Origin of the sequence: Streptomyces sp. YIM 130001 (genome assembly GCF_003574445.1) — a bacterium.
Taxonomy (GTDB): Bacteria; Actinomycetota; Actinomycetes; order Streptomycetales; family Streptomycetaceae; genus Streptomyces.
The window spans coordinates 171,781-229,451 of the sequence record NZ_KZ984561.1 but is presented as its reverse complement, the minus strand read 5'-3'; the positions used below and the strand labels follow the sequence as shown (position 1 = coordinate 229,451).

The window sequence follows — 57,671 nt, the reverse complement described above, 5'->3', positions numbered from 1 at the left end:
GCGTCGGTCTCACCGCAGGTCCGCCCGCGACGGCGGCCCATCCCCGAAACCTTGGCTGGAACGGGGGAGGTGAAGCAGCGGCGCACGTCGAGATCTGTCTGGTCGGCGCGGGACCGCGAGGGCTGTCGGTCCTCGAACGGCTCTGCGCGCGGGAGAACAAGTCGCCCAGCTGGGACCGGATCACCGTGCACGTGGTGGACCCGGACCCGCCGGGAGCCGGCCGGGTCTGGCGCCCCGCGCAGTCCCGGCATCTACTCATGAACACCGTGGCCTCGCAGGTCACGGTCTACACCGATGCGAGTGTGCGGATCGACGGTCCGCTCGACGAGGGCCCGAGCCTGTACGAATGGGCCAGGTCCCTGGTGTCGGGCACGCTCGGCTCCGTACCCGACGGCGGGTACGGCGAGGAAGTCCTCGCCGACGCACGCCGGCTGGGCCCGGACACGTATCCCACGCGCGCCCTGTACGGCAGTTACCTCAACTGGGCCTTCGACCAGGTCGTGGAGGGGGCCGCGGTGCACGTGACCGTGCGCACCCACCCGCACCGCGCCGTGGCGCTCGAGGACGAGAAGGACACCGGGCGCGAGGGCGCCCAGACGGTCGTCCTCGACGACGGCACCCGGCTCACCGGCCTGTCCGCCGTGGTCCTCGCGCAGGGACATGTGCCCGCCCGGCCCACTGCGGCCGAGGAGACGATGGCCCAGTTCGCCGTACGCCACCAACTGACCTATCTGGCACCATCCAACCCGGCCGACGTCGACCTGACCGGTGTGGCACCGGGCGAACACGTCCTGCTGCGCGGGCTCGGACTCAACTTCTTCGACTATCTCGCCCTGTTCACCCACGGGCGCGGAGGTGTCTTCACCCGCAGCGGCGGCCGCGTCGTCTACCGGCCGTCGGGCCGCGAACCGCGCCTGTACGCCGGATCGCGCCGCGGTGTGCCCTATCAGGCACGCGGTGAGAACGAGAAGGGCGCCCACGGACGCTACTTCCCCCGCCTGCTCACCGCCGGCTACATCGCGAGCCTGCGGGCCCGCTCGACGGACCGCGGCGCCATCGACTTCGCCGAGGACCTGTGGCCGCTGATATCCAAGGAGGTCCGCAGCGTCTACTACGCGGGAGTGCTCACCCAGCGCGGCGCGCACACCGACCGGGTCGAGGAGTTCGTCGAGAGCTTCCTGGACGCCGAACCGGACGCGGAGGAGGAGGCACTGCTCGACGCCGAGGGCTTCGCCGCCGCGGAGCGGTGGGACTGGGAGCGGGTGGCGCGGCCCTTCGGCCACCTCTCCTTCCGCGACCGGTCCGACTTCCGCGCCTGGCTGCGAGCCTATCTGGACGACGACGTCCGGCTGGCCCGGCAGGGCAACGTCACCGGCCCGCTCAAGGCGGCGCTCGACCTCCTGCGCGACCTGCGCAACGAGCTGCGGCTCGCCATCGACCACGCCGGACTGACCGCGGCCTCCCACCGCCGTGACCTCGACGGCTGGTACACCCCTCTGAACGCCTTCCTGTCCATCGGCCCGCCCGTCTCGCGCATCGAGGAGATGACCGCGCTGATCGACGCCGGCATCCTCGAAGTCACCGGGCCCGGCCTGCAAGTGGATGCCGTCGAGGACGATCCGCTGGGCGCGTGCTTCGTCGGCACCTCGAGCGAGCTGCTGGACGTCCGCGTACGGGCCACGGTGCTCATCGAGGCGCGGCTGCCCGACATCGACCTGCGGCGCACCGGGGATCCGCTGATGCAGCACCTGTTGCGCACCGGCCAGTGCACCACGCACCGTGTGCCGGGCGTCGACCCGAGCGGATCCGACGACTACGAGACGGGTGGACTGGCCGTGTCCGAGCGGCCCTACCACCTGCTCGACGCGACGGATGCGCCCCACCCGCGGCGTTTCGCCTACGGGGTGCCCACCGAGTCCGTGCACTGGGTCACCGCGGCGGGGATCCGGCCCGGCGTCGGCTCGGTCACCCTCGAGGATTCCGACGCGATCGCCGCCGCGCTGCTCGCCCTCCCCGAACTCCCTTGGCACAGAAGCGAGTTCGTCGAACCAGCAGGTGAGCTTGCAGGCGCGGACCGGGCGTCGGCGCCGAGTGCGAAGGCGGGCGTATGAGTGCCGTGCACGATGCTCCGGCGACGCGGGCGGCCGCATGCCATCTGGACGAGGGGCTGCTGTCGCCGGTGCGCGCCGGCACCCCCGTTGAAGCAGCCGTGAGCGACCGGGCCTGGCTCCAGGCGATGCTCGACGCCGAAGCCGGCCTCGCCCGTGCCCAGGCCCGGTACGGCACCGTGCCGGCGCACGCCGCCGAGACCATCACGGCGGCCGCCCGCGCCGACCTGTTGGACGTGCGAGAACTGGCCCTGGCCGCCCGCGAGACCGCGAATCCCGTGGTCTGTCTGGTCAAGGCGCTGACGGCCGTGGTCGCCGAGCGTTCGCCGGAGGCGGCGGAGTACGTGCACCGCGGCTCCACCAGCCAGGACGTCTTCGACACCGGCGCCATGCTGGTGGCGGCCCGCGCACTGCGGTTGATCACCGCTGATCTGCGCACGGCGGCGGACGCCCTGGCCGGCCTCGCGGCCGCCCACCGGGAAACCGTCATGGCCGGACGCACCCTGGCGCTGCACGCCGTGCCGACCACCTTCGGGCTGAAAGCGGCGGGCTGGCACCGGCTCGTCGTGGACGCACTCGAGCGCCTCGACCGTGTGCTCGACGCAGGACTCCCGGCGTCCCTCGGCGGGGCGGCCGGCACCCTGGCCGGCTATCTGCAGTACGCGGGCGACGGCGGCGATCCCGCCGTCGTACTGGACCGTCTCGGCGACGCCTACGCCGCCGAGACGGGACTGACCGCCCCCGTGCTGCCCTGGCACGCCCTGCGCACCCCGATCGCCGACCTGGGGTCGGCGCTCGCCCACGCGGCCGGAGCCCTCGGCAAGATCGCCGTCGACGTGCTGGTGCTCAGCCGCACCGAGATCGGCGAAGTGTCCGAACCGGCAGGGGGGTTGGGGCGCGGCACCTCGTCCGCCATGCCGCACAAGCGCAACCCGGTCCTGGCGACGCTGATCCGGTCCGCCTCGCTGCAGGTGCCGGCCCTGACGACGGTCCTGCTGCAGAGTCTTCCGACCGAGGACGAGCGGTCCGCCGGCGTCTGGCACGCGGAGTGGCAGCCACTGCGGGAGTGCCTCCGCCTGACCGGCGGCGCCGCGCACACCGCGGTCGAACTGGTGCAGGGGCTGACCGTCCACACCGAGCGCATGTGGGCCAACCTGTCCGCCACCGGCGGGCAGTTGGTCTCCGAACGCGTCTGCGCGGTACTGGCGCCGCGGCTGGGCAAGGCCCGGGCCAGGGAACTGCTCACCGAGGCTTCCCACCTGGCGACCGCGGCCGGCAGGCCACTGGGCGACGTACTGGCCGAAGTGCCGGAAATCAAGGGGCTGTTGGACGTGGACGAGGTGAACGCCCTGCTCGACCCGGCCGGTTACACCGGGGCCGCCGGTGCGCTGGTGGACCGCGCGCTGCGACCGCCGGCCCAGGGGGCAGGGGACAGCTCGAGTCCCGTACGACCGGGCGCCGTTGACACCTGACCTCGGCACGCCCGCCCGCTCTGCCATCGTGCTCGCCACCCGCGAGCGCCGTGACGCGTTCGCAGACCCGCGACCGCCCGGAGGCGCGCTCAGCCCGCGAACACCCTGACGCGGGCTGAGCGCGCGCCCTTTTCCACGCGTCGGCTCTCATGTGCCGGCTCTCATGTGCCGGTTCTCGTGCATCGGTTCTCATGTGCGGCTCTCGCGTACCGGGTCCCACGTACTCGTCCCACGTGTCCGTCGCCCGTGTGAGCCGTGGCAGCCCGCCCGGGAGCCCGCCGCTCGAGCCCCCCTCGCGACCCGCTGGAGACCTGCTCCAGTGCGCCCTCTTGACAGCCCTCGAGTCTGCCGGGGCGGCCCATGATGCAAACACCAACGACAGGGAGGGGGCTGCCGAGTTGAGTACGCACCTGAATCCCGAAGGTACGAGTGGCGGCCACGGCCATGCCGTGGTCATCGGCTCCAGTCTCGCGGGTCTCACCGCGGCGCGTGCCCTCACCGTCCTCATGGACCGGGTGACTGTCATCGAACGCGACTGGGTGCCGCGCGGCCCCGGCCGTCGCCGCGGCGTCGCCCAGGCCCGCCATCCCCACGCCCTCATGCCCGAGGTCCACCGAGGCCTGGAGCGGCTCTTCCCCGGCATCGTCCGTGATCTGACCCGAGCCGGCGCGGAGCACATACCCATGTCCGACGGCCTGCTGCTGCTCGGCCCGGGAGGGTGGCTGCCCCGCACCACGTCGGACGCCACGATGGTGAGCGCGAGCCGGGACCTGGTCGACTCCGTCATCCGCGACCGCGTACGCGGGGACCCGAAGGTGACGTTTCTCCAGCAGCACGAGGCCGTCGGACTCCGGCCCGGCCGCCAGGACACCGTCACCGGCGTCCTGGTGCGCGCCCGGGACCGCAAGAAGGACGGCGGATGGTCCGAACCCCGCCTGCTCACCGCCGACTTCGTCATCGACGCCACCGGTAGCACCTCACGCGCCCCGCAGTGGCTTGCGGACATGGGCTACCCGGCCCCGGAAGAGACGGCCGGCGAAGCCAGGACCTCCTACGCCACGGCCATGTTCGCCCCACCCGTCGGCCATGTCGCCGACTGGAAGGGCCTGCTGCTCATGGCTGCGCCCGGAGAGCCGCACCAAGGGATGCTCCACACCATCGAGGGCGGCCGTTGGTCGGTCTCGCTCGCTCTCGGCGACGGAGCGGCGCCGCCCGCCGACCTGAACGAGTTCATCGGGGCCGCCGGCGCCTTGCGCCATCCGCTGTTGCGCGAGGTGCTGGAGTCCGCCACACCGCTCGGCCCCGTCTACGGCGAAGCCGCCCTCGGCACCCGCTGGCGGCACTACGAGAAGCTGCGCCGCTGGCCCGACCAGTTCCTCGTCGTCGGGGACGCCCTCGCCGCAGTCGATCCGGCCCACGGGCAGGGCATGGCGATCGCCGTGGAATGCGCCCTGACGCTTCAGCACATGCTGGCGAGCCACGGCACGGCCGTCGGCATCACCTACCGGCTGCGCCGCGCCCTCGCACACGCCCTGGCCCCCGCCTGGCGCCTGAGCACCCGCCGCCTCGGCACGGAGCGCGGCGCGGACGCCGACCTCGCCGCGCGGCTCGGCCAGAAGTACACGGCCCTGCAGTGCGCGGCGGCACCCACCGACCCACGAGCCGCGGCGCGGCTCCTCGCGATGGTGCAGACGGGCGTCTTCCCGGGGGCCGCCAGCTGGCCCCTGCTGCTCGGCGCCGCCGTGCGCGGCGCCGCGGCGCCGGTGCAGGACCCCGCGTCGCAGTATCCGCCGAGCAGGACGCACGGGGCGGGTGCCCGCCGGCGACGCCCGCGCACCCCGGCCACGTATCAGATCGGGGTCGCGGCCGGCTCGCGCCTGTCGCAGTCCAGAGGCACCTCGGCGAACTGGCCGTCCGCCCTGCCCACCGGCGACGGAAGAGGAAGGTGACGTAGTCATCGCTACGCCCTCTGCCACACGTGACACAGGACGACCCGAGGCCGAACGCTACGCACGATGCTGCCCGCGGGGGCATCAACCAGGCCGTGACGATTCAGAGTTGAGGTGGCGTCAGATGTGCCCAGAAGGTCCTCGCGCGGACCTGCCGGCCCTCGCGGATGCCGTGCGTCCCGTCCGTACACCGCAACACTCGAGAAACGCTCGAGAAACGCTCGGACCTGGGCAGATGTCTCACTCGAGCGTGGTTGTAACCCCTAGATCAAACTCGCTACCGTTCCCAACGCCCATGGGTACAGGCCGACTTGCGCCGCAGCAGGCCGAATCCGCTCCCGCCGGTTCACGACCGGGAGCGGGGCTGCCCATCACAGCCGAGCGGCGAGGGGAGGACGCGGGAGCATGAGCACGACCGACACGGCACCCGAGAGCACGCGCACGCCGGCCGGGAAGGGTGAACGCCTGGCGGACTGGGGGGACTCACGCCTGGGGCTCTACAACTTCAAGTTCCTGATCCGGAAGGTCTTTCCCGACCACTGGTCGTTCATGTTCGGCGAGGTGGCGCTCTACAGCTTCATCCTGCTGCTCCTGACCGGCGTCTACCTCACGTTCTTCTTCGACCCGAGCATGGCGGAGACCGTCTACCACGGCCCGCACGCCCCGTTGCAGGGCCAGACCATGTCGCAGGCCTACGCCTCCACCCTCGAGATCAGCTTCGAGGTGCGCGGCGGGCTGCTCATCCGGCAGCTGCACCACTGGTCGGCGCTGCTCATGATCGGTGCGCTCTGCCTGCACCTGTTGCGGCACTTCCTGACCGGATCGTTCCGCCGGCCCCGCGAGGCCAACTGGCTGATCGGCTTCATCCTCCTGGTCCTGGTGACCCTGGAAGGATTCTTCGGCTACTCGCTGCCCGACGACCTGCTCTCCGGAACCGGCCTGCGCATCGCCGAGGGCATCACCCTGGCCATTCCGCTGGTCGGCACGTACGCGCAGATGTTCTTCTTCGGCGGCGAGTTCCCCGGCACCGACGTCATCCCACGGCTCTACAGCTTCCACATCCTGCTGCTGCCCGGCCTGATCGTCGCGCTGCTCACCGTCCACCTGATCCTGGTCTTCTACCACAAGCACACGCAGTTCAGGGGCCCCGGCCGTACCGAGAAGAACGTCGTCGGCCAGCCGCTGATGCCGCACTACACGGCCAAGGCCGGCGGGTTCTTCTTCCTGGTGACCGGTGTCATCGCGATCCTCGCGGCCGTCGCCCAGATCAACGCGGTGTGGGTGTACGGCCCCTACCGCCCCGATCAGATCTCCCAGGGATCCCAGCCCGACTGGTACATGGGCTTCCTCGAGGGGGCTCTGCGCGCCTTCCCCTCCTGGCAGTTCACGATCCCAGGCGGCTACACGATCAACATGGGTGTTCTGGTACCCGGGGTGATCCTGCCGACGGTGATGATGATCGTGATCGCCGGCTGGCCCTTCCTCGAGGCCTGGGTCACCGGGGACAAGCGCGAACACCACCTCCTGGACCGGCCGCGCGACCATCCCACACGGACCGCCTTCGGCATCTCCTTCGTGTCCCTGTACCTCGTGCTGTTCTTCGGTGGTGCGAACGACGTCCTGGCCGAACGGTTCCATCTGTCGATGAACGCGATCACGTGGTGCGTACGGATCGGGGTGTTCCTCGTCCCGGCGCTCACCTACGTCATCACCCGCAGACTCTGTCTGGCGATGCAATTGCGCGACCGCGACAAGCTCCTGCACGGCCGGGAGACCGGAAAGATCAAGCGGTTGCCGCACGGCGAGTTCGTCGAGGGGCACGAGCGCCTGACACGGAGCCAGGAGTTCACCCTGTTGGACCGGCATGCCTACAAGCCGCTGCCGGCCCCCGAGACGGAGGACGAGAGCGGCATCCCCAATCCGCGTAACCGCAGCGAACGCATCCGCTACCGGCTCAGCCGCTGGCTGTACGGCAACCAGGTCGCCAAGCCGACCCGGGCGCAGATGCGCGAGGCGATCGAGCACTTCGACCACGCGGAGCACCCCCCGGCAGTGAACGGCCATGGTCCGGCTGAAGGCGAGGAGCCGGACACCTTGGTCAAACACGACCAGCAGGTGCGCTGACCCCGGTCGAAGCGGGCCAGGTCGGTGTGCGGCGACGCGGGTGTGCAGGGGACGTCCCACCCGCGTCGCCGCATTGTCGAAGGAGTTGAGCAACGACGATTTCCCGCGGTGCGTCTGCCGCGGGCCGCGGCACTGAGGCGGGCTCTGAGGGCCCGTCCTGCCCGGCGTGCGTCCGGCCGACACGCCTCAGCGACGACGGAGGTCCCCGATGCGCCGCACACCCAGAGGCCGGGACGGCCCCCCGGCCGAATCCATCACCGGCGCCCGCACGAGCCTGACGCAGGATGTGCGGGCCCGTCAGCGCCGCTACATCGTGGCCATGCTCATCCGCAGCGTCTGCGTCGTGGTCATGGCCCTCACCTGGGACCGTTGGCCGGTCCTCGCCGTCGCCGCACTCGTCGGCGCCGTCGCCATCCCGTACATAGCCGTCGTGGTCGCGCAGGCCGGATGGCGTCAAGGCCGTGGAGCCCGCCCGGAACTCGCCGCGGCCGCTCCGGCCCCCGCCACTCCCGTCGTCCTCGAACCGACGTTGATCCTGCCACCTGAACCTGAACCTGAACCTGAACCTGAGCGCTCCGCGGCCGGTTGAGGGTGGAGCCCTCCGCGCCGTCAGCTTCGTGTGGCTCGCCCTGACGCGCACTCACCCACCGCCCGGGCCCTCACACAGCGTCCACCCACTCACCCGTCGTCCGTGCGGGCCGTCCCCGCGTGAACTGCAGGCGCGGGCAGCGGCGCGCAGCGACCCTCGCAAGGTCGTACCGCATCGCGCAGCGTCGGGTCGTACCGAACCGCGCAGGCCCGAGGAACGGACGACCGCCACCCACGGGGCGTCCCGCAGTCGTCCGATGCCGCGGCAACCGTTCAGGAATCCGCGGACAAGCGGATGTCCCGGTCCCTGCGAGGCGACCGGGACGACAGCGGACGAACGGCGCCGATCAGTCGTCCGTCCCGGTCCCGGTCTCCGTCGCAGTCGCCTCGTCGCCGCGCCAGGGTCGGCACACGAGTACGAAGGACGCGGCCGCCGTCACCGCACTGGTCAGCTGGACGATGGCCATCGGGACGGCCGAGTCGGCGACGACGCCGACGAGGGACGAGGCGATGGCACCCATGATGAAGCAGGAGGTGCCCACGAGCGCGGCGGCCGAGCCGGCCGCGTGCGGCGTGCGCATCAGGGCCAGGGCGTTGGTGTTCGGCAGGATCAGCCCGAGCGAGGAGATCATGACGAACAGGCCGATCGCGAGCGGCAGCGTCCCCATGCGGCCGAGGACCCCGGTCGTCACGAGCAGCAGGTAGCCGGCGCCGGCCAGCAGGATGGCCAGGCCCCAGCCGAGCGCCTTGTCCAGCTTCACGCGGCCGACCAGGAGCCTGCCGTTGATCTGTCCGACGGCCATCAGACCCAGTGAGTTGAGGCCGAAGAGCAGCGAGAACGTCTGCGGCGAGGCGCCGTAGACCTCCTGGATGACGAACGGCGAGGCGGCGATGTACGAGAACAGCGCACCGTAGGCGAAGCCGTTGGTGAGCATGTAGCCGGTGAAGACACGGTCGGCGAACAGGCCGCGCATGACCCACAGCGCCGAGCGCACGCCCCCGCTCTGCCGCTTCTCCGGCGGCAGGGACTCGGGCAGGCGTCGCCAGACCAGCAGGGTGAGGGCGATGCCGACCACGGTGAGCACCACGAAGATGCCGCGCCAGTCGGTGACATGCAGGACCTGCGCGCCGATGACCGGGGCGATGATCGGGGCGAGGCTGGAGATGAGCAGCAGAGTGGAGAAGAAGCGGGCCATCGCGAGACCGTCGTAGAGGTCGCGCACCATGGCGCGGGCGATGACGATGCCCGCCGCCCCGGCGAGTCCCTGGACGAGCCGGAACCCGATCAGGAGCTCCGCGCTGGGTGCACACGCACAGATGGCCGCGGCGAGGACGTAGGTGACCAGGCCGGTCAGCAGCGGACGCCGACGCCCCCACTTGTCGCTCATCGGGCCGACCACGACCTGGCCGACGGCCATGCCGACGAGGCAGGCGGTCAGGGTGAGTTGGACCGTGGCCGAGTCGGACCCGAGGGTGTGTGCCACCTCGGGGAGCGCTGGAAGGTACATGTCCATCGACAACGGCGGTACCGCGGCCAGGGCTCCGAGCAGGAAGGTGACGAGGAGACTCGTGCGACGCCGGGCGGCCGCGGTGCCGGTGCCCGGTGGCGCTGTCGCGGATTGCGTCTTACGCGGCGCCGGCACGCCCTCGACGGTGGCATTCTCGGCGTGCTGAGACATGAGCCCTCCGCGTCCAGTTTCGATACGTGTCCGCCGCCGATGCTGACAGCTGTGTCCTACAGAACGGGCAGGGAATCGGTGGCGTGTACAAGCGATGAGCGGTGCCCCCGCCCCGACCTGCTGAAGAGTGTCCGAGGGTCGGCCCTTGGGTGATGTGCGGATAGAGGGAAGCTCAAGTTCCGCCGGGCGCACGGTATTGGTTCCGCTCAAGTGATCCAGGTCACAATTTGCTTCCCTTGGCGTGGAACTCTCGACCGTGTCACTATTCCGGCACGCCTCTCCTGCCCGAAAACATCTCGGGCCGCGATTCGAGCGCGAGATCCACCACCGGGCGGCAGCGACGAAGCCGCCGGTCCGGAAATCCTCTTCACGCCCATTCCGCACACCTGAGCGGGCCGGGAACACCATCGGTGTTCCCGGTCCGCTCAGCTGTTGCGGGACGCCCGCGCGGGCTTCAGGCCACCGGCCGCACGCCGTCCTGAACTCCCTCGCGCTCAGCGGGCCGTGGAGACCCCCGACAGGCCATGTCGACACGGTCCCGGCTACGGATCCGGTGCCGTACCTCACCCAGGTCGGACGCGACCTGGCGCGACCCGAGACGCCGCCGGTGCCGGACCGGCACGCGCAGACCCGACACGTCCTCAAGGCAGACTCTCGAGAAAGCAGGCCAGATATGCCCAGGCTGTGCAAGCCCGCCGTGCTGGCGCCGGACAACATCATCACGCTGGACGAGACGCTGGCGTTCGCCGAGCAGGCTCATGCCGGAAAACCCCAACTCCCGCTCGCCCTACGCCTCATCCGCAACACCGGTGTGCAGAAGCGGCACATCGTCCAGCCCATCGAGAAGACACTCGGCCACCCCGGGCTGACCGAACGCAACCGCATCTACGAGGTCGAGTCCAAGCGCTGGACGCCGCCGGTCATCGAGGAGGCGTTGCGTAACGCAGACGTGGCGGCCACGGACGTCGACGCGATCATCTACGTATCGTGCACCGGCTTCCTGATGCCGTCGCTGACCGCCTGGCTGATCAACAAGATGGGATTCCGGTCGGACACCCGCCAGATACCCATCGCCCAGCTGGGATGCGCCGCGGGCGGCGCCGCGGTCAATCGGGCCCACGACTTCTGCGCGGCCCACCCCGGCAGCAACGTCCTCATCGTCTCGTGCGAGCTGTGCTCGCTGTGCTACCAGCCCGACGCGGACGACATCGGATCGCTGCTGTCCGACGGACTGTTCGGCGACGCGGTCGCTGCCGCCGTCGTGCGCGGCGACGGAGGCGTCGGTATCGAGCTGGAGCGCAACGCCTCCTACCTCATCCCGAACACCGAGGACTGGATCTCCTACGCGGTCAGGGACACCGGATTCCACTTCCAGCTGGACCGCCGCGTGCCGGGCACCATGGAGCCACTGGCCCCCGTACTGCGGGAGTTCGCCAAGGACCACAGCTGGGACGCCGGCAACCTCGACTTCTACATCGTGCACGCGGGCGGACCGCGCATTCTCGACGACCTCGCCAAGTTCCTCGAGGTCGACCGCAAGGTCTTCCGGCACAGCTGGTCGACCCTGACCGAGTACGGGAACATCGCCAGCGCCGTCGTCTTCGACGCCGCCCGCCGCCTGTTCGAGGAAGACGCCCCAAGCCCCGACGCCAAGGGCCTCATCGCGGGCTTCGGCCCCGGCATCACCGCCGAGATGGCCCTGGGCACCTGGAGTGTCGACGCGCCGGACGAGCTCGACTGAGCACCGTGCCGCCGCCACCCATGGACGACAGGCCGAACAGACGAAGGAATGGAACCGTATGACTGGCCTCATTCTCCCCCCGGGGCAGGGGCGCAAGCTGATCACGAAGGCCCAGGAGGTGACCTTCAAGGCCACCGAGGCGGACGGCTCCTCCGTCTCGATCTTCGAGGTGGTCGTACCGCCGGGCTTCGACGTCGGTGCCCATGTACACGGGGACGCACAGGAGTTCTTCTACGTCCTCGACGGCGAGTTGGAGCTGCTGGCTTTCGAGCCGACGCAGCGCACGAAGGAGAACTGGCACGAGTGGGAGTCCCCCACCGGGGACAAGATGGTCCGCGCGACCGCGGGCGCCAGCATGTTCGTGCCGCCGAAGACCCCGCACGCGTTCCGCAACGCGTCGAAGCACCCGGCCCGCATGCTCTTCCAGTGCCTCCCCTCGCCCGTGCACGAGCTCTACTTCGAGGAGATCGCCAAGCTCTGGTCCTCCGGCGACGGCATCGACCCCGACGCCATCGACGAGATGCGGCAGCGCTACGACGTCGGCCAGATCACGCCGTTGCGCTACGACCCGCCCGCCGTCTCCGTACCCCAGCAGGCCACCGCGCGCGGAGTGTGACGAACATGAGCAAGGTAGACAGGATCCCGCTGGTGCACGCCAGCCTCGGAGAAAAGGAACTCGCCGCCGTCGCCGAAGTGTTCGCCTCCGGATGGCCCGCCGGCCAAGGGCCGCAGGGCAAGGCCCTGGAGACCCTCCTGAGGGAGCGCTACGGCGCGGGCGACGCCGTCGCACTGAGCAACTGCGGCGCGGCCCTGCACGTGGCGATGATCGCCTTCGGCGTCAAACCGGGTGACGAGGTGATCGTCGCCGACTACACCTTCCCCGCACCGGCTCACGCGGTGCGCTACGTGGGCGCGACCCCGGTGTTCGCGGACGTCCGCGCCGACACCGCGACCGTGGACCCGCAGGCGGTCGCCGACCTGGTGGGCCCGAAAACCGTCGGCATCATCGCCGTCGACACCGTCGGAATGCCCGCCGACTACACCGAACTGCAGGCGATAGCCGACCGGCACGGGCTGTTCCTGGTGGAGGACGCCGCCTGTGCGGTGGGCGCCACCTACCAGGGGCGCGAGGCGGGTTCGCTGGCCGAGGTGGCCTGCCTGTCCTTCCACGGCCGCAAGGGCGCGACCAGTGGAGAGGGCGGCGCGCTCATCGCGGCCGATCCCGCGATCGGCGCGCACGCACGCCGGCTCGCGTCCTTCGGTATCGGCAGCATCTACGACCAGGGGCAGGTCATCGGGCTGCCCGTGCCGCAGTTCACCGAGATCGGCTACAACTTCAAACTGTCCGACATCGCCTCCGCGATCCTCCAGGTGCAGATCGGCCGGATCGGGGAGCTGCTGGAGAGGCGCAACCGCGTCGCGAACGCCTACGCCGAACTGTTCGCCGACGAGGAACTGCTGACCGTGCCGCACGTGCCCGACGACCGCACGCACGCCTGGCAGTCCTACATCGTGACCCTGGACCCGCGCGTCGACCGGGCGGCCGTCGCCACCGACCTGCGGGAGCAGGGCATCGGCTGCCTGCACGGCACCTGGGCGAGTCACGTCCAGCCCGCGTTCGAGTCCCGGCAGGTGTGTCCGGTCTCCGCCGACCTGTTCCGGCGCAATCTCGGCATCCCCATGCACGCCGAGTTGACCGAGAGCCAGGTCGAGGAGGTCGTCCAGGCCGTACGCAAGTCCGTGCACAACCACGTGGCGCCCGGGGCGCGCGCAGCCTGAGCGACACGGCCCGGCGTGGCCGGCGCGCGGCGGGTCCCGGGTCGTCGGGCGAAGCGACCTGGACCCGCCGCGTCCCGTGTGGGCTCAAGGGCGAGCCGTACGCCCCCGTCCTCGGACGGGGGCCCGGGAGCGCGCGCACCTGCACGACACCCGCATCGCACCCACCGGCCGCGGCCCGGTCCCCGGCCGGCGCAGCGTCCGGCCGTAACGACGACACCGGCCTGCCGCGCAGCGAAGCCCGCATCGTGCCGCGACCGGCCGCCCTGTGCCAGAAGGAGAAGTGCCCATGAAGGGCTCCACAGCCTACCGATCGATACAAAAGCGCGGTCTGCACATCGGTCTCCTGCCGGAGATGGCGGCAGCCGTGAACCCGTCGACGCCGATCACCCTCGACCACGATCTCGGCGTCCTGCCCGAGGTGGGACGGCACCTGACGGTGTCGCAGTACGCGGGCCACGTCGACGACCTCGCGGCCCGCCTGTGGGCGGCCGGCGTCCGTCCCGACGAACATGTCGTCATCTACAAGACGGCCAACGCCGACCACTGGATGCTGGCCGCCGCGGTCTCCCGGATCGGCGGCGTGGTCGTGAACCTGTCCCCGGCCCTCGACGCGGAGACCGTGCGCGTCCTGCTGCAACGGGTGGACCAGCCCACGCTGCTCACCGACGGGGCCAAACTGGACGTACTGGCCGCGGTGCCGCTCGCCGACCTGACCCGCCGGGTGCTCAGCGCGTCCGGTGAGCGGCCCGGGGCCGTCGCCCTCGCCGATCTCGCCGGCTCCCCGCGCGTCAGGCCCGTGGTCCGGCCGATCGACGAAGCGGCGGTGATCACCCATACCTCCGGAACCACCGGCATCCCCAAGCTTGTGGTCCACACTCCCCGTACGCAGGGCATCCGGCTGCTGCCGCAGTGGCGCCTGCTCTCCTTGATGCGCAAGAAGGAGACCGTCGCCATCCACGTGCCGTTCGTGCACTCGCGGATGGTCGCGGCCATGTCCCTCGCGCTGCTGAAGGAGTACCCGGTCCTGCTCATGCGCGAGGCGGACCCCGCCGTCGTGGCCGAGCAACTCATCACACACCGCCCGGCGTTCATCGAGGCGCTGCCCAACTCCCTGATGGAGTGGGAGGGTCTGGCCGACGACCCGCGCGCGCCGTTCGGCTCCGTGAAGGTGTTCAGCAGCACCTTCGACGCGATCCACCCGGGCACCATGAGCAAGCTGCTCAAGGCCTCCGGCCGGCGCGGCGCCCTCTTCTTCCAGATCTACGGGCAGAGCGAGGTGGGACCGGCCGTCGGACGCGCCTACTTCCGCCACTCCGCCCACAAGGCCAACGGCCGCTGCGTGGGCTGGGCGATGCCCAAGGGAGCCGCCAAGGTCCGCGTCGTCAGCCGCAACGGCGAGACCCCGTCCGAGGCGAACCCCGGCTACATCGAGGTGGCCTGGGACGGTCTGGCCAAGAGCTACTTCGCCGAGCAGGACCGGTACGACGCCAACCGCCAGGGCGACTGGTGGCACACCGGCGACGTCGGCTACCGCACCAAGTTCGGCTGTCTGCACATGCTCGACCGCGAGATCGACATGATCGACGGGGTGCGCAGCTCGCTGGAGATCGAGGACGTGATGCTGGGCAAACTCGACGAGCTCAGCGAGCTGGTCGTGGTGCAGGGCCCCAACTCCGAGCCCGTACCGGTGATCTGCACGGTCGACGACCGGCCGTTGGATCGCGAACGGTGGCGTGCGGCTGCCGCCGGCTTCCCGCAGCTCGCCGACCCGGTGCAGTTCCCACAGGCCGAACTGCCGCGCACCGCGACGCTCAAGGTGCAGCGGGTGGCACTCGCCCAGCGCCTGGAGAAGCAGCTGCAGGCCTGACCCGACACGGGCCGGCGCCAAAAACGGCGCCGGCCCTCAAAGACCGGCGGGGCCGGCTCCCGGACGCACCGGCCTCGCCCTTGTCCGCGGGGAGCAGCGTCCTTCCCCCCTTCGCTGCTCCCCGCCCCCATGCCCGGGCCAGAACGCCGGCCACCGCCCGAAGGACCTTCGCCCAAGGAGCTATGCAGTGCTCACCCATGTGACCTCCAGGCACCGCACCGACCAGGATCCGGCTGCTGACGCGCTGCGTCGCACCGACGACCTGATGCAACGGGTGGAGCAGCGGCTGAGCTCCTTCCTCGCCGAGCAGCGCGCGGACGCCGACGGCATCGACCCCCGGGCGACCGACGCTCTGGACGCCCTGGCCTCCCTCGTCATGTCCGGCGGCAAACGCGTCAGGCCGGCGTTCTGCCTCACCGGCTGGCTCGCCGCCGGCGGTGACCCCGAGGGCCTCGGCATCGTCGAAGCGGCGAGCGGACTCGAGATGATGCACGTCTCCGCCCTCATCCACGACGACGTCCTCGACGACTCCGGCCAGCGGCGCGGCAAGCCGACCGTGCACACCGTCTTCGCCGGCCGGCACGCCGAGCGCGATTGGCAGGGCGAAGCGCGCCGCTTCGGCGAGGGCGTGGCCATTCTGGTGGGCGACCTCGCTCTGGTGTACGCGGACGACCTCGTCTCCCTCGGGCCGGCCGCCGCCCGCAAGGAGTGGCAGAAACTCCGCTCCGAAGTGATCATCGGCCAGTACCTGGACGTGGCGGCGGCCGCCGAGTTCTCGGTCGATCCCCGCCTCTCCCGGCTCATCGCGGTGATCAAGTCCGGCCGCTACACCATCCACCGGCCGCTGGTCATGGGAGCCATGGGCGCCGGACGGGCCGACCTGGCGCCCGCGTTCGCCGAGTACGGGGAGGCCGTGGGGGAGGCGTTCCAGCTGCGCGACGACCTGCTGGACGTGTTCGGCGACTCCGCCCGGACCGGCAAGCCCACCGGCCTGGACTTCACCCAGCACAAGATGACGCTGCTGCTCGGCTGGGCGATGCAGCGCGACGAGCGCATCCGCAGCCTCATCACGGAACCGGGCCACACCCCCGACGAGGTGCGCCGCCGACTCCTCGACACCGGTGTGCAGGAGAACGTCGAGAGGTACATCGCCAGTCTCGTCGAGCGTGGCTGCGACGCTCTCGATGACGCCCCCATGGACCCGGTGTGGCGCGACGTGCTGCGTGACATGGCCGTACGCGCCGCGTTCCGCGACAGCTGACCCGCGACGCACGGCATGCCACCCGACGAGGCGCTTGGAGGAGCAATGTCCAGAACCCGACTGACAGAGCTGTACGCAGGGGTCAAGGACTCGGCAGCCATCCTCGGCGTGCCCGTGTCGCAAAGCCGGGTGCTGCCCGTGCTCGGCGCCTACGAGGACGCCCTGGACGACGCACTGGTCGCCTTCCGGGTCGCGACGAACAAGCGGCACGAGGGCGAGTTCGACTGCCGGTTCACCGTGCCGCGCACCATCGACCCCTATGCCCGTGCCCGTACGACCGGACTGTACGTCGAGAGCGGGCACCCCGCGGAGCGTGTGCTGGCGGACGTGGAAGCCGTCTGCCCGGTGGACAGCTACGGGGTCGACTTCGGCGTCGTCGGCGGCTTCCGCAAGATCTGGGCCTACTTCCCGGGTGACGCGTACCAGAAGCTGTCCGCGCTGTGTGATCTGCCGTCCATGCCGGTGAGCTTGACGGAGAACTTCGACTTCTTCGCCGAGCGGGGCCTCGACGACAAGGTCGACCTGATCGCCGTCGACTACCGCAGCCGCACGGTCAACCTGTACTTCGCCGACTTCCCCGCCGAACTGCGCCGGCCGGACGCCGTCCGCGAGGTGCACCGCGCCGTAGGCCTGCCGGAACCGAGCGAGCAGATGACGCGCTTTTGCGCCAACTCCTTCGGTTTCTATGCCACGTTGAGCTGGGACTCGCCGAAGGTCGAACGCATCTCCTTCAGCGTGAAGACTCACGACCCGCTGGCACTGCCCGGCCGGCTCGGTCCGAAGATCGAGATGTTCGCCCGCAGCGTGCGCTACGGCCTCGGCGATCCCAAGATGGTCTACGCGGCCATGACCGCCTCGGGCGAGGAGTACTACAAGCTCCAGACGTACTTCCGGTTCGAGTCGCGCAGCCGGCTCGACCTGATGCCGTCCGCCGACGCCGTGACCCCCGCGATCTGACGGCGGGATTCCCATGGAAACGACAGTCACCCCGACGGCACCCGTCTTCGACTTCGACCGTATCGAGGACCACTTCACCGGCCGGCCCACCAGCCCCGTCGTCGTCGACGGCACCCCGGCCGTCTTCGTCAACGACCCCGCACTCGTACGGCAGATACTCGTAGGCGCGCACAAGGACTTCGGCAAGGGCGAGCTCTTCCAGAAGGCCCGGAACCTCAGCAGGGCCGGACTGCTCACCGACGACGAGGCCGCGCACCGGCACTACCGCCGACTGGCCCACCCGCTGCTCAGCAACGCGGCGGCCACGGAGCACGCCGCCACCATGCGCCGGACCGTCCGGCAGACGATCGGGACGTGGCGTTCCGGACAGGCCGTGGACGTCCAGGCGCAGATGTGCACGATCTCCAGCACGATCGCGATCAGGACCCTGCTCGGCACCCTGCCGGAAGCACGCACCCGCCGACTCGCCGCTCAACTCGCCGTCCTGTCCTGGGAGATGATGAAGAAGCCGCTGTACGGCACGGCGGCCGCCCTCGCGAACCACCGGGGTGCATCCAGCACCCTGGTCCACGCCCGAAAGGAGTTCCGCCGCCTGATCGCGGCCTGTGTCGCGGACCGGGAGCCCTGCCCCCGCGCGACCCGCGGCTATCTGGCGCAGCTCCTCGACGACGACGACGGCGCCCGGCGCGGTCCGGCCCTGACCGAGGAGCAGATCTGCGACGAGGCGGTCATGATGCTGACCGCCGCCACGGTGACGACGGCGTCGGTGCTGTCCTGGGCCTTCCACCTGGTCTCCACCCACCCGCATGCCGAACGGCAGCTGCTCAAGGACGCCGCGGGCAGCGGCTGCCCCGTCACCGACCGGCGCCGCACCGGCGGTTCGCCCGACTACACCCTGCGCTTCCTGATGGAGGTCCTGCGTCTGTATCCGCCGGTGTGGATCACCTGCCGCCGCACCCTGCGGGAGGTGGCACTGGGCGACGAACTGCTTCCGCCCGGCACCCAGGTGCTGTTCAGCTCGTACCTGCTGCACCGCGATCCGGCGCACCATCGTGACCCGGACTGCTTCGACCCCGACCGCTGGCTCACCCACCGGCCCAGCGCGGACGATGCCTCGTACATTCCGTTCGGCATCGGCGCCAAGGGCTGTGTCGGCGAGGCCTTCGCCTGGCAGGAACTCGTCGTCATCCTCGGTGAGGTGCTCCGGGAATGGTCCCTGGACGTCAGTCCCGGAACCCGGGTCCGTCCGGCCGCGGACACCACCTTGCACCCCCACCGGCTCGTCATGATTCCGCGGGCCCGCCGACGCCCTGACTCGCGCTGCGCCTGAACCCTGCTGCCGCCTTTCTCGAGCCTCGCTGCGCGGGCGGTCGCAGGGCAGGGGCAGGTGCCCGGAATGTGCATGGAGAGGGAGCCCGCCACCATCCGGTGAACGACAGGCGAGTGTGAGAACACCCTGCTCAGTGGGGTGTTGATGGTCAGGCGAGCGTGGGGCACAAGCCCCGGGGACCGTGATTGACAGCCCGACGCGGCCTTCCTAGCGTGCGGAATCCGGTCCCGCTGTCCGCCGTCCGAGTGGCCGGAGTCCTCGGACGGTCCACGGGCCGGGAAGTCTTTGCCGAACGGTTTCCCAAGCCGCCGCGCCGGCGTCGTCCACGCCAGGCACGCAGGCTCCGACAGGACATGCAGTCCTGCCGCTCGCTGCCCGCCTGTCAGATCTCCGGCTGCGGCACCGGCCACTTGATCGCGATCAGGAGTGCTTGTGATGGAGCACGTAGTGCAGTACGCCGTCGGCACGATCCGCGAACGGTACTGGGAGCCGTTGAGCCTCGACGATCTGGCCCGCGGCGCGATGGTGAGCAAGTTCCACTTCCTGCGCGTGTTCACCCGCGTCACCGGCGTCACCCCAGGCCGCTTCCTGACCGCCGTGCGGCTCCAGGAGGCCAAGCGCCTGCTGCTGAGCACCTCGGTGACCGTCGCCGACGTCTCGGCCCAGGTCGGCTACAGCAGCACCGGCAGCTTCACCCGCCGCTTCACCGCGTCAGTGGGCATCTCACCCACCCAGTACCGCCGGCTGTCCCTCGACCCCGCGATACAGACCCCCGATCTCACCGGCGCCGAGGACGAGCCGGCACCCGGGCAGCCGGCTGCGCCGCGGCCCACGGGCTCGCTGCGGGGGACACTGCGAGCCCCCGCGAGCGACCTGTCATCGGTCTTCGTCGGCGCATACGACGGCGCCATCCTGGAGGGCTCACCGGTGCGCTGGAGCAACGTGCGAGCATCGGGCCGCTTCACTCTCGCCGATGTGCCCACCGGCACTTGGTACATCCACGCGGTGGCCCACAGCGCCCGGCCCGCCCGCGCGGTCGGCCCGGACCCCGACGCGCTGGCGGCCACCGTGGGCCCGGTGGAGGTGTCGGGCGGGGCCGGATCGCTCGTCGACATGACGCTCGCGCCGCTCGACTGGAGCCGTCCCCCGATCCTCTCGGCAGCCATGGACATCGACCAGCTGCTGCCCGCGGCGGCCTGAACGACCGTGTATCCGCGGGCCGTTGCCGCCCCGCACACCTGACAGCTTGCGCCTCAGGGCGACCGCACGGGCCCCACCCGGGCCGCATCCGAGATCACGTCATCGAAGGAGATCACCGTGGCCAATCTGCTGCTGCTTCCCGACGGCATGCGCCGCTACTCCCAGTCGCACAGCCTGACGCTCGAGCAGGGCTACTCCGATATGGCGGACAAGCTCGTCGAGTTCTCCGGATGGGCCCGGGAGGAGGGGTTCACCAAGCTCTACGTGGCGACCAACTCCGCCCAGAACTACGACCGGCCGGAGGCCGCGGTCGTCACCTTCCTCGAGGCCTTCAACGACGTCGCACGCCGGGTCCACGGCAACCTCAACTTCGAGTTCTCCGGGGCGCTCGACCTGGTGCCCGAGCGCTACCTCAAGGAACTGGAGGAGCTGCGGGACACCTCGGACAAGAACGCGCCCTACACCCTCCACTTCATTCTCGGCATGTCTCTCACCCGCGAGCTCCTGACCATCTTCAACAAGCTCAACGGCAAGGTGCCGGCCCTCACCGAGGAGCTGCTCGCCGAGCACGCCTACATCCCGGAGCCGGTCGACTACGTCATGCGTCCGGGCGGGCACACGCGCCTGTCGAACTTCTACCCGTTGATGTCGCCGTTCGCCGAACTGCACTTCAGCGAGGTCCTCTTCCCCGACATGCAACGGTCCGACTTCGAGGAGGCACTCGCCGACCTGCGCAAGCGGGACCGCCGTTACGGGGTCTACCCGGTCTGAGCCGTCGCCGCTCTCGCGGCCTGAAGTGCCCGCGTCGGGCCACCGAACTCCTGGTGGCCCGACGCGGGCACTTCGTGTTCCCCGTACCGAACGGCCCGAACAGGCCCGAGTCGAGCGGGCCGGCCTGCTCGGCCGCCTCCGCCGTCCCCCGCCCCACCGGTTTCCGGAGACGCATCCATGACCACGGAACAGACCACCTCACTCCTCGTCGGCCTCAGTGCGATCGTCGTCCTGGCCCGCCTCCTGGGCCTGTTGGCCCGCCGGCTCGGACAGCCCGCGGTGATCGGTGAAGTCCTCGCCGGTATCGCCCTCGGCCCCACCCTGTTCAACGGCGCCTTCTCCGACGCCCTCTTTCCCGGCGACATTCAGCCGCTGCTGAGCGCCCTGGCCGCCGTAGGCATCACCGTCTTCATGTTCATCGTCGGCCTGGAGTGGGACGCCACGATGATCCGCGGCAGCGGAAGCCTCGCCGCCACCGTGTCGTTGAGCTCCATCCTGCTGCCCTTCGGCCTCGGTCTCGTCCTGGCGCTCTATCTCATGGACGACTACGGGACCGAGAACCGGACCAGCTTCATGCTCTTCATGGGCATCGCCATGTCGATCACGGCCTTCCCGGTCCTGGCCCGCATCCTCACCGACCGGAAGATGTCCCGCACCCCGCTCGGTGTCGTCGCCCTGGCCTGCGCCTCGATCGACGACGTCCTCGCTTGGTCTCTGCTCGCCGCCGTGGTGGCCTTCAGCGGATCGGCAGGGCCCGACCAGTGGCGAATCCTGCTCGCCGTCCCGTACCTGATCGGGATGCTCTTCGTCCTGCGTCCGCTGCTGCGCCGCTACGCCGCCCGCCGGCCGAACCTGCGCCTCACCACGACCAACCTCGGCGCCATCCTGGCCGGCCTGCTGCTCTCCGCCGCCGTCACCGAGTGGGTGGGACTGCACTACATCTTCGGCGCCTTCCTGTTCGGCGTCATCCTCCCGCGCACCGGCGCGGAGCAGCTGCGCAGCGACGTCGAGGAGCGCCTCGGCCAGATGACCGGCACACTCCTGCTGCCGGTGTTCTTCCTGGTGGCCGGGCTCAAGGTCGACCTGTCCGGGCTCGACATGAGCGGTCTCGGAGCCCTCGGCCTGATCCTGCTCGTCGCGGTCGGCGGGAAGTTCATCGGCGCCTTCGTCGGAGCCCGCCTGAACCGGATGCCGTTGCGGCAGTCCGCCGCGCTCGCCACTCTCATGAACACCCGCGGCCTGACCGAACTCATCGTCTTGAACGTCGGCCTGCAACTGGGCTTCCTGCAACAGGATCTCTACTCGCTCATGGTCGTCATGGCGGTGGTCACCACCGCGCTGGCCGGGCCGCTGCTGAGCTGGATTCTCGGCCGGCCGGGCGATCAGGACCGGCCCGAGCCGGACGCGCTGACGTCACCGGCACCCGGCCTCGAGAAGACGACCGTCTGACCGTCACCACCAGCGAACGACGTCAACTCCCGGGAGGGAACATGTCCACAGGCCCCGCGAGCGAACAACTGTGCGCGGCCATCGAGGAGTCCGCCGGCCTGGTGGATGCCCCCTTCGACCGCGAACGCACCCTGGCGGTCCTGACCGCGTTCGAGGACGGCCTCACATCGGGGCCGATCATTCTCAGTACCCAGGTCGGCGGTGGGCCGGGCGGGGAACTGGAGTACACCGTGCAGGTCACCCCGGGCGTCGACGATCCGTACGCGCTCGCGGTCGAGCACGGGTTCGCCGCCGACACCGACCATCCCGTCGGTCGGCTGTACGGCGACATCCGCGAGCACATCGATGTCGGGGAGTCGTTCATCGACTGCGGTGTGGCCGGCGGGTTCAAGAAGCTCTACGCCCAGTTCATGAACGACCCGCAGAGCGTGGACCGGCTCGCCGGCATCCCGTCGGTCCCCGACGCCGTCGCCGCCAACGCCGGCTTCTTCGCCCGCTACGGCCTCACCGACGTCGTGCTGATGGGAGTCGACCTGCGCCGCAGGACGATGAACCTGTACTTCCAGCTGCCGCCGTCGATCGCCGGGGACGTGGACGCGGACGACGTCAGGTCCATGCTCAGCGAGGTCGGGGTGGAGTATCCGGACGAGCAGATGGTGCAGTACGCCACGAAGTCCTACCGGATCTACACCACGCTCAGCTGGGACTCCTCGGACATCCGGCGCATCTCCTTCGCCCCCCGGCCGAGCCGTGACCTGGACCCGAACCGGCTCCCGGCCGAACTGCCTTCGGGCGTCGAGAAGTTCATGACCGCGGCCCCGTACACCTACGACGGCCCCCGGGTGAACGCCTCGGCCGTCAAGTGGACAGAGGACGGAGACGAGTTCGTAGACGTCGCTTCCTACCATCAGGCCATGGAAGCGCAGTTGAGGATCTTCTCCTGACGGAGCGGTCACTGGAGCTGCGCTCCAGATACGCCCGAACCCCACTCGGGAGCACGGGACGTACCGTGCCCGCGCCCCTAGGGTGAGTGTGCAGGTGCTCGTGCCCGCCCACCAGCATGTTTCCCCTGCGATGCCCGCACGGTGGGCGGGCACGTGCGCCCGCACCCAAGACGCCGCATCCCGAACCGGCCCTGCCCCGGCCGGGCACCGGGGCACGGCGCCGCTCACATCGGACCCGACAGCAGCACGGCACGGCCGGGGCAGGGCCGGCGTATACCGCGAAGCCGCAACACCCCACCACATGCTCGTCGCCGATCCCGCGGTGGTGGGCAGAGTGAAGGAGCTTGCGTGACCCGGATCGAGGAGTTCGAGGAGTCGAAGCCCCTGCTGTACGAGCTCGCCCACCGCATCCTGGGCAGCGCGAGCGGGGCCGAGCAAGCCGTACGCGACACCTGGCTGCGCTATCGGACCGTGTCCGCGGAGCCGGTGTCCGGCAGTGCGTTCCTGCCCGCCGCGGTCACACAGATCGCCAAGGAGCAGCTGCGCACGGCGCGTACGGACAGCGGAGCGGGCATCGGCCCGTGGCTCGCCGAGCCGCTCCTCGACCTGCGCGACGAGAGCCCCGACCGGGCTCCGGACCTGGAGGAGTCGCTGTCCACGGCATCCCTGCTGATGCTGGAGCGGCTGTCCCCGCTGGAGCGGGCCGTCCTCGTCCTGCGGGACCTCTTCGGCTGCGACTGGCCGGCCGTGGCGGCGGCGGTGGGCTGTTCAGAGTCCGCGTGCCGGCAGCTCGTCGGCGCAGTGGAGTCCCGCGGCGGTGCGGGGCCGGGGCCCGGCCGGCCGCGACGGACAGCGGGCGCCGACCAGGTGGACCGCCTGCTGGCCGTGATCGTGCCGGCGCTGGCCCGCATAGGGATCACCTTCGCACCGCGGGACGTGGACCGTGGGCCGGGCGCCGTCTTCCGCGACCGCGACGGACGGGTCCTGGGCGCCGCGGCGTTCGACATCGTCGACGGCCGCGTCCAGACGCTCAGATGGGTCGACCACCCCGAGACGGTGGACGGGGGCCCCGTGCCCGCGGCGCGCTGACCGGTGGCCCTACGGGTTCCGGCCGCCCCGCGCCGCAGCCCAGGCCCCACCTCACGGCCTCCGGTGTCCGGCCGCATCCGCCCCGCCGGTCCGGCACACAGCGGGGAAGACTCCCCACCCCCATACGAAAGCGACAGGATGACGATCACTCCCCCCACGGGTGATTCCACCGTGCGCAACCGCCTGACCACGGGAGGCTCCCGCTCACAGCCGCCCGCCAGGACCAGCGGACCCGAGCGCCACCGCGTGCCGGACGAGGAACGCCGTCGCGTGCGTGTGGAGGCCGAGAACGCGGTCCTTCGCCGTGCGGTGCGTCAGCTCGCGGCACAACACCGCGATATGGAGCGGCAGTTGGGCCGGGTCTGCAGCGACCTCGGAGCCGCCGCCGCGCGCGTGTCGGCGTTCGAGACCCAGGCGCGGGAATCCGTGCGCGTGGCGAAGGAAGCGGCGGAGAACGCCGAAGTGGAACGCTTCCGCGCCGAGTGGCGGGCAGCCGACGCCGAACGAGCCCGCGACGAGGCGGCCGAGGCCGGCGCCGCACAGGAGAGACGCCGCATCGCACGCGACCTCCACGACTCGCTCACCCACCAGCTCGCCGTGATCACCGTGCAGGCCGATGCCGCCGTGCAGATCGCGCGACGTCACGACGCCCCCGTGCCGGAACACCTGCCGGCCATCCGCACGGCCGGCCGGGACGCGGCCCGCGAACTGCGCGCCACCCTCTCGGAGCTGCGCGGCCGCGATGACACCCCCTGCCAAGGCGTCGAGCAACTCCCGGAGTTGCTCGCCCGGGTCCGTGCCACCGGGCTCGACGCGACCCTGACGGTCGACGGCGCGCCCCGCGTACTGTCCCGCGCGGTGGGCGAGGCCGTGTACCGCGTCGTACAGGAGTCGCTCACCAACACGATGCGGCACGCGGCCGCCAGCGCCGTGAGCGTCAGAGTCGAATACCGGCAGGCGACCGTCGCCGTCGCCATCGACGACGACGGTCGACGGACGGCCGATGACGTCCGGCCTCCCCGGGGCACGGGCCTGTCGGGAATGCGCGAGCGCGTCCTCGCCCTCGGCGGCCGCTTCCGGGCGGAGCCCCGCACCTCACGCGGCTTCACCGTGCGGGCCGAACTACCCGCAGGCCCGGTGCTGTGATCCGGGTGCTGGTGGCGGACGACCAGCCCCTGCTGCGCAGCGGGTTCCGCACGCTGCTGGAGGCGGAGCGTGACATCGAGGTCGTGGCGGAGGCAGCCGACGGGCTGCGGGCCCTGGCCCTCGCCCGCGCGCACCGGCCGCACATCGTCCTCACCGACATCCGGATGCCGGGCGCCGACGGCATCGAGGTCGCCCGCGGCATCGCCGCGGACGCCGAACTCAACGGTGTCGGCGTCATCATGCTGACCGGCTACGGACGGCCGGAGCACGTCTTCGAAGCACTGCGCGCGGGCGCGGCGGGCTTCCTGCTCAAGGACAGTCACGCCGAGGACGTACGGCACGCGGTGCGGGTGGTCGCCGCGGGCGAGGCCGTCCTCGCTCCCGCCGTCACGCGCACGGTGATCGACCAGATGCTCACCCAGCCCCTCGACATCCTGGAAACGGAGCGGCTCGGGGAGCTGACCGCCCGCGAACGCGAGACGGTCTGCCTGGTCGCACGCGGGCTCTCCACCGACCAGATCGCCGCGAGCATGGTGATCAGCCCGCTCACCGCGAAGACCCACATCAAGCGGGCCAAGTCCAAGCTCCGCGCCCGGGACCGGGCGCATCTCGTCTTCCTCGCCTACGAGTGCGGCCTGGTGGCACCGCAGGGCCGCTGACCGCCTGCCGGCCCCGGCCGCCGGCCCGTCCCCGCCCGGACCGGTGTCTCGCACCGTCCCTCCTCGGCCCGGTGGACGTCGTACCTCCTCACGTGCGCCGCGCCTAGGCCGCCACCTCGCCGCGCGGGGTGCCTTCCGCGCGCCATCTCCGCGCGCACCCCTCGCTCCCGCCCCCCTCTTCTCCGCCCGCCCGCAGCCGTGCGCGTGCACCCGTGTGCCCGAAGCCGTGCGCACACAGCCGTGCGCCCGTGTCCCGGCCGACGACGCGGGCCGTCGGCGTGCTCCGCAGCCGACGGCGGAGCTGTTTCCCGCATTCACCTCGGACGAAAGGGGTCGAGCATGACTACGGATGATGTGCCACGGATGAGCCCTCAGGAGCTCATCGACCGGGCGCCGATGAGCCGCCGACAGCGGCTCATCGTCGCTCTGGGGCTGCTCATGATGGTGGCGGAGGGCCTCGACACCACGGTCGCCTCCTTCGTCTACCCCCGGATCGTCAAGGACTGGGGCACGGACATGGACACGGTCACCGCCACGGTGACCATGGGAGTCCTGGCGATGATCATCGGCGGTGTCGTGGCCGGCCCGCTCGCCGACCGCTACGGCCGCAAGAACGTCACCATCGTGGGCACGATCGCTTTCGGCCTCGGCACGATCGGCATGGGGCTCTCACAGGGAATCGTCGTCTTCACCGGACTGCGCATCGTCGCCTGCCTCGGCCTCGGCGCCGTGATGCCCACGGTGATGGCGCTCGTCGCGGACTGGACACCCGTCCGGCGCCGGGTCCAGATGGTCGCCCTCGCTTTCGCCGGCGTGACCGCGGGCACGACGACGGGCGGCATTCTCGCCTCCGCCCTCGTGCCCGCCTTCGGCTGGCCCGTCCTGCTGATGGTGGCCGGAGTGGCGCCGCTGCTGCTGGTGCCGGCCGTCGCCCGCTTCGTCCCCGAGTCACTCGGCGTGCTCGCCTCCCGGCGCCGCCCCACATCGGAACTGCGGGCCGCGGTCACCTCGGTGCTGCCGCAGGAGAACCTGTCCGTCGTGGACTGGGAGCAGACCGCCGTCAAGCGCCACCGCCGGCCGGCGCCGCGGATCATCCTGGGCCGCGAGTTCCTGCCGACGACCCTGCTGGTGTGGCTGGGCTTCTTCCTGGTGCAGGGCGTGGTGTTCCTCATCCTCAGCTACCTGCCGCTGCTCGTCGAGCGCGAGGGCATGACGTCCGGTCAGGCCGCCGTGGCCGTAGCGGCGTTCGGCTGGGGCGGCCTGACCGGTCAGCTCTCGGTGTCCTTCGCCCTGAAGCGGTTCGACCGCTTCCAGGTGCTCGCCCTGCTGTGGGTGCTCAGCGCCGTCGGGCTCGGTGCGGCCGGCCTGTGGGCCGTCCAGTTCGCCGCGCTGCTCGCCTCGGCCTTCGTCCTCGGCCTGTGCCTGCCCGCCGCGGCCGCCGTGCTGCAGGCCGTCGCGGCGGTGGCCTACCCGTCGTCCGCACGGGCCACCGGCATGAGTTGGGCGAACAGCATGGGCAAGGTGGGCCCGGTCGTCACCGGTGTGATCGGCGGCGCCATGGTCAACGCCGGCTGGTCGCTCGGCACGGTGCTGCTCGCGCTCCTGGTGCCCGTGGGCTTGGGCCTGCTGACGACCGTGGCGCTGCGTGCCCGCAGCCGCGGACACCGCACCGAGACCGCCGTCGGGCCCACGACCGTGGCCGCCGTCGAGCCGGAGACGAACGCGGACGCCCGGCCGGTGGCCGCGCTCGTGTCGGAGCAGGTCTGAGACCCGCGGGAAGGGGCCCGGTGATCGTCCGGCACATGCGCCGGACGCCGGACGACCACCGGGCCCCTTCCCGCGAGCAGGGGCCCGAACTGCACTGATCCGGTTCGAGGTTCATTCGAGTGGCTCTCTAGTGACAGCGGCCACCATTTAATTATGGCTATCAAAAACCGCTGGTTCGCGTTGGTGGGTCTCACCCTCAGCGTTCTCGTCATCGGCTTCGACCTGACGATCCTCAACGTCGCTCTGCCCACCATGGCCTCCGACATCGGGGCCGACACGGGCCAGTTGCAGTGGATCGTCGACTCCTACGCTGTCGTCTACGCCGCTGCGATGCTCCCCGCAGGGCTCCTCGGCGACCGGTTCGGACGGCGCAAGCTGCTGGTCGCCGGACTCGTCATCTTCCTCGGCGGCTCGATCCTCGGCTCACTGGTCTCCAGTCCGGAACCCGTCATCGTCGCCCGTACGATCATGGGCTTCGGTGCCGCGCTGATCATGCCGCTCACGCTGTCCGTCATCCCGACCCTGTTCAAGGGCAAGGAGCAGACGAAGGCCATCGCCATCATCACCGTGGGCCTCTCGGTCGGGCTGCCGCTCGGTCCGCTGGTCGGCGGCTGGCTGCTCAACCACTTCTGGTGGGGCTCGGTCTTCGTCGTCAACATCCCGTTGATCATCCTGGGCATCATCGCCTGTATCGCCCTGGTCCCCGAGACCCGTGACCCGTCCTCGCCCCGTATCGACCCCATCAGCACCGCGCTCGGCATCCTCGGCCTCGGTGTCTTCATCTACGGCGTGATCGAGGCGCCCACCGAGGGCATCACCGACCCGGTCATCGCCGGTTGCCTCGTCGTAGGCGCCGCGATGCTCGTGGGCCTCGTCAGGCGCGAGCGCCGCCAGTCCCGCCCGATGGTGGACGTCCCGCTGCTGCGCAACCCCGCCGTGCGCTGGAACACGATCGTCAGCACGCTCGGCATGTTCGTCTTCACCGGCCTGATGTTCGTCCTGCCGCAGTACCTGCAGGCGGTGCAGGGCAACGACGCCTTCGGCACCGGACTGCGCCTGATGCCGCTCATGGCCGGCCTGATCGTCGTCGCCCGCGCGGTGCCGCCGCTGACGGCCCGCTTCGGTACCCGCCCGCTGGTCATCGCCGGACTGCTCCTCATGGGCGGCTCGATGCTCCTGGGTACGGCCACCGACGCCGACAGCGGCTACGGCTTCGCGGCTCTGTGGATGACCTTCACCGGCCTCGGTGCGGGTTTCGTCATGGTGCCCGCACTGGACAGTGCGCTCGCCGCGCTGCCCAGGGGCAAGGAAGGCACCGGCAGCGGTCTGATGAGCACGCTGCGCCAGGTCGGCGGCGCCGTCGGTATCGCCGTACTGGGCGCGATCCTCAACGCGGCGTTCACCGACCGTCTCGACACCGGCGGCCTTCCCGCGAAGGCGGCCGACGCCGCCGGGGAGTCGATCGTGGCCGCGCAGGCGGTCGCGGAGAAGCTCGGTATCGGGCAGCTGGCGAAGTCGGCCGAGACCGCGTTCGTCGACGGCATGGGCGTGGTCCTCATCGTCTGCGCCTGCGCCGCTCTGATCACCGCAGCGCTGAGCTTCTTCTTCCTGCCGGACGACCGCAGGAACAAGGAAGAGGCGGACACCGTCTCTCCCGAGTCGGAGGCCGGCGAGCAGTCTGCGGTGACGCCCGAACCCGGTCCGGACGCGCACGCCCCGGTCGAGCCGGTGCTCGATCAAGTCGACGGTGCCCGCAGTTGAGTCGGACACCGACCGTCATGCACAGCGACACGGTTGCGCAGACCCAGGCGGGTTCCGAAGCCCGCCTAGGTCTGCGCGAGCGCAAGAAACTGCGCACTCGACAGATGATCCGGGAAGCGGCGCGCGGACTGATCGACGCCCAGGGCTACGAGCACACCACGGTCGAGCAGATCGCCGCGGCGGCCGAGGTCTCGCCGAGCACGGTCTTCCGCTACTTCCCGAACAAGGAACAGATCGTCCTGCGGGACGAGGACTATGCCGAATCCGGCATCGACTTCCTCCGCTCCCGCCCATTGCACGAGTCGCCGCTGGTGGCGCTGCGCCAAGCGCTGACGGCGATGGCACGCACCACGTACCAGGAGTTCAACGCCGACTACCGGTGGCGGATGGAGCTGGTGCGCACGGTGCCTGCGCTGCGGGCGCAGATGTACGAGAGCCAGGAACGGACGATCACCGTCCTGACCGGCGCTCTCGCCGAACGGACCGGCAGGCCGGCGAACGACCTCGAACTGCGGGCCCTGGTGGGCGCCATGACCGGCGGCCTGCACCAGGTCGTCCTCGACTGGGGCGACCACGGTCAGCAGGGCGACCTGCCGGAGATGATCGACCGGGTCATGGCCGTACTGGAACGCGGCCTGACCCCGCAGGACGCATGACGTAAGGGCCTCTCGGCCATCCGGTGACGCGCACGCCGACCGGATTCCGAGGGGCCCTTTACGTATGTCCGGGGTGCTCCGGTGCCGCCGGGCTTGGCGGTGTCACCCGCCACAGCGAAAGGGCGGCTCAGGGATCACGCCTCGTCCATGGCGTTCGGCAGCCCCTTGCGGAAGCGCACCAGGTCCTCCTCCTTGAGAGCCTCCAGCGCGGCCTCGCGGTGCATCGGCGTCAGCTTGCACCGCTCGGCGTCCGAACCGGTCTGGTCGAGAAGGGCGTTGACGGCCATACGGGCGGCGGAGTTGGCGCCCTCCATCGAAGCCAGCTCGATGGGCACCCGGATGTAGTCGCCGGCGAGGAAGAAGTTGGGCACCGCCGTCTTCGCCGTCGGCCGGTTGTGCAGCGTGCCCACCGGGTGGAACAGCAGCTCGTCCTCGTTGGTCGGATGCGGGGTGCCGATGTCCTGTACGCCCGGGTCGAGTTGCCAGGTGTGCAGCGTGCTGTCCTTGAGCACGTCCTTGCCGGAGTCGTTGAGCGCGGCCTTCAGCTGCGCCCACACCTCCTTGGCGACCTCCTCGCGCGTGCACTGCTTGGCCGGCTTGTTGTACAGGATGCCGGGCGTGTGCCAGTCGGAGATGTCCACCGACAGACAGTCGACCGCGACCCCGTCGCCGTAGTCCGCGGGGAAGTCCCGGGTGGGCCACAACTCCGCCTGCGTGATCGCCGTCAGCGACCAGGGGGAGTCGAGGCAGTTGACGAGTCCGTGCGGCAGGCCGGGCCGCTCCGTCAGGTAGTACTGGATGCCGGTCATCCAGTCCGTGACGAGATCGTCGCAACGCCCCAACTGCGGGTCAGCGGCCCGCAGTTCACGGCCCCAGGTCCGGCGTGCGTGCTGCACCGGCATCGCCTGCACATAGTGGTCGGCCTGCACGTCACGGCTGACGCCCTGGTCGTCGCGGACGACGGCCTTGGAGATCCGCTCCCCGTCGTAGGCCAGCTTCTGCACGTCCCAGCCCATCTTGAACTGCACGCCCAGCTTGCGCAGAAGTGCCACCCAGGGGTCGAACAGCGCCTCGTTGGTGGGCAGTGTGAGGAAGCGCTGGTTGGGGCCGTCGGCGCCGCGGCCGAGCGCGTTGAAGACGGACGCCTCGATCATCGTGCCGATCGTGCGCGTGCTGGCGACCTCGGCCTTGGCGACCACGATGCTGCGGGTGATGCCGACCGCGAGGAAGAACTTGTAGTCCTCGGACATCTCCTCCGCTCGCGTGAAGTCCCACCACGGCGTCGACTCCCAGGTGTCCTCGCGCCGTTCGTCGCAGCTCGTCATGAAGGTGAGGAGGCGGTTCACGTAGAACGCGACTTCGTCCTCGGGGACGTTCCCCATCGCGCTGTTGCTCGCCGTCAGCGCGGCCCGGAGCTGCTCGAGCGTCAGTGCGTCCGGGTTGGCCTTCCACGACACCGGCTGGGCGACGTCCACCTGACCGGTGAGCGCCATCATCGTCTCGGTCGGCATGACCAGGTTGTCCCAGACGCCGCCTGCGTTGTCGCCGAACGGGATGCGGCGCAGTGTGTCGGGGAAGTTGTGGTAAAAGCCGGGCACCAGGCGGAACCCGTGCTCGCCGGGCAGCGGTTTGCGGTTGCCGGCCGCGCTCCCCTGCACGTCGATGCTGCGTGCCTTGCCCCCGAGGGCCCGCCGCTCGTAGACCGTCACGTCGAAGCCGCGCTCGGCCAGCTCGTGCGCCGCCGTCAGACCGGCGATGCCGCCGCCGAGCACCGCGACGTCACGTCCGTTTCCGCGGCGGCCCTTCTCGCCCTGCCCGACGGTCGCGTTCGCGGCGCCGGTGAGCGCCAGTCCCGCCGCGGCTGCCGCCGACCCCGCCATGAATCTGCGCCGTGTCGCTCCTGAGCTCGTCATTTCTGATTCCTCACTTCTCAGTGTCAACGCTGCGATGTGTATCAACTGCGCGCAGCTTTACAGAGAATTGGGGAAATAAGGGGCACCTCCAGGAGGTCTCATCCAGAGCTCGAGCAGAGATCGAGGAAAAGGAGAACAAAATTACCGAGCGTGCCGGAGGCGGTACCTGGCGCAGAAAGAGGGGGAATTTATTCCGCTTTTCGCCCATGACCGGATCGACGTGACACCGGAGGTACGGGATGACGAAAAGCCGGGCAGCGCACCGCCGGCGGCGCCGCACGCGGTCCGCGGAGAACACACAAGAACGCCGGCGGAGATGCCGTCACACCATCCCCGCCGGCGGGTTACTCGGGCCGTTCCCGGCCGCCCGTCAGTCCTGCACGTCACCGGCCACGTGCCGCTGTACGAACTCGTGCGCCAGGTCGCCGAACTGTGAGCCCCAGGCCCGCGACGTCTCCACGGTCTCCGGGAAGTGCGCACCGGCCCACACCCGGCTCGCGGCGCAGTCCTCCTCGAACTCGGTCCACGTCCGCCAGGTCAGCTCCAGGTCCTGCGCCGGCACGATCCCGGGCTCGCGCTGGGTCGAGCCGGCCGCGAAGGCGTGGCTCCACCCGAGAGCATCGTCGCCGAGCTGCCGCCGCGCCGCCTGTGCTTGAGCCGAGGTGAGCGAGGTGAAGCCGGACGGGTACTCGGGATGGTTGACCACCGGCAGGTAGCCCGTCCACTCGTCGGCCGGGATGTCGTCGACCGTCCCCTTGCCCGGACCGCCCCAGGCGGTGACCGGGTCGCTGCCGTAGACGTGGCGTATCGCGCTGAACGGGCGCACCGCGTCGACGTCCCGCTTGTGGTGCCACGCGGCGATCAGGCTGTCGAACCGCGCCACCGACGTGGCCATGAACAGGTGGACCCAGCCGTCCAGATCCAGGTCGTGCGCCTCGGCGGCCGCGCGCGGCGACAGCGTCACCGACAGCGGGGTGTGCTCGAAGAACTCGGCCTTCACCTTCTGCGCATCGGTCAGTCCGGCCGACGCCGCCAGCACCTCGTCGACCGCCTTGCGGTACGCGGCCTCGTCGGACGGGTCCAGGTGGGCGGGCCGGGCCGGTGCGAACTGCGCCGGGTCCTTGAAGGACTCCGCCTCGACCAGACCGAGCTGGGGCGTGGCGAACTGCTGGACGGTGAACACGCCGTGGTCGCCCGGGCCACCGTCGACCCGGCGCTGGTGGGGGCCGGCGGCCGGCTGCCAGCGCGCCGGGTCGCTCAGCTCGAACGCCGAGTTCACGGGGCGGTAGCCGGTGTAGTCCGCGAAGGCGTGGCCGTTGTAGGTGCGAGCCTTGGCGCCGCTGTGGTTCATCGCGTCGTTCGCGCGTGCACGGACGATGGCCTGGCCGGCGATGTTGCCGATACCGACGGCGGTGGCCGGGTCCTGCGAATCGTCGTCGGGGTCGAGTCCGAGGGCGGTCAGCGCCTGCCGCATCACGGCCGCGCGCTCCTCGAAGACCACCTTCACCACCTGGTACGAGGCGTACAGCGCGGCGATGTTCTTGTTCCGGTTGGTCGCCGCCTCCTCGGCGGGCCGCCGCGGGATGCGCGAGTACACGCCGACCGCCGTCGGGTGGTACGGGGCCACCGCGTCGAACCACGAGGTCTGGAACAGGTGAGTGATCCAGGTGTACGTGGACACGTCACCCGGAGCCATGGCATCCGCCGGAGGGAACCCTCCGCCACCATTCGTGGTGACCAGATCGCGGATGAAATTTCCGTTGTCGAAGTCGAATGCAAGCTTCGGTCCGGATGATGTCATGGGTGATTTCCTTAGATCAGGCTTCGGTACGTTCCGTCGGTCCGCGCCGGCCTGACGCCGCGCAGAATTCCGCGAGCGAGCTTCTCGTGATGATATCTACGGATTGCTAGAGTCCCGGTGGAAATTCACTAAGCTTATAGAATTCCTTGACGCAGGCACTTCTTGAAGAAGACAATTTCCCGAGCAGCGAGAATGGGAAAGTGCCATGTCCGATGACGGTTCGGCCGCCCCCTGCGGCGGTGCGCCCCTGCGGGGGCACGCGATGCGACGCCTCCGCAGGCTCACCTGCCGGGCCGGCTGGTCGGACACGTTGTGCGCCAGAGCCCGGTCACGTCTTCGACGCGGCATCCGCACGACGCGCTGCCTTTGACAACTGCCCCGACCCATCGAGACGTGTCGATCCACACTGGAGGAAGCATGGCCAGGACAGGCGAGTTGGAAGCCCTCTACGCCGCCATGGAGGAATCAGCTGAACTGCTGGGCATAGCCCCCTCCCGCGAGAAGGTCCTCCCCATCCTCGAGGCGTACCAGGACGACTTGGCGAAGCTCGTCGTGGCCTTCCGGGTGACCACCCGCGGCGCGGAGGACCTCGACTGCCGGTTCACCGCACTTCCGGGAGACGTGAATCCGTATCTCGACGCCGTGCACAAGGGGATCACGCCGGCGACGGACCACCCGGTCGGATCCCTGTTGGCGGACCTCGAGGACAAGATGCCCTTCCTGGCCCACGGGATCGACTTCGGGGTCGTCGGCGGGTTCAAGAAGACGTGGACGTTCCTGCCGATGACCGATCTGCAGAATCTCGCGACGCTCATCGACACCCCGTCGATGCCGAAGAGCCTCGCCGAGAACATCGACTTCTACAAGCGCTACGGCCTCGACGACAAGCTCAGCATGATCGGCGTCGACTACCCGAGCCGTACCGTCAACATCTACTTCCTCGGCGCACCCGCCGAGTGCCGCGAGCCGGAGACGGTCCGGGCGATGCTCAAGGACCTCGGACTCCCCGAGCCCAGCGAGCGCATGCTGGAGATGGCACAGCGGGCCGCCGGTATCTACACCACGCTCAGCTGGGACTCCCCGAACATCCACCGGATCACCTTCGCCACGATGGTGCCGGACTTCCGGCAGCTGCCCGACGAACTCGATGTCGCCCCCGAGATCGAGAAGTTCGCCCGCAACGTCGGCTACACCTACGACGCCACCGGCAAGGGCCTCTACAACGCCGCCGGTTACTCCGGCGGCGAGTACTTCAAGCTGCAGACCTACTACCAACTCGCCCCTGGCACGGTCGAAGCGAAGGGGCTGCTGGGCTCCGCGGCCTGACACGCCACGCGGCCGGCACACCGCGGGCCGCTCCGGCCGGGCCGTCGGACGGCGGCACGACGGCACGGCGGTGGGCACCTCCCCCGAAGGAGGTGCCCACCGCCGTGCCGCGCTTTCCGTGGCTGCGCCCACCGCCCTGTCAGGCCGGGAACGCCTCAGGACCGAACCGCCCCCACGCCACGAAGACCGCGATCAGGAGATAGACCGACGTCAGCGCCACGAGCTTGGACTGCCCCAACTTGCCGTGCGTGACGATGGCGCCGAGCATCAGCAACACCCAGCACACGGCCGTCACCGGAACCATGACCGGTGCGACGTCGAGCACCGCCGGCAGCACGAGCCCCACGGCGGCCAGGATCTCCAGGACGCCGAGCACCCGGATGAACAGCGGACTGGTCTCCCGAGTCCAGCGGCCGCCCTCGTGGGCGGAGAGTTTCTCCTTCGGCAGGAAGGCCTTGGAGACGCCTCCGGCCAGGGCGATGAAGGCGAGTACGCCGGTGCCGATCCACAGCGTCAGGTTCACGGGTACCTCCGAGGAGACCCGCCCTGCGGGGCGGGGAGGAATCGGATCGCCGCGGGGCGGCCGGCGAAGCGCGCGGAGCGGCAGCACAAAAGGGAGCGCGACGGCCGGTCCGTCAACGGATACCGGCCGCCACGCCCGTTCATGTCCTGCCGAACGTCAGCTGCGGACCGCAGCCGGTTCGGTGGAACTGTCAGCGATCAGGTCGTCGAGTTCGACCGCGAAGAGCCCGCCCTCGCTTCCGCTGAGGCCGGAGACCAGCTGAACGAAGTCCACCTGCGCGTCGTTCTTCTTCTCCGGGTCGTTGATCTCCTGCGCCAGGTCGAAGTAGAAACCCTTGGTCTTCGAACGGTCGTAGAAACCCTCGACGAACTTGCGAATGTCGTCGAAGAAGCTCTGATAGGCGGCCGAATACCGGTCGAGCGCCTTCTCCTCGATCTCCGGGTGCTTGAGGATCTCGCTGACGATCTTCGACAGGGTGCTGCCGGCCAGGGTCGCGAGCGCCACACCGGTCGAGAAGAGCGGGTCGACGAATGCCGCCGCGTCACCGACGAGCACCCAGCCGTCGCCGTGGAACCGCTCGTTGGTGTAGGACCAGTCACGCGCGGAGCGGTAACCGGCCGCCGGAGTGGCGTCCTTGAGGATGTCCTTCAGCTTGGTGGTGTTCGCTATCTCCGAGGTGAACAGGTCCTCCAGCGACTTGTCGCTCTCGCCCGCCACGTCCGAGCGCGTCACATAGCCGACGCTGAAGACGCCCTTGTCGATCGGGATGCCCCAGAACCAACCCTCGCTGGTGCCCTCGATGAGGATGTTGCTCCACTCGTCGCCGGGCAGCCGGTGGCAGTTGTCGAAGTACGTCCACACCGCGACGTTGCGCAGCTGTTCGTTCCACTGGACCTCGGAGAACTTGCGGCCCAGCACACGGGCCTGGCCCGATGCGTCGATGACCAGCTTGGACCGCGCCTGCCGGGTGCCGGTCAGACCGCGCACGGCGTACTCGACGCCGACGACACGACCGTCCTCCTCGATGGGGGACTTGACGGTGGCTTCCTCCTGGACGAAGGCGCCCAGCTCGCGCGCCCGGTCGAGGATCATGGTGTCCAGGTCGGCGCGACGCGTGTGGAAGGCGTAGGGGATCCGGCCGCCCGTGGTGAACGAGAAGTTCCACGGAACCTCGTTGTTGCCCCAGATCAGGGTGCCCCCGTACTTGCGCTCGAAGCCCTTGGCCTCCATGCGCTCGACGAGGCCGAGCTCCTCGAACGGCACCATCACGCCGGGGATGAGGGACTCGCCGATGTGGTAACGCGGGAAGCGCTCCCGGTCGAGCACCAGGACTCGGTGCCCTTCCCGGGCGAGCAGCGCGCCCGTAGTCGCACCGGCGGGTCCGCCGCCGATCACGATGACGTCGAAATCGTCAGGAAACCCGTTCAGAGTGGACGACATGCGAGACCTTCCCCATTCGATCCGGCCGCGTCCGCCGACAGCTGATTGATTTGTCGGCGGAGCGCGTTCATGGAAGTGAGTGTGCCGGGAGTAATCGAACTGAGTCATCGCCTATATTGCTCAGCGCGAAATTTCCCCGGCGCGGGGAAGGGAATGCGAGGCGACGTAGAACCATGTCAGGGAGCGCTCGCGTACGCTCTCTCGAATTACGCTCCAGAATCAGTCGAATGTGCCTCATGGGTACGGGACTTGAGCCGAGAATGCCCTTACCGTAGGGACTCGTAAGCCCCCGTGCCCGCCGGCCTCTCCTCCCCCGGGAGGCCGACGGGCACGTCGGCTTCTGCGGCGGACGGCGCACCGGACCTCCTCACTGCCGAACCCATCGGGGCGTTCCCGCCCGGTGGCAGGCGACGAACCCGCACCGGGCGAGTCGGCGACGGCTGAGGAGCACGTCCGGTCAGACGCCCCTGCCGACCCGTGCGCTGCCGTGGGACCAATGAAGGAGTCTCCGTGAGCCGGATCGAAGAACGCGGGCCCCGCCCCGAGGAGCCGCTGCCGAGCGTGCCGCGCCCGGACACGGTCCGGTGGACACCACCGGAGCCGCAACCGCCCACGGCCCCCCAACTGCTGGAGCAGATGCCCCCGCTCGAGCGGGCCGTCTTCGTCCTGCGGGAAGCATTCGGGTGCGACTACGCGGACATAGCCGCCGCCGTAGGGTTGTCCGAAGCGGCCTGCCGACGGCTCGCCTCCGCCGCTGCGGCCACCCGCATCGACGGCACGGCCCCGACCTGGCCCGACCGTGTGGTCGGCGCGGAGCAGGTGTCCCGGATGCTGGCCACCGTCGTCCCGGCACTGGTGGGCGTCGGCGTCACCATGGAGCACGATCATGTGCTCGGAAGCCCTGGAGCGGTGTTCAAGGACCGCAACCACCGGACCCTCAGCGCGCTGGCCCTCGACATCCTCGACGGACGCATACAGACGGTCCGTTGGGTGAACGAACGGCAGCACACATCCGTGGGCGGCGAACGGTGAACCCCTCGCGGAGTGGGGATCCGGGCACACGTAGCTGACGCCACATCAACAACCCTGTTTTCGGGGCGGTATGGGGCAGGCCGTGTGCCGAGCCACGGTGCGGCCGGGCGACTTCGGCGGCGGCGCGGGTGCCCGGGCGGGCTGCCCCCACTACGTCGGGACAGCCCTTTTCTCAGGCTCCGACGGCCTGCGGTGCGGCCGCCGACAGGGCGAGTTGCGCGCCCTGCCAGCGCTGCCGGAGCCGCCGGTCGTGGCTGACGATCACCAGTGCGCCGTCATATCCCGCCAGGGCCGTTTCGAGCTCCTCGACGAGTGCGGGCGACAGATGGTTGGTGGGCTCGTCCAGGAGCAGTACGTCCGAGGGCTGGGTGACGAGCCGCGCCAGGGCGAGCCGCTGCCGCTGCCCGCTGGACAGACCCCGCACCGGCACCGTGAGCTGCTCCGCCGTGAACAGGCCGAGGCGGAGCAGGTGTTCGCGATGCTCGGCCGCCGGTCCCGATCGCCCCCGTGCGAACGCGCCGAGCAGCGTCTCGCCCGGCCGTCCCGGCGGCGGCTCCTGCGGGAGATAGCCGACACGGCCCCGGCGGGTGAGCGACCCGGTGTCCGGCTCCAGTTCCCCGGCCAGGACACGCAGCAGGCTGGTCTTGCCCGCACCGTTCGGGCCGGTGACCAACAGCCGTTCGCCCGCCGCGATCCGCAGATCCGTGCGGCCGAGCCGGCCGGTGACACCGATACCGGACGCGTCCAGAGCACTGCCCTGTACGCGCGCCGCCCGCAGCACGGGGGTGAACCGCAAGGGCTCAGGGGGCGGGGGTACTGGCTCCGCCAACAGGCGCCGCAGCCGCTCCTCGGCCTGGCGCACCCGGCTGGCCAGGGACTGCTGCACGCGGCCGGCCGCCCGGTCGTAGGCCATCTTGTTGCCGTCCTTCATCGCCCGCCCCGGCGCCACCCGCCGGGCGGTGGTCGCCGCCGCCTCACGGAGCCCGGCCACGTCGGTCTGCCACTGCGCGTACGCCTGGACGCCGCGCTCACGGGCCGCCGCCTTCTCGGCGAGGTAGCCCGCGTAGCCGTTGCCGTACCGCAGGACACCGTGGGTGTCGGCGTCCACCTCCAGCAGGGTCGTCGCCACGCGCTCGAGGAACATGCGGTCGTGGGAGACCGCCACGGTGGTGCCGCGCCGGGTGCGCAGGTGGTCCTCGAGCCAGTTCAGGGCGTCCTCGTCGAGATGGTTGGTCGGCTCGTCGAGGAGCAGTACCTCGGGACCGGCCGCGAGGACGGCCGCAAGCCGCAGCCGCACCTGCTCCCCGCCCGAGAGTCCGCCCACGGTGCGGCTCCGCTCCAGCATCCCGAGACCGAGGCCGTACAGGGCGCGCTCGACGCGGGCGTCCGCTTCGTATCCGCCGCGCAGTTCGAAGACCGTCATCAGGTCTCCGTACTCGGCCACGCCGCTCTCGTCCCCGTCGGCCATCGCGGCCTCCAGGTGGTGCATACGCGCCTCGACGGCGCGCAGGTCGCCCAGGGCGCGGTCGATCACGTCCTGGACGGTGGAGTGTGGCGGGAGTTGTTCGTCCTGGGCGAGGTAGCCGACGCCGCCGTCGGCCTGGACGACGACCGTGCCCTGATCCGGCTGCTCGCAGCCGGCGAGCAGGCGCAGCAGGGTGCTCTTCCCGGAACCGTTCTCACCGATGATCCCGGCCCGCTCGTCAGAGGGGAGCGAGCACGACACCGCGTCGAGGACGAGACGGTCGTCGAAGGACTTGGTGACCGAACGGACGGTGATCTGTGTGGGCATGCGAAGTCTCCGGAGTATTCGAGGACGGGGCGGCCGGCAGGGGCCGCAGGGTCGGGTGAATACTTCGGAAGAGCATCGACCACTCCACTAGTCCGACAACAGTTGCATTAAGATGCTGTCATGCCGCAACCTCCGCAAGCAACCGGAACGCCGGATACCGCCTCGCGCGACAGTGGACCCCACTCCGCGACCCCGCCTGCTCCGGCCCGCCGGCCGGGCGGCCGCACCGCGCGCATCCGCACCCAGGTACTCGACGCGGTCCGCAGTGAACTCGTCGAGCACGGCTTCGACGCACTCACCGTGGACAGCGTCGCGGACCGCGCGGGCGTCCACCGCACCACTGTCTACCGGCGCTGGCGCGACGTCGGCGGGCTGCTCGCCGACGCGCTGGACGCCGACACGGGCGACGGCTGGCAGCCGCCGGACACCGGCACGCTCGAGGGCGACCTGGCGGCGATGAACGGCGAGATCCACGCGGCCCTGTCCGAGCAGCCCTCCATCACCGCGGCTCTGATCGCCGCCTCCTTCCGCTCCGAGGAAGCCGCCGGTGCCCTCAGGGACTTCTGGGAGGCCCGCTACGCACGCTGCGAGATCACCGTCGAGCGGGCCGTCGAGCGCGGAGAGGTTCCGCCGGACACGGCGGCCCGCGCGGTACTCGTCGTCGCTACGGCGCCGCTCTATCACCAGGTGGTCCTGCTGCGAACCGCGCCCGGCCCGGCCCTGCCCGCCCGGGCCGCCCGCAGCGCCGCGCTCGCCGCATCCGCCGGAGTCTTCAACCAGGACACGTCCGAACCGCGCGACCTGCCGTGACCGGGCCGCCGGGACCACGCAACCCCCTCAAGCTGCCGACCGTTCAGGCCTGTTGGGAACCGGGACCAGGTGCTCGACGGGGTCTCGCGCCGTCCGGTGCCGGCACCGGTGGTCGGGGCGCGGTCTCTAGCCGTCCTTGAGGGATTACCTGTAAACCGCCCGAGCGGTTTGTTAACGTGTGGGCGGGCCGAGCGGGATCTCACGGTCTTGTCCCAGGAGGGGACTTGGGATGGTGACAACGACTGTGCCCGCGCAGGCCGGGGAGGGAATGGCCGGGGGTCCGCCACCGGGACCGCGAGGAACACGCGGGCCCGCTGGCGGGCCATCGCCGCAGCGGGATACTCCCCGCCGGCGGGGCCGGCAGCCGGGCCGGGGGAGGGGCGCGTCGCTGTGCTCCCCCTTCTGCAGACACCGGCCGGCGTCCGGTCGGCCAGGACGCACCGGGTCGACGGCCCCCGGTTCTTGAGTACTCCGGGCCTACGCCGACCGTTGGCCCCCACCCCCAGGAGGAATTTCCTTGAACAGTACCGATCCAGGAGTTTCGGTGGAGCGCGATCCGAGGCGCTGGGTCATCCTGGGGGTGATCTGCCTGGCCCAGCTTGTCGTCCTGCTCGACAACACCGTGCTCAACGTGGCGATCCCCGTCCTCACCAAGGACTTGAGCGCGACCACGGCCGACATCCAGTGGATGGTCAACGCCTACGCCCTGGTGCAGTCCGGGCTGCTGCTCACCGCGGGCAGCGTGGCCGACCGGTACGGCCGCAAGCTGATGCTCATGACCGGACTCGTCCTGTTCGGCATCGGCTCCACGTCGGCGGCCCTCGCCCAGAGCTCCGGGCAACTCATCGCGGCCCGGGCCGGAATGGGCATCGGCGGCGCACTGCTCGCCACCACCACCCTCGCCGTGATCATGCAGGTCTTCGACGAGGACGAGCGGGCACGCGCCATCGCCCTGTGGGGCGCCGTGAGTTCGCTGGGCTTCGCGGGCGGGCCGCTGATCGGCGGGGTCCTGCTCGAGCACTTCTGGTGGGGCTCCATCTTCCTGATCAACATCCCCGTCGCGTTGATCGGCCTGGCGGCCGTCTCCCGGCTCGTACCGGAGACCAAGAACCCGCAGGGCGACCGGCCCGACATCCTCGGTGCCGTGCTGTCCACGCTCGGCATGGTGGCCGTGGTCTACGCGATCATCTCGGGACCCGAGCACGGCTGGTCGTCGGCCCGGGTACTGGTGCCGGTGGTGGTGGGCGTCATCGCCCTGTTCGCCTTCGCGCGCTGGGAGTTGCACGTCCCCTACCCGATGCTCGACATGAGCTTCTTCCGCAGCCGCCGCTTCAACGGAGCGATCGCGGGCGGACTCCTCGTGGCGCTCGGGATGGCCGGGTCGCTGTTCCTGCTGACCCAGCATCTCCAGCTGGTGCTCGGCTACGACGCGCTCCAGGCCGGTCTGCGGACCGCGCCGCTCGCCTTGATGATCGTCGGTCTCAACCTCGCGGGGATCGGTGCCAAGCTGCTCACCAAGCTGGGTGCGGCGCGGGCGATCGCGCTCGGGATGACCCTGCTCGCGGTAGGTCTGGCCACGGTGGCCGTACTCGGCTCCGGCGACGACGCGGGCTACGGCGGGATGCTCGTCGGCCTGATCGTGATGGGATCCGGCATCGCGGTCGCCATGCCCGCGATGGCCGTATCGATCATGTCGTCGATCCCGCCCGCCAAGGCGGGCGTCGGGGCCGGCGTGCAGGGAACGCTGACCGAGTTCGGTGGCGGGCTCGGCGTGGCGGTGCTCGGCGCGATCCTCGGATCGCGGTTCGCGGCACTGCTTCCGGCGGGCATCGGAGCCTCGGGGTCGCTGGCCGCCGCGCAGGCGGATGCCGGGGACGACCCGCAGTTGCTTGAGCAAGTGCACGACGCCTTCGGTGACGCGGTGAGCACCAGTCAACTGATCGGCGCGGCCGCTGTGTTCGCCGGCGGACTGCTGGCCGGATGCCTGCTGCACCTGGCCGACCGGGCCGCCGCGGCCGAGGAGAAGGCCGCCGACCCGGCCGAGGCCCCGACCAACGGATAGCCGCGCGCTCCACCGCAACGAGCGGGCCCCCAGGACACCACGGTGCTCCTGGGGGCCCGCCGTGTCCGCGACCGGGCGGCAGGCGGCCCCGGTCCGCCGAGGCAGCACCCGTCCCGCCCGCGGCACGGGGCACGTGCCGCCGCCGAGGACGGGATCGCTCATGCCGCCTGCCTGGCGAGCCGCTCCAACTTGTCGGCGATCCGGGCCCGCAGGACCTTCTTGTCGATCTTGTTCAGGCCGGTCAGCGGGAAGGAGTCGACGGCCTCCACACGGTCCGGCAGCTTGAAGGACGCGAGGCCGCGGGAGCGCAGCAGTTCGCGCAGGACCGGCAGCTTCGGCGCCGAGCGGCCGGGCGCCGCGATGACGTACGCGCAGACCTTCTCGCCGAGAACCGGATCGGGCATGGCCACGACCGCCGCCTGCTGGACGTCGGGGTGCCTCGCCAGATGGCCCTCGATCTCGGTCGCCGAGACCTTGTTGCCACCGCGGTTGACGACGTCCTTGATCCGGCCCTCGATCACGATGTTCCCGCCTGAGGTGCGGCGCACCAGATCGCCGCTGCGGTAGAAACCGTCCTCGGTGAACGCCCGGGCATTGTGCTCGGGCGAACGGTAGTAGCCCTGCAGTGTGTACGGGCCCCGGGTGAGCAGTTCGCCGACCTCGCCGGGAGCCACTTCGGCGCCGCTCGAGTCCACGATGCGGATCTCGTCGGCCGCAGAGACCGGACGGCCCTGCGTCGTCATGACCGTCTCGTGCGGATCGTCGTACCGGGTGAAGGTCAGCAGCCCTTCCGACATGCCGAAGACCTGCTGGAGCCGTACGCCCAGGAGCGGTTCGATGCGCTCCGCCACCTCGGTGTGCAGTTTGGCGCTCGCCACCTGGACGACCTCGAGACTGCCCAGGTCGAAGGCCCCGCCCTCCTCGGCGGCCGCCAGCCACAGGTGGATGATCGTCGGATTGAGCGAGGTGAGCGTGACGCCCTCCCGCTCGATCAGCGGGAAACAGGCGAGCGGCTGCGGCGAATCGGCGAGGACGACCCGGCCCCCGACCTGCATCGTGCCGATGACACCGGGACAGCCCCACGGGAAGTTGAACTCGACAGGCAGGGCCGCCAGATAGACGGTGGAGGCGTCCGCACCGCAGATCTCGCCGGTGCGCCGTGTCTGGTACGCGTAGCTCTCGTGGGTACGGGGGATCAGCTTCGGCAGCGCCGTCGTCCCCCCGGAGAGCAGGAAGAACGCCACGTCCGACGCGTCCGGTTCGGCGAGGCTCACCGGTTCGGCGTCCACGTCCGCGAGCGCCGTCCAGCCCTCGCCCGGCTCGTCCACCTCACCGGCGACGAACACCCGCGAGATCTGCGGGAGCCGGCCCTGGACCGACCGCGCGAGCGTGCGGTGGTCGAAGCCGTTGAAGGTGTCGGGCACGATGTACGCGCTCGCGCCCGACAACTCGGCCAGATGCTCGATCTCGTTGTCGCGGTAGACCGGCAGCACGAACACCGGAAGCGCCCCGAGACGGAAGAGCGCGAAACACACCGCCACGAAATCGGGGGTGTTCGGCAACTGCACCAGCACCCGGTCGCCGGGGGCGACACCGTGGGCCGCGAAACCGGCCGCGAGCCGGTCGCACCACTCGTCCAGGGCGCGGTAGGTGATGCGGCGCCCGCCGTCCGCGCTGACCAGGGCCTCCCGGTCGCGGTACTCGTCCGCCCACTGCCGCAGCAGCGAACCCAGCGTCTCGCCCTTCCAGTACCCGGCCTCGCGATAGCGCGAAGCCAGCTCCTCGGGCCAGGGGACGCATCCGTCCAGCATCGCTCGTCCTTCCGTCGTTCTCGTCCGCCCCAGTCTCCGCAGCTGTGTTGACGCGGCGCTGATGCGCGGGTGCCGCGGCCGTCCGGCGCGTCAGGTGGCGTCAGCTCTGCGTCAGCACCGGACCTCACCATGACGGCGTACGAGCTGATGGAAGCAATGCCGTGAGCGGCTGACGAAATGGGAGCGCACCCGATGGAGACCTGGGTCCTGAGCAGGCATGACATCGCGGACATCGTGTCCGCGGTCGGTCGTGACGCCCTGATGGGCCGGGTCATCGACCGGCTCACCGAGGGATTCGCGGAGATCGGTCACGGCGGACGCGAACTCTCGCCCCTGCGCGACGGGTTCGTGCGCCCGGAACCGGTGCACGGCATCTTCGAGTGGATGCCGCACCGCGACCCGGGCGACAGCATCACCATCAAGACCGTCGGCTACAGCCCGGGAAACCCCGGCCACTTCGGGCTGCCCACCATCATCGGAACGGTCGCGCGCTACGACGACACCACCGGCGCTCTCACCGCCCTGATGGACGGCGTGCTGCTGACGGCCATGCGTACCGGCGCCGCATCGGCGGTCGCCGCCAAACTCCTTGCCCGCCCCGACAGCCGCACACTCGGACTGATCGGTGCCGGCGCCCAGGCCGTCACCCAACTCCACGCCCAGTCCCTGGTGTTCCCGCTGGAGCGGGTCCTGGTGTGGGACACCGACCCCGCGCACCGCGACAGCTTCGCGCGCCGCGCCGCGTTCACCGGGATCCCCGTAGAGATCGCCGACCCGGCCCGGATCGCCGCCGAGGCCGACATCATCACGACCGCCACCTCGGTGCCCGTGGGCGCCGGTCCCGTGCTGCCCGACGGCCCGCACCGCGAGCACCTGCACATCAACGCCGTCGGCGCCGACCTCGTCGGCAAGACCGAACTGCCGCTCTCGCTGCTGCGCCGCGCGTTCGTCACCGCGGACCACCCCGAGCAGGCCCACCGCGAAGGCGAGTCCCAGCAGCTCGCACCGCACGAGAGCGGACCGGGCCTGGCCAGGCTGACCGCCGAACCCGCCCTCGCCGACGAGCGACGCGGCGGACTGAGCGTGTTCGACTCCACAGGATTCGCCTTCGAGGACGCCCTGGCCATGGAGGTCTTCCTGGAAGCGGCGGCCGAGCACGGGTTCGGCAGCCGGCTGCAGATCGAGCACCACCCGGTCGACACCGTCGACCCGTACGCGCTGCAGCCGCTGCCCGTCGCCGCCCCGGCCCCGCGCTGAACCAGGCGCGTCCACCACCCCGGCCCGTACCCGCGAAGGAGACGCCTCGATGGCCCACACGACCCTGCCCGCCCCCGGCCGGCCGTCGAGGACGGCGGACGCCGTCGCTTCGGCCGACCGCGCAGCACGCGCGACGCACACACAGTGGACGAGGACGAACACGGTGTCCGCGCCGTCCACCGGTACGCCGACGTGTCCCTCGCGCCCGGCGCGGAACCGCGCTGCCACCGCGACGGGCCGCGCGGTGCCCGGAACCTCCCGTTGACCGTGCGGCGAGCCTGAGACGAGGAGACACCGTTGCGTACCGTGCGAACTCTGCTGATCGACAACTACGACTCGTTCACCTACAACCTCTTCCAGATGCTGGCCGAGGTGAACGCCGGCCCACCCGTCGTCATCAAGAACGACGACTACGCCGCCTGGGAGGCCCTGGACCCGCGGGACTTCGACAACGTGGTCATCTCGCCCGGCCCCGGCCACCCCGGCACCGACGCCGATCTCGGACTCAGCAGGCGGGTCATCGAGGAATGGGACCTGCCGCTCCTCGGCGTGTGCCTGGGCCACCAGGCACTGTGCCTGCTGGGCGGCGGCGAGGTGGGCCACGCGCCCGAGCCCGTGCACGGCCGCACCAGCCGGATCGAGCACGACGGACGCGACCTGTTCGCGTCGATCCCCTCGCCCCTGCGTGTGGTGCGCTACCACTCGCTCACCGTCCACAGCCTCCCCGCCGACCTCGAGGCCACCGCCTGGACCCTGGACGGACTGCGGATGGCCGTACGCCATCGCGACGCACCGCGCTGGGGCGTGCAGTTCCATCCGGAGTCCATCAGCACCGAGTACGGTCACCGCCTGCTCGCCAACTTCCGCGACCTGAGCCTCGATGCCCAGGGGAGCCCGCCGCTGGGCATCGAGGTGCCCGGCGCCCGCGAGCACCTCGACCAGGACGGGCCCGAGCCGTCCGGCGAACTGCGGCTGCATGTACGGGAACTGGCGGAGGTACCCGATGCGGACGCCGCGTTCGAAGAGCTCTTCGGGGACGCCCCCGTCCGCTTCTGGCTGGACAGCAGCCGCGTCGACGCGGGCCTGTCCCGCTTCAGCTTTCTCGGCGCCCCCCGGGGGCCGCTCGGCGAGACCCTCACCTACGACGTCGCCGAACACCTCGTGCGGGTGAGCGACCCCCGTGGTGACAAGGTGCGGCAGCAGCCCGGCACGCTCTTCGCGCACCTGGAGCGGGAGCTGGCCGAGCGCCGACTGCCGGTGCCGAACCTGCCCTTCGAGTTCAACCTCGGCTACGTCGGCTACCTCGGGTACGAGACCAAGGCCGACAGCGGCGGCGAGCGTGCCCACACCGCCGAACTGCCCGACGGGGCATTCATGTTCGCGGACCGGATGGTCGCCATCGATCACACCGGCCACCGCGCCTGGCTGCTCGCCCTGAGCGGCGACGGGCACCCGGGGAGCGCCCGCACGGCCGAGCGCTGGCTCGCCGACGCGGCCCGGTCGCTGGCCGGCACCGTGCCGGGCCCGCCGTTCAGACTGCTGCCCGACGAGGAACTCCTGCCGCTCGACGTGGAGTTCCGGCACGACGCCGCCGCGTACCGGAAGCTGGTGGAGGAGTGCAGGCGCCTGATCCGTGACGGTGAGACCTACGAGGTGTGCCTGACCAATCTGCTGCGGGTGCCCGGCCGGGTCGACCCGCTCACCGCCTACCGGGCGCTGCGGGCCATCAGTCCCGCGCCGTACGCCGCCTATCTGCAGTTCCCCGACGGCGCCGTGCTCTCGTCCTCACCCGAGCGGTATCTGCGCATCGACGCCGCGGGCACCGCCGAGTCCAAGCCGATCAAGGGCACTCGGCCGCGTGGCGCCACCCCGTCCGAGGACGAGGCCCTGGCGCGTGGGCTGGCCGCGGCCGAGAAGGACCGCTCGGAGAACCTGATGATCGTGGACCTGGTCCGCAACGATCTCGGACAGGTCTGCGAGATCGGCAGCGTCCATGTACCGAAGCTGTTCGACGTCGAGTCGTACGCCGCCGTGCACCAGCTGGTGAGTACCGTACGCGGACGCGTCTGCCCGGACGTCTCGCGTCCCGAGGCGGTGCGGGCCGCATTCCCCGGCGGGTCGATGACAGGGGCGCCGAAGGTGCGCACCATGCAGTTCATCGACCGGCTCGAGGGCGGGCCGCGCGGCGTCTACTCCGGAGCGCTCGGCTACTTCGCCCTGAGCGGCGCCGTCGACCTCAGCATCGTCATCCGCACGATCGTCGCCACCGAGGACGCCGCCACCATCGGCGTGGGCGGGGCGGTCATCGCCCTGTCCGACCCTGATGACGAAGTGCAGGAGATGCTGCTCAAGGCCCGCACCACTCTGCGTGCGCTGCGGCAGGCGCAGTCCGCCGTCCCCGCCGGGAAGCGCGAACTGCTGGCCGGCAGCGTGCGATGACCACCGCCGGGGTCCGGTCCGGTCCGGCCCGGCTCTCACCGCAGCCGGGCGAACGACTCGGCACAGGCAGCGGCCAGTTCGCCGCGGTGGTGCTCACCGAGGGTGGCGCGCAGCTCTTCGAAGAGCGCCTCGAACTGCGACTCGTCGCCGCTCGCCACCGCCCGACCGAGTCGCTGAAGGCCGTGGCCCACGGCGCGCCGGGCGTCCTGCGCATGCGGGTTGCCCGCCTGGACGTCCCAGTACACCTCCGGGGCGCCGGAGGTGATGCGGGCGAGAAGCTCGAGCAGTGTGCGGTGCGGCGGAGGCGCGGTGGCGCGCAGCGCCCCGACGTCCGCACCGAGCTCCTTGAGAGCCAGGCCGAAGGCGAGCACGGCCGCGTGCGTGGCCGCCTGCTGCGTGGCCGTCAGTGTGTCGTGCTCCCGCGCCGACACCTCGACCACCCGGGCGCCCCACTGGGCGACCAAGGCCAGGAACGCCCGTACGGCGGGCCCGTCGGTCACGGTCGCCGCGGCCACCGGGCGGCCGGGCAGGGGCAGCGACGGTGCGAACATCGGGTTGAGCCCCACGGCCTGGATCCCGGGTGCCAGCGCGCGCAGTCGCTCCGCGACACCGGCCTTCACCGACAGCGTGTCCGCGAACAGCGCGTCGGCACGCATCAGTCGGGTCACCGGGCCGATCGCCTCCAGCGCCACCGGCTCCGGTACGGCGAGCAGCACCAGGTCGGCCGCCGACAGCTCGCCGGCGGCAGCCGGACCCGGAGCGCGGATGTCGTCGGCAAGGGCGCCGGGGCCCGATGCGGCCGGATCCACGCAGCGGACCGTCGCCCCCGACGCGGCGAGGTGCGCGGCGAACATCCGACCCACCTCACCGGTACCGCCCGCCACCACACAGTGCTTGAACATCTGTCACCCCCTGGCCCAGGGCCGCACGCCGAAGGCCTAGTCGAGCCGAATTGATCAGGAGAGGAATCGTCATGTCACTACCTGCCGGACCCGCGGACGTGTCCGAGGACCTGGAGTCACTGCGCGCACGGCTCGACGCCGTCGACGCCGCCCTGCTCGACACGGTGCGTGAGCGCCTGGAGATCTGCCTGCGCATCGGTGAGTACAAGCGCGTGCACGAGGTGGCGATGATGCAGCCGCACCGCATCGCCACGGTGCAGGGACGTGCTGCACGGTACGCGCAGGAGCACGGCATCGACCCCGCGTTCCTGCGCAGCCTGTACGACACGATCATCGCCGAGACGTGCCGCCTGGAGGACGAGTGGATCGCGGCGGGCGGAGCCGCCGGCGCGGTGGAACGGCGGGCCTCGTGACGACCGCCGTACCGGCCCGGGACACCCTCGCCGCCGCTGTGGACACCGCCGTCGCACGTCTCGTCGACGCGGGCATCGAGCAGGCGGCGGCGCACGACGACGCCCGGCTCCTGGCCGCACATGCGGCCCGGGTCGACCCCGGCGACCTCGACGGACAGCTGCAAGAGCAGGTCCCCGCAGACTTCTGGGCGTACGTGGAGCGGCGCTGCGCCCGGGAGCCCGCTGAACGCATCGTGGGCCACGCCTGGTTCATGGGGCACCGCTTCGACCTGGCTTCGGGTGTCTTCGTACCGAAGCCGGAGACCGCGGAGATCGTCGACGACGCACTCGGCAGACTTCACGGCCTGCTTGAGACCGGGGTGCGCTCGCCTGTGGTGGTCGATCTGTGTGCCGGTCCCGGCACCATGGCGGTCACCCTCGCACATCGGGTGCCGCAGGCCAGGGTGTACGGGATCGAACTCGCCGAGGACGCGGCACAGGTCGCCGTGCACAACGCCCGTGGTACGGGCGCGACGATCGTGCAGGGTGACGCGCGCGACGCCTTCCCCGAACTCGACGGCACCGTCGATCTGGTCGTCACCAACCCGCCCTACATCCCCGTCGGCCTGCGCACCAGCTCCCCGGAAGTGCTCGACTACGACCCCCCGATGGCTCTGTGGGCCGACGAGGGGGGACTCGGGATGATCCGTGCGATGGAACTGACGGCCGGTCGGCTGCTCCGGCCCCGAGGGGTGCTGCTCCTCGAGCACGGCGGCTATCAACTGGAGTCCGTGCCCCGGCTGTTCGCAGGGACCGGCCGCTGGGTCACCGCTGTCTCGCGCGCCACGTGCAACGACGGGTGCCTGACCGCCGTCCGGGGCGAGACGGCCGGCCGCACTCCGTGACGGGCGTTGCCCGCGTGGCCGGCGACTCATGAAAAACAGGCTACACGGTATGGTTTCGCGGTTCGGTCGTGGTGCGGCGGTGCCGGCGTAGGGCTGGCGCAGGGCTGCGGTGCCGTCGTGCGGCCGAGGTGGCGCGGTGCTGCCGTGCTGTCGTGGGGCCGTGGGGGCGAGTCGCTCCCTTCCCCGGCTTCCGCGCCTCCCTCTCAGGAGGGAGGAGTCACTATTTCTCTGTATCCGATTCACCGGAACTCACTCCCGTGAGCCAGTACCACCGCTCCGTGAATTGGTTATCGAGGGCGATACTCGAAGAGTGGGGAGCACGGCACTATTTATCTGTGAAGAATCGGACGAAGGAATCCCGGCCTTCGGGGATACCCGCCGAACGCCGGGCGGACTTCCTCGAACTGATGCTGCTGTCCAGGGAATGCGACCGCAGATCGGGCATCGTGCTGCGCCAGGGCGAGGCCTGGTTCCATATTTCCTCCTCCGGTCACGAGGGACTGGCGGCACTCTGCGAGCTGCTGGATCCCGAGGACCTGATATTCCCCCACTATCGCGACCGCACGCTCCTCATGGCCCGGGGAATGGGACTTGAGGACCAGGCCAGGGATCTGATGGCCAAGGCCGAATCCCATTCCGCCGGACGCAATATGAGTGCCCACTTCGGCCACCGCGCCGGAAACGTCTTCTCGATCGCGAGCCCCACCGGCAGCCAGTGCCTCCCCGCCGTGGGTGCCGCCTGGGCCTCGCGATTGAGGGGCAGGGAACAGGCCGTCGTCTGTTCCATCGGCGACGCCTCCACCCGGCAGGGCGAGTTCTTCGAGGCGGTCGCCTTCGCGGTGGAGCGCCGACTGCCCGTCCTCTTCCTCGTCTCCGACAACGGCTACGGCATCTCCACGCCGACCGAGCACATGTCGCCGCACGCCCTCGGCCTGCTTCCCCAGGCACGCACGACCGTCGTCGACGGAGCCGACCCCGACGCGCTGTACGCCGCCTCCCGCAAGGCACTCAAAACGGTGCGAGGAGGCAAAGGCCCCGTAATCCTGTGGTGCAATCTCGACCGGCTCGACCCGCACACCTCGTCGGACGACCATCGCGTCTACCGCAGCAGCGAGGATCTGGCCGCCCTGCGCGACCCGGTGGAGACGTTCACCGCGCGGCTCCTGTCGGAGGGCACCGTCGACCAGGCGTGGCTGGAGCGCACCCGCGCGCGCCAGGCCGAACAGGCCGAAGCGGTCTTCGGGCAGGTCGCGGCCGAGCCGGCCGCCGATCCGAAGCTGATCATGGAGCACCTCTACGCGCCGGCGCAGCTCACCGCGCCGGAGCCGGCCCCGGAGCCGCTCACCGAACCGTGCGGCGGGACGATCGTCTCCGCAGTCAACCGTGCACTGGCGACCGGCCTCGACCGCCACCGTGAACTCGTCCTGTTCGGCGAGGACATCGACGACCCCAAGGGCGGCGTCTTCGGCTTCACCAAGGGACTCGGGAAGGCCGCGGGCGAGCGCATGACCAACGCGCCGCTGGCCGAGGCCACCATCGTCGGTGCTGCCGTGGGGCTCGCCGCAGCCGGCATGCGGCCCGTCGTGGAGCTCCAGTTCATCGACTTCGCCGGCCCTGCCTGGAACCAACTCGCCTCTCAGCTCACCACGTTGCGCTGGCGCACGGTCTCCACGTGGCAGTGCCCGGTCGTCATCTACGCGCCCTGGGGCGGCTATCTGCCCGGCGGCGGAATCTGGCACAGCCAGAGCAACGAGAGCCTGTTCACTCATCTGCCCGGTCTGCGGGTCGTCGTCCCGTCGACGCCCGAGGACACCCACGCCGCCTTCCTGGATTCGTTCACCGCGCCCGACCCGACCCTCATCCTGCTGCCCAAGCATCTGATGCGGCAGCGCCGGGAGCCCGCCGCGCGGCCGGCACCGGCGCTAGGTGCCCACACACTGCGCTCCGGCACCGATGTCACCCTCGTCAGCTGGGGCAACGGGACCGAACTCGCCGCCGAGGCCGCCGACACGCTCGCCGACGAGGGGGTCGCGGCCGACGTCATCGACCTGCGCTGGCTGGTTCCGCTCGACCGCGAGACCGTCGCCGCCTCCGTACGCCGCACCGGACGTCTGGTCGTGGTGCAGGAGGACAACCGCACGAGCAGCTTCGGCGCCGGCCTCATCACCGAACTCCTGTCGGCGGACGAGGAGTTCTACTCGCTGCTCGCCCCGCCGCGCCTGGTGAGCCGCGAGGACGTACACGTCCCGTTCCACCCCGACCTGGAGCGGGCCGTGCTGCCCGCCGTGGGCGACGTGATCGCGGCCGTCCGTTCCGTTCTGGCCTGACCGCATGGAGAAGGAAGCGCAGATGAGCATGGAGTCGGTGCTGTCCGTTCCGCGTCTCGGCGAGGGGATCGTCGAGGTCCGCATCGTCCGGTTCCTCAAGGAGCCGGGCGATGCGGTCGCCAAGGACGAGGTCGTCTACGAGATGGAGCACGACAAGGCGGCCGTCGAGATCGAGGCCCCGGTGGCAGGAGTGCTCGGCACGTGGCTGGTCCGGGAGGGCGACACCGTCGCCATCGGCGAGGCCGTCGGCCGGATCACTCTCGGCGGGGAGCAGGCCGGAGCAACACCGCATGCGCAGACGGCGGATGGGCGCGCGCCCGGGGCTTCCGTGCAGGGTGAGCCCGGGCGGGAGCCGACGCCGGTCCGCCGCATCCCTCCCCGTACACGCGCCCATGCCAGGCGACTGGGCATCGACGAGGCGCTGCTGTGCGACATACCCGCGGTGGGCACGAGCCTGATGCCCGCCGACGTGCAGCAGTACGTGGCCCAGCGCCGGCAGAGCACCACGGACGCCCGTCCCCTCGCCGCTGACGAGGGGACAGGTGTGTCGGATCCGGCGCCGTCGGGGTTCGAGGACGTCACCCAGTCGGTCCGGCAACGCGCCCTGAACCGGGCCATGTCGGGGGCCCGCGACCAGGTGGTCCCCGCGGCCGTCTCCGTCACCGTGCCCGAGGAGGCGCTGCAGCGGGCACTGCAGGAACACCGGGGCAGCCGCTTCTCCACCCCCTTCCAGGCCTTCGCCCGTGTGGCGGCCCGCTGCGCGGCCGAGCCCGCCGCCGCGCGGCTGCGCTCGCGGCGGCTCGACGCGTCCACGCTGCGTGTGTACGAGCACGTGGACCTCGGGGTCGCGGTGGCGACCGAGGACGGAGACCTCACCGTCGGGGTGGTGCGGGATGCGGACGCGGTCTCGGCCGAGGAGTTCGACGCCCGGTACGCGCAGGCCGTGGAAGGGGCACTCGACGGGCCGTCGCAGGCGGACGGGCGGGTCACACTGATGCTCTCCCACCTGGGCGACCGGGGGCCGACGCTGGCGGTTCCGGTGGTCGTGCCGCCGGCGGTGGCGACCCTGTTCCTCGGAGCGGTCGACGACACCGGCCCGGCCCCCGTACGCAGGCTGGTCCTCGCCTTCGACCACAGTGTGCTCAACGGGCGCGACGCGTCCGCCTACTTGGACTCCGTACAGCGAACCCTTGCGGCAGCCGGGCCGAGCGCCGCGGTCCCCGCCGAACAGGCCGCCACCGCTGCGGCCGCGGACGTCCGGGGGCCCGCCGCCGTTGCGGCCGCAGGCGTCCGGGAGCCGGCTGCCGCCGTGTTGGAGCGGCTCGTCGACCTTGCCTCCGACGTGCTCGGGCACCGAGCGGACGCCGTCCGTCCGCTCGGTGAGCAAGGACTCGACTCCGCCCGTGCGCTGCGCCTGGGCCGTGAGATCCGAGCCGCATTCGGTGTGCGGCTGCCGGCGACGGCCGTCTGGCGCCACCCGACGCTCAAGGAACTGGCGACCCTGCTTCCGGGACATCCGCAGGACGGCGCACCTGACGATGCGGATGCGGATGCGGCAGCGGGCGGGCCTGCCGGGTCGACAGAAACCACTGAAGGCAAGGGACTTGAGGCGCCTGGAGAGCCCATCGGGCCGGGGGGCCTTGAGGCATCCCGGGCGCCCGAAGCACCTGAAGCACCTGAAGCATCCGCAGCACGCGAAGAGCCCGAGGCACCCGCACCCGCCGCGGCCGCACCCGCCGCGGCCGCGCCGGCCCCGGAGCCCGCGCCCGCCGTGGCGAGTGACGCCGGGCCTGGGACGGACGACGATGTCGCCGTCATCGGCATGTCCTGCCGGGTGCCCGGGGGCGCTGACGCCGAGGCCTTCTGGCGTCTGCTGAGCCGGGGCGAGTGCCACATCGAGCCGGTGGCGGCCGGACGGCTGGCGGGGGAGGTGCCCGCCGGATTCCGGGCCGGGCTGCTCGACCGTATCGACCTGTTCGACGCGCCGTTCTTCGATGTGACACCCCGCCAGGCCGCCTCCATGGACCCTCAGCAGCGCGCCCTTCTCGAACTCAGCTGGCACGCACTGGAACACGCCGGGCTCGCCCCCGACAGCCTGGCGGGCACGGCCGTCGGTGTGTACGCCGCGGCCTGCAGCTACGACTACCGTGAGCAGCTCGTCGAGCGCGACGCCTCGGCCGACGGGTACGCCACCACCGGCACGCTGCCCGCCTTCCTCGCCAACCGCGTCTCCCACCTGTACGACTTCACCGGGCCCAGCGTCACCGTCGACACCGCCTGCTCCGGAGCACTCACCGCACTGGCCCTCGCCCGGACGGCAGTGCTCGCCGGGGACTGCGAGGTCGCCCTCGCCGGAGCCGCGAACCTGCTCAGCAACGGGTTCAACACCCAGGCCTACCGCAGGGCGGGCATGCTCTCGCCCGAAGGCGGAAGCCGCGTCTTCGATGCGGATGCCGACGGGTTCGTGCGGGGCGAGGGCGCGGGCTGGCTCGTGCTCAAGTCGCTTCGCCGCGCCGTCGCGGACGGCGATCCCGTGCTCGCCGTCATCCGGGGCGCCGCCGTCAACCACGGCGGCCGTGCCGCCGCGCTGACCGCGCCAAGTCCCCGGGCGCAGAGCGCACTGATCCGCACCACGCTCGACCGTGCCGGACTGACCGCCGCCGATCTCGGCTTCCTCGAGGCCCACGGCACCGGCACGCCGCTCGGCGACCCGATCGAGCTGGACGCCGTCCGGGAGGTGCTCGGAGCGGATCCGCAGGGTATGCCCGAACGTGCCGCCGGACCGGGCGGCCGGATCTGGGTGGGATCGGCCAAGGCCAACATCGGTCACCTGGAGGGTGCTTCGGGCCTGGCAGGGGTAGTCAAGGCGGTGCAGGTCCTGCGCCACCGGCTGATACCGGGCACGCCCGGCTTCAGCCGTCTCAATCCGCACATCGAGCTGGACGGGACCCCGCTGCGCGTCGCCGCGCAGCCCGTGCTCTGGCCGGCGCCCGCCGACGGTGCGCCCCGCCGTGCGGCCGTCAGCGCGTTCGGGTTCGGCGGCAGCAACGCCCATGTGGTCCTGGAGGAAGCGCCGGACCTGCCGCGTGTGCACGCGGCGGTCGAAGGGCCCCTCGCCGTACCGCTGTCGGCCGGTACACCCGGCGCGCTGACCCGGCTGGCCGCGGGCCTGGCCGAACTGGTCGCGGCGCGCCACGCACCCGCCCTGGACGAGATCGCCTGGACCCTCCAGTCCGGGCGGCGTCACCTGCCGCACCGTGCGCTCTTCGTCGTCCGGGATCTGTCCGAACTGGCCCGTGCCGCACGGGAGTTCGCCGCACACGGCACACAGGAACAGCCTGCCGACGGATGGCTGCGCGACTGGCTCGGCGGAGCCGTCACCACGGTCGCCGACTGGGCTGCGCGCCTGCCCGACGGTCCCCGTCCCCGCCGCGTTCCCCTGGTGCCGTATCCCTTCGAGCGCCACTCCTACTGGCTGCCGGGCGCGGCGCCGGCTGCGTCTGCCACCTCTGCCGTCCCGGCCGCGTCCGCCTCTGCCGCGCCGGTCGCGCCGGTCGCGCCGGTCGCGCCGGTCGCGCCGGTCGCGCCGGTCGCGCCGGTCGCGCCGGCCGTACCGGCCGTGCCCGCCGTGTCTGCCGTGTCTGCCGCGACCGGTGCGGCCGCCTACGTCGTCGAGGACGGTCACCCGCTGGCCGAGCACCGCGTCGGCGGCCGGGCCACCCTGCCCGGAGCCGCGCTCGTCGACGCGCTCGCGGACGGCGGGCCCGTCGCCTTCGAGCACCTGCGCTTCCAGCGGCCCGTGCTCGTGCCCCGAGGCGGTGCCGCGCGTCTGGTGCGCACCGTCGAGGACACCGGCGCGGCCGTGCGTCTCACCGCCGGACACGAAGTCGTCGCCGTCGCGCGAGCCGCTGCGGCGACCGGCCGCACGGCGCCGGCCGTCGAGGAAGCTGACGGCCCGCAGGAGCATGTCGATCTCGGCGCCGCCCTCGCGCGCAACGGCGTCGAGGTGGGGCCCGTCTACCGCGTGGTGCACGACCTGCGCCGGCGGGGCGGACAGGCCGTCGCCCGGATCGCCGCTCCCACCGCCGCGGGTCTGCGTACCCGGCGGGTGGCATGGCTGGACGCCGCGCTGCAGACATCCTGTGCCCTGATGGACGGCTCCGCGCCCCGCGTCGCCGTGGCCGCCGAGTACCTCCAGTGGTCCGGCGTGATCCCCGAGTCCGCGGAACTGCGGGTCCGGCGCACCGGACAAGGGGCCACGTACACGGTCGTCGACCTGGAAGCGGTCGACCCGGAAGCCGAGGCCGACGCCAGGACGGTCCTGCGGGTCACCGGGCTTCGCCTGCAGGCCACGGGGGCGGCCACGCCCTCAACGTCCGCAGCCGCCGCCCACATCCCGCCCGGGAACACCTCCGGCGCGGCGGTGACTTCCCCGCCGGACGCCGCGCCGGTGTCGGACGCCTCGCCGGTCTCCGCCTCGGTACCGGACGTCCCACCCGCCTTCGCGTCCGTCTCGACGCCTGACACCTCGCCGCTGCCGGAGCCGGCCGCCGATGCGCGCGCCGTCCGGGTGCTCGTGCCGCAGTGGTGTGCCGAGCCTTCGGGGACCGCCCAGTCCGAAGCCGCCCCGCTCGACGGACTC

The 57,671-nt window shown here is 70.9% G+C and carries 40 protein-coding genes (2 of these 40 only partly in view); 32 read left to right on the top strand and 8 right to left on the bottom strand.

The features are described 5' to 3' along the window. The 5 genes from DSC45_RS24450 to DSC45_RS24430 form a co-directional block, all read left to right on the top strand. Nucleotides 1–2,111: the 3' portion of an FAD/NAD(P)-binding protein gene (locus DSC45_RS24450; protein ID WP_119294116.1), read on the top strand. The gene continues 25 nt to the left of window position 1, outside the view; only the last 2,111 of its 2,136 coding nucleotides appear in the window; the start codon falls outside the window, past its left edge; its stop codon occupies nucleotides 2,109–2,111. Then, entirely contained in the window at nucleotides 2,108–3,580 is a 1,473-nt protein-coding gene (pcaB, locus tag DSC45_RS24445; RefSeq protein ID WP_119294088.1) for a nitrosuccinate lyase, read from the top strand. Before DSC45_RS24450 ends, pcaB begins: the two co-directional genes overlap by 4 nt. A gap of 398 nt (nucleotides 3,581–3,978) precedes the next feature. Then, on the top strand, nucleotides 3,979–5,529 hold the full coding sequence (locus DSC45_RS24440; RefSeq protein ID WP_162929337.1) for an FAD-dependent oxidoreductase: 1,551 nt from the start codon (nucleotides 3,979–3,981) through the stop codon (nucleotides 5,527–5,529). Between the two features lie 405 nt (nucleotides 5,530–5,934). Continuing rightward, nucleotides 5,935–7,653, top strand: coding sequence for a cytochrome bc1 complex cytochrome b subunit (locus tag DSC45_RS24435; protein WP_119294086.1), 1,719 nt, complete (start codon nucleotides 5,935–5,937; stop codon nucleotides 7,651–7,653). A gap of 208 nt (nucleotides 7,654–7,861) precedes the next feature. Continuing rightward, nucleotides 7,862–8,242, top strand: a complete 381-nt coding sequence (locus DSC45_RS24430) for a DUF3099 domain-containing protein (RefSeq protein WP_119294085.1) — start codon at nucleotides 7,862–7,864, stop codon at nucleotides 8,240–8,242. A 346-nt stretch (nucleotides 8,243–8,588) separates the two neighbouring features. On the opposite strand, the gene DSC45_RS24425 is transcribed toward DSC45_RS24430, so the two are convergent. Next, complete coding sequence (locus DSC45_RS24425; RefSeq protein ID WP_119294084.1) at nucleotides 8,589–9,920, bottom strand: multidrug effflux MFS transporter; 1,332 nt, start codon at nucleotides 9,918–9,920, stop codon at nucleotides 8,589–8,591. A gap of 673 nt (nucleotides 9,921–10,593) precedes the next feature. Here DSC45_RS24425 and DSC45_RS24420 point away from each other — a divergent pair. From DSC45_RS24420 to DSC45_RS24340, 17 genes are all read left to right on the top strand, one after another. Beyond that, nucleotides 10,594–11,661 carry a type III polyketide synthase gene (locus DSC45_RS24420; RefSeq protein ID WP_205571413.1) on the top strand — a complete coding sequence of 356 codons (1,068 nt, stop codon included), beginning with the start codon at nucleotides 10,594–10,596 and terminating at the stop codon, nucleotides 11,659–11,661. Nucleotides 11,662–11,719: 58 nt separating this feature from the next. Beyond that, nucleotides 11,720–12,277: a cupin domain-containing protein gene (locus DSC45_RS24415; protein WP_119294083.1), complete on the top strand. Its 558-nt coding sequence runs from the start codon at nucleotides 11,720–11,722 to the stop codon at nucleotides 12,275–12,277. Nucleotides 12,278–12,282: 5 nt separating this feature from the next. Continuing rightward, nucleotides 12,283–13,440, top strand: coding sequence for a DegT/DnrJ/EryC1/StrS family aminotransferase (locus tag DSC45_RS24410; RefSeq protein WP_119294082.1), 1,158 nt, complete (start codon nucleotides 12,283–12,285; stop codon nucleotides 13,438–13,440). A gap of 286 nt (nucleotides 13,441–13,726) precedes the next feature. Further along, complete coding sequence (locus DSC45_RS24405; protein WP_119294081.1) at nucleotides 13,727–15,307, top strand: class I adenylate-forming enzyme family protein; 1,581 nt, start codon at nucleotides 13,727–13,729, stop codon at nucleotides 15,305–15,307. A 187-nt stretch (nucleotides 15,308–15,494) separates the two neighbouring features. Further along, nucleotides 15,495–16,568 carry a polyprenyl synthetase family protein gene (locus tag DSC45_RS24400; RefSeq protein WP_240434817.1) on the top strand — a complete coding sequence of 358 codons (1,074 nt, stop codon included), beginning with the start codon at nucleotides 15,495–15,497 and terminating at the stop codon, nucleotides 16,566–16,568. A gap of 45 nt (nucleotides 16,569–16,613) precedes the next feature. Further along, nucleotides 16,614–17,525, top strand: a complete 912-nt coding sequence (locus DSC45_RS24395) for an aromatic prenyltransferase (RefSeq protein WP_119294080.1) — start codon at nucleotides 16,614–16,616, stop codon at nucleotides 17,523–17,525. A 13-nt stretch (nucleotides 17,526–17,538) separates the two neighbouring features. Further along, nucleotides 17,539–18,855 (top strand): cytochrome P450, encoded by a 1,317-nt coding sequence (locus tag DSC45_RS24390; RefSeq protein WP_119294079.1) that lies wholly within the window; start codon nucleotides 17,539–17,541, stop codon nucleotides 18,853–18,855. Between the two features lie 435 nt (nucleotides 18,856–19,290). Continuing rightward, nucleotides 19,291–20,055: a helix-turn-helix transcriptional regulator gene (locus DSC45_RS24385; RefSeq protein ID WP_119294078.1), complete on the top strand. Its 765-nt coding sequence runs from the start codon at nucleotides 19,291–19,293 to the stop codon at nucleotides 20,053–20,055. A gap of 117 nt (nucleotides 20,056–20,172) precedes the next feature. Continuing rightward, complete coding sequence (locus tag DSC45_RS24380; protein WP_119294077.1) at nucleotides 20,173–20,826, top strand: undecaprenyl diphosphate synthase family protein; 654 nt, start codon at nucleotides 20,173–20,175, stop codon at nucleotides 20,824–20,826. A 177-nt stretch (nucleotides 20,827–21,003) separates the two neighbouring features. Next, nucleotides 21,004–22,275: a cation:proton antiporter domain-containing protein gene (locus DSC45_RS24375; protein ID WP_119294076.1), complete on the top strand. Its 1,272-nt coding sequence runs from the start codon at nucleotides 21,004–21,006 to the stop codon at nucleotides 22,273–22,275. Between the two features lie 41 nt (nucleotides 22,276–22,316). Then, entirely contained in the window at nucleotides 22,317–23,219 is a 903-nt protein-coding gene (locus tag DSC45_RS24370; protein WP_119294075.1) for an aromatic prenyltransferase, read from the top strand. Nucleotides 23,220–23,567: 348 nt separating this feature from the next. Then, nucleotides 23,568–24,308 carry a sigma factor-like helix-turn-helix DNA-binding protein gene (locus DSC45_RS24365; protein WP_119294074.1) on the top strand — a complete coding sequence of 247 codons (741 nt, stop codon included), beginning with the start codon at nucleotides 23,568–23,570 and terminating at the stop codon, nucleotides 24,306–24,308. Between the two features lie 138 nt (nucleotides 24,309–24,446). Next, nucleotides 24,447–25,454, top strand: coding sequence for a sensor histidine kinase (locus DSC45_RS24360; RefSeq protein WP_119294073.1), 1,008 nt, complete (start codon nucleotides 24,447–24,449; stop codon nucleotides 25,452–25,454). After that, nucleotides 25,451–26,113 (top strand): response regulator transcription factor, encoded by a 663-nt coding sequence (locus DSC45_RS24355; RefSeq protein ID WP_119294072.1) that lies wholly within the window; start codon nucleotides 25,451–25,453, stop codon nucleotides 26,111–26,113. Before DSC45_RS24360 ends, DSC45_RS24355 begins: the two co-directional genes overlap by 4 nt. 339 nt (nucleotides 26,114–26,452) lie before the next feature. Then, entirely contained in the window at nucleotides 26,453–27,880 is a 1,428-nt protein-coding gene (locus DSC45_RS24350; protein ID WP_240434816.1) for an MFS transporter, read from the top strand. Nucleotides 27,881–28,033: 153 nt separating this feature from the next. Beyond that, nucleotides 28,034–29,641 carry an MFS transporter gene (locus DSC45_RS24345; protein WP_119294071.1) on the top strand — a complete coding sequence of 536 codons (1,608 nt, stop codon included), beginning with the start codon at nucleotides 28,034–28,036 and terminating at the stop codon, nucleotides 29,639–29,641. Between the two features lie 17 nt (nucleotides 29,642–29,658). Continuing rightward, entirely contained in the window at nucleotides 29,659–30,297 is a 639-nt protein-coding gene (locus tag DSC45_RS24340; RefSeq protein WP_119294070.1) for a TetR/AcrR family transcriptional regulator, read from the top strand. Between the two features lie 134 nt (nucleotides 30,298–30,431). Here the strand turns inward: DSC45_RS24340 and DSC45_RS24335 are convergent, their stop codons facing one another. Further along, nucleotides 30,432–32,210, bottom strand: coding sequence for a hydroxysqualene dehydroxylase (locus DSC45_RS24335; protein ID WP_119294069.1), 1,779 nt, complete (start codon nucleotides 32,208–32,210; stop codon nucleotides 30,432–30,434). 370 nt (nucleotides 32,211–32,580) lie between these two features. Beyond that, nucleotides 32,581–34,011, bottom strand: a complete 1,431-nt coding sequence (locus DSC45_RS24330; protein ID WP_119294068.1) for a vanadium-dependent haloperoxidase — start codon at nucleotides 34,009–34,011, stop codon at nucleotides 32,581–32,583. Nucleotides 34,012–34,428: 417 nt separating this feature from the next. Here DSC45_RS24330 and DSC45_RS24325 point away from each other — a divergent pair, with 417 nt between their 5' ends. Beyond that, complete coding sequence (locus DSC45_RS24325) at nucleotides 34,429–35,337, top strand: aromatic prenyltransferase (protein ID WP_119294067.1); 909 nt, start codon at nucleotides 34,429–34,431, stop codon at nucleotides 35,335–35,337. A gap of 139 nt (nucleotides 35,338–35,476) precedes the next feature. On the opposite strand, the gene DSC45_RS24320 is transcribed toward DSC45_RS24325, so the two are convergent. Continuing rightward, the gene (locus DSC45_RS24320) at nucleotides 35,477–35,860 is read right to left on the bottom strand and encodes a DoxX family protein (RefSeq protein WP_119294066.1); all 384 of its coding nucleotides are present in this window, start codon (nucleotides 35,858–35,860) and stop codon (nucleotides 35,477–35,479) included. 156 nt (nucleotides 35,861–36,016) lie between these two features. Continuing rightward, complete coding sequence (locus tag DSC45_RS24315) at nucleotides 36,017–37,300, bottom strand: NAD(P)/FAD-dependent oxidoreductase (RefSeq protein WP_119294065.1); 1,284 nt, start codon at nucleotides 37,298–37,300, stop codon at nucleotides 36,017–36,019. Nucleotides 37,301–37,810: 510 nt separating this feature from the next. Between DSC45_RS24315 and DSC45_RS24310 the strand changes: the two genes are divergently transcribed. Further along, entirely contained in the window at nucleotides 37,811–38,332 is a 522-nt protein-coding gene (locus tag DSC45_RS24310) for a sigma factor-like helix-turn-helix DNA-binding protein (protein WP_119294064.1), read from the top strand. 172 nt (nucleotides 38,333–38,504) lie between these two features. Here the strand turns inward: DSC45_RS24310 and abc-f are convergent, their stop codons facing one another. After that, nucleotides 38,505–40,124 (bottom strand): ribosomal protection-like ABC-F family protein, encoded by a 1,620-nt coding sequence (gene abc-f / locus DSC45_RS24305; protein WP_205571412.1) that lies wholly within the window; start codon nucleotides 40,122–40,124, stop codon nucleotides 38,505–38,507. 120 nt (nucleotides 40,125–40,244) lie between these two features. On the opposite strand from abc-f, the gene DSC45_RS24300 reads away from it, so the two are divergent. Then, entirely contained in the window at nucleotides 40,245–40,934 is a 690-nt protein-coding gene (locus tag DSC45_RS24300) for a TetR/AcrR family transcriptional regulator (protein ID WP_119294062.1), read from the top strand. 517 nt (nucleotides 40,935–41,451) lie between these two features. After that, nucleotides 41,452–42,996, top strand: coding sequence for an MFS transporter (locus tag DSC45_RS24295; protein WP_119294061.1), 1,545 nt, complete (start codon nucleotides 41,452–41,454; stop codon nucleotides 42,994–42,996). 158 nt (nucleotides 42,997–43,154) lie between these two features. On the opposite strand, the gene DSC45_RS24290 is transcribed toward DSC45_RS24295, so the two are convergent. Further along, on the bottom strand, nucleotides 43,155–44,807 hold the full coding sequence (locus DSC45_RS24290; protein WP_119294060.1) for a (2,3-dihydroxybenzoyl)adenylate synthase: 1,653 nt from the start codon (nucleotides 44,805–44,807) through the stop codon (nucleotides 43,155–43,157). Nucleotides 44,808–44,999: 192 nt separating this feature from the next. Here DSC45_RS24290 and DSC45_RS24285 point away from each other — a divergent pair, with 192 nt between their 5' ends. Next, nucleotides 45,000–46,064: an ornithine cyclodeaminase family protein gene (locus DSC45_RS24285; protein WP_162929336.1), complete on the top strand. Its 1,065-nt coding sequence runs from the start codon at nucleotides 45,000–45,002 to the stop codon at nucleotides 46,062–46,064. A 306-nt stretch (nucleotides 46,065–46,370) separates the two neighbouring features. Further along, nucleotides 46,371–48,503, top strand: coding sequence for an aminodeoxychorismate synthase component I (gene pabB / locus DSC45_RS24280; protein WP_205571416.1), 2,133 nt, complete (start codon nucleotides 46,371–46,373; stop codon nucleotides 48,501–48,503). A 35-nt stretch (nucleotides 48,504–48,538) separates the two neighbouring features. Here pabB and DSC45_RS24275 read toward each other — a convergent pair whose 3' ends face one another. Next, on the bottom strand, nucleotides 48,539–49,405 hold the full coding sequence (locus DSC45_RS24275; RefSeq protein ID WP_119294058.1) for a prephenate dehydrogenase/arogenate dehydrogenase family protein: 867 nt from the start codon (nucleotides 49,403–49,405) through the stop codon (nucleotides 48,539–48,541). Nucleotides 49,406–49,476: 71 nt separating this feature from the next. On the opposite strand from DSC45_RS24275, the gene DSC45_RS24270 reads away from it, so the two are divergent. The 4 genes from DSC45_RS24270 to DSC45_RS24255 all read left to right on the top strand — a co-directional run. Continuing rightward, nucleotides 49,477–49,818, top strand: a complete 342-nt coding sequence (locus tag DSC45_RS24270; protein WP_119294057.1) for a chorismate mutase family protein — start codon at nucleotides 49,477–49,479, stop codon at nucleotides 49,816–49,818. Beyond that, nucleotides 49,815–50,702 (top strand): N5-glutamine methyltransferase family protein, encoded by an 888-nt coding sequence (locus DSC45_RS24265; RefSeq protein WP_162929335.1) that lies wholly within the window; start codon nucleotides 49,815–49,817, stop codon nucleotides 50,700–50,702. Before DSC45_RS24270 ends, DSC45_RS24265 begins: the two co-directional genes overlap by 4 nt. A gap of 335 nt (nucleotides 50,703–51,037) precedes the next feature. Beyond that, a complete protein-coding gene (locus DSC45_RS24260; protein WP_119294055.1) occupies nucleotides 51,038–53,029 on the top strand; it encodes an alpha-ketoacid dehydrogenase subunit alpha/beta in 1,992 nt (663 codons plus the stop codon). 4 nt (nucleotides 53,030–53,033) lie between these two features. Next, nucleotides 53,034–57,671: the 5' end (the start) of a non-ribosomal peptide synthetase gene (locus DSC45_RS24255; RefSeq protein WP_119294054.1), read on the top strand. 10,818 nt of this gene lie beyond the right edge of the window; only the first 4,638 of its 15,456 coding nucleotides appear in the window; it begins with the start codon at nucleotides 53,034–53,036; its stop codon lies off the right edge, out of view.

Bases quoted from the DNA above. Each gene is read 5' to 3' on its own strand.
- pcaB (WP_119294088.1), top strand. From the start codon at position 2,108: ATGAGTGCCGTGCACGATGCTCCGGCGACGCGGGCGGCCGCATGCCAT.
- DSC45_RS24435 (WP_119294086.1), top strand. From the start codon at position 5,935: ATGAGCACGACCGACACGGCACCCGAGAGCACGCGCACGCCGGCCGGG.
- DSC45_RS24430 (WP_119294085.1), top strand. From the start codon at position 7,862: ATGCGCCGCACACCCAGAGGCCGGGACGGCCCCCCGGCCGAATCCATC.
- DSC45_RS24425 (WP_119294084.1), bottom strand. From the start codon at position 9,920: ATGTCTCAGCACGCCGAGAATGCCACCGTCGAGGGCGTGCCGGCGCCG.
- DSC45_RS24420 (WP_205571413.1), top strand. From the start codon at position 10,594: ATGCCCAGGCTGTGCAAGCCCGCCGTGCTGGCGCCGGACAACATCATC.
- DSC45_RS24415 (WP_119294083.1), top strand. From the start codon at position 11,720: ATGACTGGCCTCATTCTCCCCCCGGGGCAGGGGCGCAAGCTGATCACG.
- DSC45_RS24410 (WP_119294082.1), top strand. From the start codon at position 12,283: ATGAGCAAGGTAGACAGGATCCCGCTGGTGCACGCCAGCCTCGGAGAA.
- DSC45_RS24405 (WP_119294081.1), top strand. From the start codon at position 13,727: ATGAAGGGCTCCACAGCCTACCGATCGATACAAAAGCGCGGTCTGCAC.
- DSC45_RS24395 (WP_119294080.1), top strand. From the start codon at position 16,614: ATGTCCAGAACCCGACTGACAGAGCTGTACGCAGGGGTCAAGGACTCG.
- DSC45_RS24390 (WP_119294079.1), top strand. From the start codon at position 17,539: ATGGAAACGACAGTCACCCCGACGGCACCCGTCTTCGACTTCGACCGT.
- DSC45_RS24385 (WP_119294078.1), top strand. From the start codon at position 19,291: ATGGAGCACGTAGTGCAGTACGCCGTCGGCACGATCCGCGAACGGTAC.
- DSC45_RS24375 (WP_119294076.1), top strand. From the start codon at position 21,004: ATGACCACGGAACAGACCACCTCACTCCTCGTCGGCCTCAGTGCGATC.
- DSC45_RS24370 (WP_119294075.1), top strand. From the start codon at position 22,317: ATGTCCACAGGCCCCGCGAGCGAACAACTGTGCGCGGCCATCGAGGAG.
- DSC45_RS24360 (WP_119294073.1), top strand. From the start codon at position 24,447: ATGACGATCACTCCCCCCACGGGTGATTCCACCGTGCGCAACCGCCTG.
- DSC45_RS24350 (WP_240434816.1), top strand. From the start codon at position 26,453: ATGACTACGGATGATGTGCCACGGATGAGCCCTCAGGAGCTCATCGAC.
- DSC45_RS24345 (WP_119294071.1), top strand. From the start codon at position 28,034: ATGGCTATCAAAAACCGCTGGTTCGCGTTGGTGGGTCTCACCCTCAGC.
- DSC45_RS24340 (WP_119294070.1), top strand. From the start codon at position 29,659: ATGCACAGCGACACGGTTGCGCAGACCCAGGCGGGTTCCGAAGCCCGC.
- DSC45_RS24335 (WP_119294069.1), bottom strand. From the start codon at position 32,210: ATGACGAGCTCAGGAGCGACACGGCGCAGATTCATGGCGGGGTCGGCG.
- DSC45_RS24330 (WP_119294068.1), bottom strand. From the start codon at position 34,011: ATGACATCATCCGGACCGAAGCTTGCATTCGACTTCGACAACGGAAAT.
- DSC45_RS24325 (WP_119294067.1), top strand. From the start codon at position 34,429: ATGGCCAGGACAGGCGAGTTGGAAGCCCTCTACGCCGCCATGGAGGAA.
- DSC45_RS24315 (WP_119294065.1), bottom strand. From the start codon at position 37,300: ATGTCGTCCACTCTGAACGGGTTTCCTGACGATTTCGACGTCATCGTG.
- abc-f (WP_205571412.1), bottom strand. From the start codon at position 40,124: ATGCCCACACAGATCACCGTCCGTTCGGTCACCAAGTCCTTCGACGAC.
- DSC45_RS24300 (WP_119294062.1), top strand. From the start codon at position 40,245: ATGCCGCAACCTCCGCAAGCAACCGGAACGCCGGATACCGCCTCGCGC.
- DSC45_RS24290 (WP_119294060.1), bottom strand. From the start codon at position 44,807: ATGCTGGACGGATGCGTCCCCTGGCCCGAGGAGCTGGCTTCGCGCTAT.
- DSC45_RS24285 (WP_162929336.1), top strand. From the start codon at position 45,000: ATGGAGACCTGGGTCCTGAGCAGGCATGACATCGCGGACATCGTGTCC.
- DSC45_RS24275 (WP_119294058.1), bottom strand. From the start codon at position 49,405: ATGTTCAAGCACTGTGTGGTGGCGGGCGGTACCGGTGAGGTGGGTCGG.
- DSC45_RS24270 (WP_119294057.1), top strand. From the start codon at position 49,477: ATGTCACTACCTGCCGGACCCGCGGACGTGTCCGAGGACCTGGAGTCA.